This window comes from Ruminococcus sp. (assembly GCF_024684275.1).
Genome location: NZ_JAIKXF010000094.1, coordinates 1 through 44,061, shown reverse-complemented (window position 1 = coordinate 44,061; position 44,061 = coordinate 1). Strand labels below are relative to the sequence as shown.

Sequence of the window (44,061 nt, the reverse complement as noted above, 5' to 3'; positions counted from 1 at the left end):
ATCCGCAGTCAAAAGTACCGTGAAACTTGAATTTGTTGTTTTCAATTGTTACTGTTACCATAGTATTTTCCTTTCCCTATCATGCGGATTTATTCCCACTTTGTATATTTTGACGAATGACAACCAATCTACGAAGTATCGAACCCTCTGTTATCCAATCTGCGCACGAACCTCACTGAGCAGATTGGTTGTCAGGCGTTTTCAGTTCGTAGATGTTTTTCCAAATACAGTAAAAAGCCTGTTAGGGTTGACTTCGTTGATTGACTGTATAGCCGAAAACCGCCGTAAAATCGGCACTTTTAAGTTTTATCCCTTGACATCAATACTACGCACTCAACGTGTCCTGTTCTTGGGAACAGATCTACACCGCAGACCTTATCCGCGCTGTAGCCGTGCTCTGAGAGCAGCTTTGCGTCTCTTGCGGCTGTTGCAGGGTTACAGGAAATTATCACTATCCTCGACGGGGCGGCTTTCGCAATAACGCTGATAGTCTCAGGGAAGCAGCCCTTTCTCGGCGGATCGATCACAATTATATCGGGCTTGCAGCCCTGTTTGCGGAGCTTCCCGAAAACCTCTCCTGCGTCGCCGCAGTGGAATTCGGCATTGGCAATATTATTGCGAAGGGCGTTTTTCTTTGCGTTTTCAACAGCTTGTGGAACTATCTCAACGCCTATTATTTTAGCCGCCTGCTTAGCCATTGAAAGACCTATCGTACCTGCGCCGCAATACAGGTCTGCAATGACCTCGCTCTTTTCGGGAGCGGCGTATTCCAGAGCCTTGCCGTAGAGCCTTTCTGCCTGCACAGTGTTGACCTGATAGAATGAAAGGGGAGAAATCTCCACGGTATTTCCGCACATGGTATCTGAGATAACATCACTGCCCCAAAGAGTTACGCACTCATCACCGAGGATAACGTTTGTCTTTAGGGAGTTTATATTCATTACGATGCTTTTTATATCACTGAATTTTTCTGTAAGTCTTCTGCACAGCGCCGAAAGCTGCCTTGATATATCCCTGCGCACAACGAGACACACCATTATCTCTCCCGAGTGAGCGCCTCTGCGGAGGTAGATATGGCGGATAATGCCTGTATTTGAGTTCTCGTCGTATACCGAGAGCTTTTTCTCGTTAATATAGTCAAGTACGATTTTTATTATATCGCTGAAAATCTCAGGCTGCAAAGCGCAGTTTTCAACAGGTATCACTCTGTGGCTTCTCGGAGCGTAAAAACCGCAGACAGCCTTGCCGTCCTGTACTGCGAGGGGGTACTGAGCCTTATTGCGGTAGTGTTCAGTGGCTTCGGCGCCGAGGAAGTCATCAAACTGTGGAGAAAGCCCGCCTATGCGCTGAAAGGCGTCGCGTACAATATCGTTTTTAGTGCGGCATTCAGCTTCATAGGAGATATGTCTCAGCAGACAGCCGCCGCATTTTTTATACACGGGGCAGTTATCACTGATACGGTCGGGGGAAGGGGTTATAAGCTTTTCAACGATACCGAAAGCATAGCTTTTCAGTACCTTTACTATTCTCACCTCGCAGACGTCGCCGACAGCGGTCTCAGGCACAAAAACAGCCATGCCGTCAATGCGGCAGACGCCGCTGCCCTCAGAGGTAAGTGCTGTTATCTCAGCTTTATGGACTTGATTTTTTTCAAGCATTCTGTGATCTCCTCTTTTTTCTCCATGAGCTTGTCGAAGCTTTTGATGTACTCATATGGAAATTTGTAGTTATGTATGCGTTCGATCCTGTTGCCTGCATAGAGCAGCTTAGTGGAAGCCGCACAGCCTGCACCGAGAATTGTCTGAGTCTCGTCCATAATGAAGATATTATAGAAGCTCTCGAAGCCCTTTTTCGCGTAGCCAACGTTTTCAAGGTTGTCCACAGTGTTCTTCTGACGGTACATATAGTATGGCAGATAGCCGTGAGACATCAGTGCAGGTATGCTGTAGTCAACCATTTCAGCTGCTGGATTTGCGTTATTTGCGTTGCCCTGTGCAAAGAGAGTGGCAGAGCGTTTTATAGTCAGGGTATGAACTGTAATGCTCTCGGGATCGAGCTCTATCATGCGGTCAAGGGTATTGCGGAAGCTCTCTGCGGACTCGGTCGGCAGACCTGCGATAAGGTCGGTATTGATATTTTTGAAGCCGATCTTACGGGCAAGCTCAAAGGCTTTTACAGCGTCTTCTCCCGAGTGCTTTCTGCCTATGACTTTAAGTACCTCATCGTTGAGAGTCTGAGGATTTACTGAGATACGCTCTGCACCAAGCTCCTTGATAACGCGGAGCTTTTCCTCGGTGATAGTATCGGGACGGCCTGCTTCAACGCTGTACTCACGCACCTTTGTCAGGTCAAAGTTATTCTCCACTGCCTCCATGATAGTGCGAAGCTCCTGTGCTGATACCGATGTGGGAGTACCGCCGCCGAAGTAGATAGTATCTATCTTTGTGTCAGTTTCTTTTACAATTTTTCCAAGTATCTCAAGCTCTCTGCACAGTGCTTCGATGTACTGCGGCATGAGCTTTATAGCAGAGTCCATTGAATGTGAAACGAAAGAGCAGTAGCTGCATCTTGTGGGACAAAAAGGGATAGACACATACAGACTTGCGGCAGTACTGTCTATCTGATCAAGTATTGGAAGCTGATTTACCGCCGTATCATAGGCGAGCTCCAGTTTCTTGTCCTGTATCTCGTACTTGTCTTTAAGCCTGCGGAATATCTCGTCCTTTGGCACGTCCTCGCGTATGAGCTCCACTACTTTTTTTACGGGGCGTATGCCTGTCATAAGTCCCCACGGCGGTTTGATACCGGTCTTATCAGAGAGGATATGGAACAGCACCCTGCAAAGCTCGTGCTCTTTGTTCTGCGTTTCGCCGGCAATGGCTTCACGCACCTCGGGAGCCTTGTCTCTGAGCTTTACCTCGACTCTGAGCTTGTCTCCGTCAACCTCGGCAATGACATACTCATCGCCAATGGCTTCCTCACGGGACTCGCCGAAGCTGTAACGCGCTGTGCTGAAAAATAGCTTCATGGTAGCTTCAATTTCGTATTTATAAGAATTGCCGATGAGGATTATCGGCATTTTAGTCTCATTGTTCGTCATTTTTGCCTCTGAATGGTCTCATATAGGGATTAGATCCGCGTTCATAGTCAAGGGTGGTGCTTTCGTTGTGCCCCGGGTAGACCTTGTAGTCTCCCACAAGGTTATAGAGCTTATTCAGCGAGTATGTCATGGCTGCGGAGCTGCTGTCGGGGAAATCGGTCCTGCCAACAGAGCAGCAGAAAAGGGTATCTCCCGAGAATATCACATCGCCGCAGATGTAGCACACGCTGCCCTGAGAGTGTCCCGGAGTATGGAGCACACGGAAGGTACACTCGCCGTCGTTTATAAAGCAGTCGCCGTAAACGCAGGTCCAGTCCGTAATGGGGGTGAAGGTGAAGAATGACATATCAGATGCCAGCGAATCAGCTGCGCTGGTGAGCATATGAGCGTCCAGCTCATGTACGTATATCTCAGCTCCTGTAGCCTTGCGGACCTCCTCTGCGCCGCCGATGTGGTCAAAGTGACCGTGGGTGAGGAGTATCTTTGTAAGGCGGAGCTTCTTCATTCTGAGAAACTCAAGAAAAAGACGGCTGTCGCCGCCGATGTCAACGGCAACACATCTTCCCGGTGCGGTTTCAATAATATAGCAGTTTGAACGGAGCGGTCCAAGCTGTAAATGATGGATTTTCATGTTCTTACTCCTTAAATAGCGGCTCTCTCAACGGAGATGACGCCTTTTATCTTTCTGAGCTTCTCAAAGAGGTTTTTGAGCTGCTCTGTGCTGGAAATAACGATAGTACCCTCAAATAGAGCATTGCCGTTTTTGAGGACTCTTGAAGCGGAATGAACGATAGGCACTCTTGCTTCAAGGAGGACTGCGGATATATCATAAACAAGGCCAACGCGGTCTGTAGCTGTCACCTCAAAGCTGGTCTGCAGCTGTGTATCGCTGTTTTCGGTCCACTGGATATCTACCCAGCGGTCAAGCTCCTCGGGAATATTTCTGGCGAGGGCTGCCTTATAGTTGGTGCAGTTGGTGGTATGAACTGAAACTCCGTAGCCGCGTGTTATAAAGCCGATTATATCGTCCCCGGGGAGAGGATTGCAGCACTGGGCGAACTTTATCAGCATATCATCTATCTGGTCGAGTATGATACTGCTCCTGCCGTTTGGCTTTGGCTTGATAAGCGGTATTACAGATGGCTCGCCTTCCTTTTCATAGAGTTTTTCGTACTTGTCTTTAAGGCGCGGTATCATCTTTGAGAGAAGTATACCGCCGTATCCGATAGAGGCATAGAAGTCGTCCAGAGTCTCGCAGTTATGACGCTTGAAGTCGTCCTGTAAGAACTCGGTATACTGGTCTTCCTTGAGGTTTATCCTGTGGCGCTTGAATTCGCGCTCAAGCTGTGCCTTGCCCTCGACGATATTCTCCTCGCGGCGCTCCTTCTTGAACCATGAGCGTATTTTTGAGCGAGCCTCATTGGTCTGTACGATATTGAGCCATGCACGGTTCGGTCCCTTATCGGGGTCCTTGCTGGTGATTATCTCGCATATCTGTCCTGTCTGGAGCTTATAATCAAGAGGCACTATCCTGCCGTCTACCTTTGCACCTACTGTCTTATGACCTATCTCAGTATGGATACGGTAGGCAAAGTCGATGACCGTTGAATTTATAGGCAGGCTTACGGACATACCCTTTGGAGTCATGACAACTATATCCTCGGGGTCAAGGTCTGTCTTGATTATGCGGACTATCTCCTCAACGTCGTCTGAGGTCTGCTGTGCCTCAATGACCTGACGTACCCATGCAAGGCGCTGTTCCATTTTGTCTTTGCCCTGTATGCCCTCTTTGTACTTCCAGTGAGCGGCGATACCGTATTCTGCGGTCTCGTGCATATCCCACGTGCGTATCTGGACTTCAAAAGGGATACCCTCTTTTCCGAGGACGGTTGTATGCAGGGACTGATACATATTGTTCTTTGGCGTTGAGATATAGTCCTTGAAGCGGTTTGGAAGGGGCTTGAACATATCGTGGATAAGACCGAGAACATTATAGCACTCTGCGATAGTCGTAACTATGATACGGACTGCATATTTATCGTATATTTCGTCAATATCCTTGTGTCCGATGAATATTTTACGGTATATGCTGTATATGCTCTTTACACGGCCGTCTATCTGAGGGGGCTGTGTGAATTCCTCTGATTTGAAGCGCTGTGCGATACGGCTCTTGATTATCTCGATGAATGCCTCGCGCTCTTCCTTTTTGTTTTCAAGAATGCTCTCTATCTCGGAATAAGCATAGGGATCGAGATAGTGGAAGGCAAGATCCTGAAGCTCCTCCTTTATGGCTCTGATACCGAGGCGGTGAGCTATAGGAGCGTAAATGTTCATTGTCTCAAGAGCAGTATTGCGCTGTTTTTCAAGAGGACGGTACTTCAGAGTACGCATATTGTGCAGGCGGTCACTGAGCTTGATTATCATTACGCGGATATCCTGAGACATGGCAAGAAGTATCTTTCGGATATTCTCTGCCTGCTGTTCCTCCTTAGTAGAGGTAGGTATCTTGCTCAGCTTTGTTACTCCGTCTACAAGCAGGGCAACGTCCTGACCGAAGCGCTTTTTCAGGTCATCAAGGGTGGCGTCGGTATCCTCAACTACATCATGGAGCAGAGCGGCGCAGATAGTATCCGTGTCCATGCCAAGCTCCAATAGAGTATAGGCAACTGCAAGGGGGTGAGTGATATAGGGCTGTCCCGATGAGCGCACCTGTCCTTCATGAGCCTTTGCGGCAAATTCATATGCCGAGATTATCTTGCTAAGGTCATACTGCTTGTCATCGGTAAGTATCTTCTGTATTATCTTCTCAATAGTGAAATTATCGTTGAAATCGGGAATATCGCTGAGAAACTCCCTCGGATCCTCGGGGAGAGCTGACTCTGGTATCGGCACTTCCACCTCGTGATGCATGAGATTTGATACATTCATATTGTCGGGCATATCTATTCTCCTTTATCTATGGCAGTTCAGCCGAGCCTGCTTCTGAGAGATACAAGCACGGGAGCTGAATCAAGGTCGGCTTTCTGAGTGACATTGACTCTTTGTATTTTTGATTCGGCGCATGACACCGCAACAAGCCCAAGCTGTCTCAGAGCCTCTGCGGCGGCGCAGAATTTACAGTAATTTATATTTGGATCATTGAGCTTTATGTACAGAGTATCCATGCATATGCCCTGATCGGGGATAGCCTTGTATATCTTGACCACGTCGTCCCTTTTGGGGTACATATGTGAGTAGTAATTCTTCGGGAGCTCCTCACCTCGGAGAAAGGCTTCAAAGGCTGACAGCGCCGCAAAGTATTTGCTTTGCTCAAAGCCGTGGGGACGAATATCACTGACTATTACACTGGGTGAGAGGTTCCCGCGGTACTCGTTTACTCCGAGAGTTACGATCATATCGCAGATGTCGCCTCTTGAAACTATCAGCTCATCGGGAGACTTTCTGAATACCAGTGCCTCTGCCTGAGTGAAACCGACCTTTATCTTCAGCTTTGAGTGGGCTCCGTCGGACAGTGGGATAATATCCAGCACCTGTGCGTTTTCGATATAGTAGAGGGGCTTTTCGTTGTCTGTGCCAAAGGGCTCCAGCAGGTCAAGTCCCTGTATGTTCTGTATATTCAGCTCCTGAGGAGTCAGGGGGGCGTCAGCTTTCAGCTCTGACAACGGCATTGACCTGTGATTTTCAAGGGCGTACTTTTCCAGAAGCTCGGCAAATCTATCTGCCATGCCGCTTTTTATGGTGAAGCCTCCTGCGGCAGGATGTCCGCCGAACTTTTCAAGCACCTCGGAGCAGGCGGTCAGTGCGCCGAACACTGAGAAATCGCCGAATGACCGTGCCGAACCGCGTATCTCGCCCTCGCTTTCAGAGGCGATAAAGCAGGGCTTGCCGAAATGCTCAACGATACGTGAGGCAACGATCCCTATAACGCCGTGGTGCCAGTCTCTGCCGCAGAGAAATATGGTTCTGCCGCGGATAAGCTCGGGAGCCTTGTCTATCATGTCAAATATATCCGAAACTATGGCGTTTTCTGCGTCCTTTCGCATATTGTTGAGCTTGTCGAGCTCACGGGCGGCTGTTAGAGCCTCGTCGTAGTCCTCGCAGAGAAAAAGCTCTGCCGCGGCTTTGGGAGAGCCGAAGCGTCCTGCGGCATTTATCCGCGGAGCTATGCCAAAGCCGATAGACTGAGTATTTACGGGCTTATCCGTGAGACCGCAGACCTCCTTGAGAGCCATGAGAGCAGGGCGGTCTGTGTTGCTTATGAGCTCCATTCCGTAGGACACAAGGAAACGATTCTCACCTGTAAGGCTTACTATGTCGGCGACTGTGGCTATTGCGGCAAGGTCGCCGAACTGCTCCAGAGCCATAGTGTAGTCGCCGCCGTCAAGGGCAGCCACAAGTTTAAGAGCGATCCCTGCGCCGCACATATTCTTGAATGTTGAGAAGCAGTCATGACGATGGGGATCGACTACTGCCTCAGCCTTAGGGAGCTGTTCTCCCTGCTGGTGGTGGTCGGTGACCACAAGCCTCATACCCATTGCGTAGATGTATTCTGCCTCGGGGATCGCGGATATGCCGTTATCCACAGTGATTATGAGAGTAACTCCGTCATCGGAGATCTTATCCACTGCTTTCATATTGAGGCCGTAGCCCTCAGAGCGCTCGGGGATATAATAAGTAACGTCCGCCCCCGCTTCTGCAAGATAGGAATACAGAATGACTGTAGACATTACACCGTCACAGTCATAGTCGCCGTAGACACAGATACGCTCGCCGTTTTCAATGGCTGAGTTTATGGTGTCCGCAGCCTCCTGCATATCCTTAATGAGAAAGGGATCGGACAATTCGTCCGTATTAAGGCTCTCCATTACTGATTCCGGAGAGGAATAGCCTTTTGCTGCCAGTGCGGAAGCCGCAAGAGAGGTAACTCCGCAGCCCAGCATAAGAGCTGAGACCGTTTTTTTGTCGGGAATGCCGACGGTCCATTTTTTCATACAATGACTCCTAAAGATATATTTAAACTATTATACCACAAATGGGAGTTTTTTTCAATAGGAGATGAGCAAAAAATCAGAACTGATGGCAGAGGGACGCCTGCTTTATCAAAGCATAGCTGAGGATCGAGGGTTCAGAGTGCAGGGGCGATCAGATGCTTGTGGAGCGGCGAGAAACGTGAAATCTGCTGTATAACAACAAAAAACCGCAGCATATGCTGCGGTTTGAAAAACTATGCGTAGCGCAGAAGCTTCTTTTTGCGCTTTACATCGTACATCTTCTGGTCAGCCTCTGTTACGAAGCGGAAAATATCCTCTCCCTTTTTCGGAGCAGCTATGACGTAGCCCGTACTTGCGCTGAGAATAAATGGATTAAAGCCTGTATCATTGACTTTGTTGATATTCTCCTGTATGGCTTTTGTCAGCTTTTTTGCCATATCCTCAGTATAATCAGCGCCGAATACTATGAACTCGTCTCCGCCGAAGCGGCAGAATACCTCGCCTGCCTGACAGGATTCCACAAGTACGTCGGCAATGCTGCAAATAGCCTTGTCTCCCGTACTGTGTCCGTAGGTGTCGTTTATGCCTTTAAGTCCGTCAAGGTCGATGAACATGAGCATTATATCGCGGCGATTTTCTACGCAGTCTTTATAGATATCCTCGGTTGCCTGCATAAAGCCGTTTCGGTTGAATATGCCTGAGAAGGTATCCATAGTATATAGGCTGCCGAGACGCTTTACGGCGTATTCGAGACACATGAGCTTTCTGATATTCTCAAGTGAGTTTGAGATGTTTATGCAGAAGGTCTCAAACATGATATTCTGGAGGGGCAGACGTGTGCTCCTTATAGCCATATAGCCGAGACATCGCTCGCCGAAATGCAGGGGATTTATAAAGTAAAGCTTGCCTTCCGTGCCGTCCTCGGCAACAGGCGGCAGTATGTCCTGAGAGCGTATGCGGCAGCATTCATGGAATTCGCCGTTATTGTACGATATAGGGACTATTACGTAGTCCGTATAAGCTAAAGGGACAGCTTTGCGCCTCTTATTACTGTTGGTGGAACGGTCAACATCGGTCTCTGAATCCCAGTTCTCACATAGACAGAAGTAAAACTCGTCGGGGTGAATCTCAACGGCGATACGCTTCAAAGAGGCGATATATTCGTCGAAATTATTGCAGGCAAGAAGCTGTGTAGACATTCTGTTCAGCACGGACATATAAGCCTGAATGCTTTCAAAATTTGAGAAATTGCGGTAATTCAGCTCCCTGAGCTCATTTACGTCTGAAAGAGCATTGTGTCCGCAGCCGCAGCTCTCTGTGAATCTTGCGGACATATTGAGGATAATATCCCTTTTCTGAGTGATGCCGTGGAAGTGATTATACAGCATTTTGCAGGCAAGTTCGCCTGAGAGCTCCAGCGGTCTCACCACAGATGTCAGCTCCATCTGGTAATTATGGCTGTTGTAGGTGTCGTCAAAGCCTGTGACTGCCACGTCCTCGGGGACTCTGAGTCCGTGAGACACAAGTGCGGTTATGGCAGAAGCCGCCATGACGTCGTTTGCGCAAACGATAGCTTCGGGAGGCTCAGGAAGCTCCTCAAGGAACTGCTCAACGGCAGCTTTTCCCGATGGTGCGCGGAAATCTCCGTAGGCAACAGCTTTATCTGCTATCTCAAGTCCGTGCTCGCCGAGAACTGTGCGGAATGCGTTGAGTCTGGCGGAGCTTTCAGGGTTTTCGGCAGGTCCTGAGATATATGCAAATCTTTTGTAATTATGGATATTTATCATATGCTCGGTAACAACGCGCATGGCACTGGCGTTGTCGATGCCGATGTGATAGAAGCCTTCGAGGTCGTTGTCGATGCTTACGGCAGGAATGCCTGCAATAGTAATGCGTTCGAGTATGTCGCTTACGACAGCCTGATGCGAAAGAGTGTTGGTCAGCAGGATAGCTCCGTCAAAATCAGCAAAATCGGGGAGATTGAACACGTTTAATTCACCCATGTCATGCCGCGGATTATCCATGTCACCGCTGAATGATGTGAATGCAGAGACATTAAGACTGTATTTTTCAGCACCCAATGATATACCGCTGATAATGGCGCTCTGGTAGCTCTGACCGATCTCTTCGATAATGACTGCGATTTTATAGCTCAATGACAATACCTCCTTCTTTCTTTTTGTTCTACAAATGAATGTTCTGTTTTTTTATGGATATAAGATACATCTATTTTACTACAATTTACATAAAAAAGCAATAGCTTTTTATTATGATTTTTATTGGATATATTTACGATTTATTAATATTCGTAATAAGTCGGGTGAATTATAGTTAAATATTCTGGCATTTAAAGACGAAAAGACGAAAAATACTCGGGATTTTTGGATAATTTATCAGATTTGCTGAAATTGAATGGTCATATTGACAAATCGCAAAAAAATGGTATACTAATTAGTAGGGGATAACGTCATGTTTAATGGCTTTATCAAATCATTTCCGCCACTGTGCCCGAAGCACAGGCGGATCGCCGCGGAGGAAATCCTATGAATATTTGGCATAAGATCAGTCCAAAAAGAATAAGTCCCGATGATTTCATCGCTGTTATCGAGATAGGCAAGGGAAGCAAGATCAAGTATGAGCTTGATAAGGAGACAGGTCTCATAATAATGGACCGCATTCTTTATACTTCCACCCACTATCCCGCTAACTACGGATTTATCCCAAGAACCTTCTCAGATGACAATGATCCGCTTGACGTTCTTGTTCTCTGCTCGGAAAAGCTCATGCCCCTTACGCTGGTAAGATGCTATCCTATCGGAGTTATCAGAATGCTCGACAACGGTCATCACGATGAGAAGATCATCGCTATACCCTTCGATGATCCTAATTACAATATGTACAAGGATATCGAGGAGCTTCCAAAGCACGTATTTGATGAAATGACACATTTTTTCACAGTTTATAAGGAACTTGAAAACAAAACAACAGCCGTAAACGAGGTCGATCATGCGGATATTGCAAAACAGATTATTGCCGAGGATATCGAGCGATATATTGAGAATTTCTGCAAGTGAGCAATGCTCTGACCGAAAGTGACTAAAAAGCGAAAGGAGTATCCTGCGCATCTGCGCGGGAAAAAGTGTTTATGACAGCTTCAAGTGAAATTTTATTCGGCAGCGATTCAAATGTCGCACCTATCGGCATTATCGCTATGAACAGCGTTACCGAGCTCGGTAAGAAGATCGACGATTACCTCGTTGACTGGGCAGGCAAGGGCGGTATCAACGTTGATTCTTTCCTCGTTGAGAGCGAATGCCCCCGTTTTTCTTCGGGTGACGGCAAAGGTCTCATCAAGTCAACTATCCGCGGCAAGGATCTCTTCATAATCATTGATGTCGGAAACTACAGCATAAAGTATGACTACTTCGGAATGCAGAACGCTATGTCTCCTGACGATCACTTCCAGGACCTTAAAAGAATAATACAGGCTGCAAGCGGCAAGGCTCACCGTATAACTGTCATTATGCCTACTCTTTACGGCGGACGTCAGCACAGAAGAAGCTACCGCGAGTCACTTGACTGTGCCTGCGCACTTCAGGAGCTTGAGGCTATGGGCGTATCAAACATCGTTACATTTGATGCTCACGATCCGAGAGTTCAGAACGCTATCCCGCTTATGGGCTTTGATAACGTAATGCCTACTTATCAGGTACTTAAAGCAATGCTCAAGGACGTTAAGGATATAAGCTTCAGCAAGGATAAATTCATGGTAGTCAGCCCTGATGAGGGAGCACTCAACAGAAATATGTACTATGCTTCCGTTCTCGGCGTTGAAATGGGTATGTTCTACAAGAGAAGAGACTACTCAACTATCGTAAACGGACGCAATCCTATAGTTGCTCATGAATATCTCGGAAACCCTGTCGAGGGCAAGGATATTTTCGTTTCAGATGACATCATTTCATCAGGCGAATCCATGCTTGACGTTGCTTCTGCTCTGAAGGAGAAGAAGGCAGGAAGATTCTTCGCTTATGCTACTTATGCTATCTTCACTAACGGCCTTGAAAAGTTTGACAAGGCTTATGAGGACGGCATTATCGACGGCGTATTCGGTACAAACCTTACCTACAGAACACCTGAGCTTCTCAGCAGACCGTGGTTCCACGAGGTAGACGTTTCAAAGTATATCGCATACTTCATTGAAGCTATCAATCACGACGTTTCTATCAGCAAGATAATCGATCCTCACATTAAGATCGATAATCTCCTCAGAAAGTACGGAATGAAGTAATAAAACAAGGGACATTGTCTACAAACAGTGTCCCTTTCTTTTGTGAAATCTGTGTGAAACCATTGTTAATTTCCTACAACATGATTGACATTTATTCGTCAAAGTGCTATAATCAAAAGTGGAAAATTTAATGTGCATAAAGGGGTTATGGTAAAAATATTTACAGGAGGGGATCCAGTGCTACAGTTAAAGGACATAGTTAAAAAGTACGGCAGCGGAGATAATGTCGTAACGGCTCTCAACGGAGTCAGCGTTACTTTCCGCGAAAACGAATTTGTGGCTATACTCGGTCATTCAGGCTGCGGTAAGACCACACTTCTCAACATCATCGGAGGCCTCGATCATTATACCTCGGGCGACCTCGTGATCAACGGAATTTCTACTAAGGAGTACAAGGACAGGGACTGGGACGCTTACAGAAACCACTCTATCGGTTTCATATTCCAGAGCTATAACCTTATCCCGCATCAGACAGTATTATCAAACGTTGAGCTTGCTCTCACTATTTCCGGCGTGTCAAAGTCCGAGCGCAGAAAACGCGCTAAGGAGGCTCTTGGAAAGGTGGGCTTGGGAGATCAGCTCCATAAAAAGCCAAATCAGATGTCAGGCGGTCAGATGCAGCGTGTTGCTATTGCACGTGCTCTCATAAATGATCCCGATATACTTCTTGCCGATGAGCCTACAGGCGCTCTCGATTCTGAGACCTCCATACAGGTAATGGAGCTTCTCAAGGAGATAGCTAAGGATAAGCTGGTAGTTATGGTAACTCATAACCCTGAGCTGGCTGACCAGTACGCTACACGTATCATCAAGATAAAGGACGGAAAGCTCACAGGTGACAGCGCTCCCTTTGATGCAGGAAAGGCTAAAAAGGACAAGAAGAAAAAGGAAAAGTCTGATAAAAAAGAGAAATCTGAAAAGAAAAAGCGCGTTTCAATGTCATTCGGCACCGCTGTTGCACTTTCTCTCAATAACCTGCTTACCAAAAAAGGAAGAACTATTCTCACAGCCTTTGCAGGTTCTATAGGTATCATTGGTATCGCACTTATCCTTTCTCTTGCGACGGGTATCAATGAGTATATCGACAATGTTCAGGAGGAAACTCTTTCATCTTATCCACTTGAGATAATGCGCGAAAATACCGATACTTCGGGTATGATAGAGGCTCTTATGAATAACCAGAAGGAATATGAGAGCCGTGAGTTCAGGGACGATAAGGTGTATGCAAATACTCAGGTCTACGATATGTTCAACTCCTTCAATGCATCTGCTAAGCAGATAAATAATATGAAGGATTTCAAGACCTTCCTTGATACAGACAGCGTCATCAAGGAAAAGTCAACGGCTATCGGCTACAGGTACGACGTGAAAATGCCTGTGTTCACCGAGACTCCGTCAGGTGATATAATCAAGGTCGACTTCATGGATATGTACAGCAAGGCTTTAGGCATGAGTGACTCTGATTTAATGGCGGCTACTATGAATAATCCTATGGCAGGCATGGAAATGCAGGCATTTGGCCTCAATGTCATGGAGGAAATGCTCCCCGGAACAAACGGCGAGCCTGTAAGTGACATCGTCAAGGAGCAGTATGAGGTAGTAAACGGCAGATGGCCGGAGAATTATGATGAGGCAGTGGTCGTTCTCACCAGAAACAATGAGCTCCCCGATATTATCGTTTACGCTATGGGACTCAAGGATCAGGAGGGCTTCACTGAAAAGCTGAAGGCTGTAATGAGCAATCAGGAGATCGGGGACTACGGACAGACTGAATGGAACCTTGATGAGATAACAGGCAAGAAGTTCAAGATGATACTTCCGTGTGAGTATTATCAGAAGAACCCGTCAGGAAACGGCTTCAACGATATCACAGCTACTCAGACAGGTCTGGATTACCTCTTTGATTCAGCAGACATCGGTACCGACATCAAGATAGTTGGTTTTATCCGTCCTACTGAGGACGTTAAGGTGCCTATGCTCAAGGGCTATGTGTGCTATACGAGCGCTCTGACCGATTATGTTATAGAAAAGACCGGAAACAGCGATATAGTTAAGTCTCAGCAGAACGACAAGGAGAACGATGTACTTACGGGTACCAAGTTCATGACAGATGACTATGTTGCTCCTACAGCCAAGGAAAAGGCTGATACAGCAAAGGAATTCATCAAGAGTGCCGACACTGACACAAAGGCTGATATTTACAGACTTGTGGCTGAGCAGCCCGATCCTGCGCAGGCAGATGCTCAGGTGCAGGCGGCTATGAAGGATTTCGACCGCAACAAGTTCATCAGCCAGATCACGGAGATGTATTCCGCAGAGCTTGGCGTTGACGCTTCACAGGTAACCTCTTTCGTGTCACAGATGAGCGATGATGAGGTAAAGAGCTATGCGGAAGAGGCTATCCGTACTCAGATCGCAGAGCAGTATGCTAAGACTGTTCAGGAACAGCTCGGTTCGCTTCCAAATGCAGAGCTGGCAAAAATGCTTGACTCAGCTCCTATAAGCGAGGAGGTCTACGGACTTATCTTCGAGAAATATACTCCCGAGGAGATATCCGATTCCACCTACGATGACAACCTCAAGCTTCTCGGCGTTGCTGATGAGAGCGATCCGTCGATGATACGCATTTACGTCAAGAGCTTTGAGGATAAGGACGACATTTCAGACGCTATCAAGCGCTACAATGACGGTACCTCTAAGGAACAGGACGTTATCCACTATACTGATATGGTTGCTCTGCTCATGTCATCTATCACGGGTATCATAAGCGGTATTTCTTACCTGCTCATTGCATTTGTAGGTATCTCGCTGGTGGTTTCCTCTATCATGATAGGAATCATCACGTATATCTCGGTTCTTGAAAGAACACGAGAGATCGGTATCCTCAGAGCTATCGGTGCTTCAAAGCACAATGTAAGAACTGTTTTCAACGCAGAGACTCTTCTTGTAGGTCTTGCGGCTGGTCTTATGGGTATCGGAGTTTCCGTACTTCTTACTATCCCTATAAACAGTATAATCCACAGTGTTACCAGCCTTGATACGCTCCGCGCTCATGTTCCTGTAGCAGGAGCTGTCGTGCTTATCGTTATAAGCATGGTTCTCACACTTATATCGGGACTTATCCCGTCGGGTGTTGCAGCAAGAAAGGATCCTGTAGAGGCTCTCAGAACAGAATAAGCTATACTATTAATAATATAAGCCATTTGAGTGTATCAAGCTCAAATGGCTTTTCTTTTGTTAATTTGTTAAAAAGAAAGGCAGCGCATAAAGCACTGCCCTTCATATATCAACTATATCATTATTTGAATGCGTATCTCATGAAGGTGTACAGATGGGGCTTTACAGAGCCTGCATCATGTCCGCCGCCCGGGATAGACTGGTAAACGTGGTCGACACCGTTTCTTGTGAGGATATCACTGTACTGCTTGGGGAATGTACCTACGACGCCGTCGTTTGTACCGCCGGTTATCATGAATACATTCGGCTCAGGACCAACATCTCTGAACTTCATTTCGCTCTCGGTCATACAGCCTGGGTGCTCCATGAACATATCCTTGCCGGGAGTGATACCGGGTGCCGGACAAGCTCCGCCAACGTAAGCGAAAAGGTCGGGACGCATAAGACCGATGTAGATAGCTTCGCGTCCGCCCATTGAGAAGCCTGTGATAGCGCGGTTCTCTCTGCCTGTTTTGACGGGATAGTTAGCCTCGATGAACGGGATAAGGCTGTCCGAGATGTCATATAGGAAGTTATCGTAAGCAGCGCAGACCTCCTGATTGATGCCGAATCCGCCGCCGCTGCCGTTCTTGCTGGTGTACTGGCTTGGAAGAACGATTATCATTTCCTCTGCCTTGCCGTTTTCGATAAGACCTGCAAGAAGCTCCTGAACGCCCATGCCGTTTACCATGCTGCCTTCGTTGCCGCCGATACCGTGGAGAACGTACATTACAGGGTACTGCTTGCTTGCATTGTAGTTAGGAGGCAGGATAACGTTACAGCTCTTCTGACCGCCTGTGAACTTGCAGTTGTATGTCTTCTTCTCGACCTTGCAGCCGCCGCTCTTTTCGTTTCCACCCGGAACTGAAGTAGGCATATCCTTGCGTATATCGGCATTGAGGTTTCTGCCCGAGCTTGAAGTAGTTGCAGAAACAGTTGTGGTAACTATCTTCTGAGTAGTCGTAGTAACTGCCTTAGTTGTGGTAGTTGTTACAGGATCGGGGAACGCTTTTTCTTTGCCGATGATATATTTCTGAAGAAGAACCAGATCTGCGACGTTTACTGCGCCGTCGCCGTTTACATCGGCATTGGCAGGCGTTGAGCCGCTGCCTGACATCATTTTGAGTATCCCTCTTCTGAGCGGAGCAAGATCAAACGAATCTATAACGCCGTCGCCGTTGATGTCACCGATGACGTGCTTCTTTGATTCAGTGGTGGAAGTTGTTATCTCATTGCCGGGAACAATGACAGTATGATCTCCGACATCTGATATGGAAGGAGCGTCCTTGACGCCGCCGAAAGCGCTGTCAATGTAGAAATCAGTAAGACTGTCGGGAGCTTCAATGCACAGAGTTAGTTCTGAAGCACCTGATGGGATAGTGTAAGATGTATTGGAAAGATCTGCCCATTCACCCTTAGGAGCATTTACCTCCGCGATCGTGTCGTAGCAATATTCGACTCCGTCTGAGTACTGAAGTGTCATTCGTATCGCTGTTGAAGATTCGGAATTCTGCTTTACGAGAGCGCCGAAGCTATAGGTGTTTCCCAGAGTAAACGCAAGAGGATCGAGCTCTAAAGCTGCGCCGTTCCAGCCGTCAATGCGGTCTAAAACAATTATGCCGTCGGTGCCTTTGAAGCCGTCAGCACCTGTAAGACCGACAGTGCCTCCGCGTGGCAGCCAGTTCCCTATACCGTTATCAAATTCGTCCCTGAAGAAATATCCATATTCGTCGGGCTGGGGAGGCTCGGGAACAGTAGTTGGCTCGGTGGTATATTCCGAAGTCGGTTCAGGAATGTATCCATAGAAGGATATGCCCTTTACATTGGCTGAGCCGCTGGATCTGAAGCCCTCTATGTTGAGGGAAACTTCGTAAAGGGCTCCTGACATATCAAGACCTGCTTTTGACCATGCATCAAAGTGCTTTGATACGTCGACGGTGCCTTTCATGTTGTTTGTGGCGTTGTTCCTTGAGCCGCTGGTCTGACGAACGCTCCAGTATTGAGGAAATGTAGCCGTTCCATCAATAGAGGGCTGGTTATAGCGCATAGTCTTGCAGATATCATATATATTTCCGTTGAGGGCGATAGTACCCTTTTTTTCGCCGCTTCCTCCCGGCGGACGCCAGTCGCCCCAGCCTTCGACGATATAATACTCTGTGAGAGGGTTCCTCGTCCAGCCGTATACGTACATAAAAGAATTGCCCCTGGGGGTAAACTCTACATCATAAGAGAGGGTGATGTTACTTAAATACTTGTAATTCTTCTGACTGTCGTAAATTCTTCCCATGCTTGCGAGAAAGTTATCGACGTTGCTCCACGAGCAGGTGAAAGAGCCTGCCTTAGGAGTCATGGATACCTGTCCCTGACCATTCTGGTTCCACATTTCGTAGTCATAGCCGCCGATATTTCCTTTTATCTGCTGATCGGCAGCGTTTGCGGAATGAACGGCAGACAGGCTTGCAGCTGCCATTAATGCAGTAACGGCACTGCCGATGATCTGTCTGAATGTTTTTTTCACTTCAACCACTCCTTTGTTTTGAAAAGCAAACTAATGATCTTAGCAATCCCCACAAGGACCGAGTGTCCCGTTTATATCTATAAAATAATCAATGTCTGCTGTTTGCCCTTTATGGCAAAATGAGCCTGACATAAATATGACACGCAAATTCCCGAAATTATAAGGAATTTGCGCTCCCCGAAGGTCGTTCGGGGCAATAACCGCCTGACGGCAGTTATTGATGATACTTTAATTATAAAACATCTGACCTGTTAATTACAAGTTAAAACTTGCGGACCTTGTGTACCTTGACTAATAATTGCTGATAAATGTAAGGAGAATTAAGTTGATAGTACGTAAAAATAAGTAAATATTATACAGGAATTTGCTATAAAAAGCCACCCATTTTTTGTATATTAGGTGGATAATATAAAGAATTGTATTTACTCTGTATAGTTTAAAAATAAAAATATCGTAAAAATAAGCAATATTTACCAAAAGAGGTCATGAAATTGCTATCGCAAGGAGAATTTTGGTATATTATTACTACAATATACATTATAATATAGATAATATATAAAGAAAGTGTGAACTCTGACCGTTAAGGGTTTCACATCTATTGAAGGGAAATTATAGGCAATATTCACCAGGCAAGTATCCAAAAAACAGAATAATGGGGGCATACTTATGAAAAAGATCATTTCATACGCTGCGGCGGCTGCAATGTCACTGACATCTCTGACAGCCATTTCAAACGGCAGTATTGTCAAGGCGGACAATCCTGCTATCCAGACCATCTACAGCACCGATCCCGCACCTATGGTGTACGGCGACACTGTGTACCTCTACACGGGACGCGACAAGGATAACTCCGACTTCTATTATATGCCTGACTGGCACTGCTATTCCTCGAAGGATATGCAGAACTGGACAGATCACGGCATGATACTGTCGTGGGATTCCTTTACATGGGGCAAGGAGGACTCAGCATGGGCTGCACAGTGTATAGAGCGCAACGGTAAGTTCTATTACTATGTAACTCTTGAGAACAAATCAGGTGGCGGACGCGCTATCGGTGTTGCTGTAGCTGATTCACCCACAGGACCTTTCAAGGACGCAATAGGCAAGCCTCTTGTTGGTCCAAACTGGGATTATATTGATCCTACGGTATTTATTGATGACGACGGACAGGCTTGGCTCATGTTCGGCAATCCGACCTGCTATTATGTCAGACTTAACGAGGACATGGTGAGCTATTCGGGCTCGATCGGCAAGTTCGATATGAATGCTTCGTCCTTCGGTCCTTCCGCAAAGGCTTCGTCCTACGGCGAGGGACCGTGGTTCTACAAGCGCAATGACAAGTATTATCTTGTATATGCTGCATTCTACGGAAACGACAGCGGAGAGAGCCTCGGCTACTCTACTGCTCCGTCTCCGACAGGTCCGTGGACATACGGCGGACAGATCATGAAGCCGCTCAACTGCTTCACAAACCATCCGGGCGTTATTGATTTTAAGGGACATTCCTATCTGTTTTATCACGACGCCAGCCTTCCCGGCGGCGGCACCTTTGACAGAAGCGTTTGCGTCGATGAGTTCAAGTACGGCGCTGACGGCTCTATACCTACTATCTCTGCTACTAAGACAGGACCTGAGCAGCTTGAGCCTCTTGATCCGTACAGTAGGGTAGAGGCTGAGAATATATGCTTCTCAAAGGGCGTAAAGACCGAGAAGTGCAGTGACGGCGGACTGGACTTAGGAAATATCCAGAACGGCAGCTACATCAAGGTCAGCGGAGTTGATTTCGGCAGCGGAGCTGATAAGTTTACGGCAAGCGTTGCTTCCGATACAGACGGCGGCGACATAGAGATATACCTTGACAGCCTCTCGGGCAAGAAAATAGGTACCTGCAAGGTGTCGGGCACAGGCGGCTGGCAGACATGGAAGGAGGTCTCATGCGATATCAGCGGCGCAAGCGGCGAGCATGACCTTTACTTCAAGTTCACAGGCGGCAGCGGATATCTGCTGAACATGGACTGGTGGCGCTTCGGCAGCAGTGAGGAGCAGTCAACTGTAAAGACTACCACGACTGCGGCGTCCAAGAATGATACCACTGTTGTATCAACTGCGTTGAACAGCGCGGACACAGGGGATTACCTTCTTGACTGCACATTTGAAAGCGGCTTAGGCGACTGGACAGGCAGAGCAGGCGCAAAGGTGGACACCTCCTCAAAGGCGTACAAGGGCAGCAAGTCTCTTTACTGCACGGGCAGAAGCGAAGCGTATCAGGGCGCAGTTGTTGAACTGGGTAGCGGCTTCAAGGCCGGTGAGACCTACAGCTTCAGCGCTAACGTTATGTACGAAAGCGGCAAAGACAGCGATACATTCCACTTTACAATGCAGTATGACCTTGACGGCGAGACGAAGTACACCAAGATCGCTACAGGTCAGCCAATGAAGGGCAAGTGGGTCCAGCTGGCGAATACGGAATTCCGGATACCTTCCGGTGCTGAGAATGTGTCTATCTACGTTGAGACTGACAAGAGCACTGTTGACTTCTATGTTGATGATGTAAAGGCTGCAAAGGCTGGCACAGTCATTGAGGGAGCAGAGGGCGGACAGTTCATTCTCGGCGATATAAATTCCGACGGAAGAGTCGATTCCTTTGATATTCTAAGAGCAAGGAAGCTTCTTGTTGCAAGCAGCAATAATGCGGAGCTTACTAAACTTGCGGACGTTGACAAGAGCACAAAGCATGAGATCAATGATCTGGTGCTTCTTCAGAACTATGTTCTCGGCAAGATAAAGGAGTTCCCCGATAACTCACCCGAGCCGCCGAAGAGCGACTTCAACTACAATGCAAATCTACAGTATAAGACGGCTCCCGACAGCTATTTCAAACAGCCTGCAAATCACGGCAAGGTCGTAAAGGAAAACTACAACGGCATAAACGGCAACAAGAATATGTATGTATACCTGCCTTACGGCTATGATGAGTCAAAGAAGTACAATGTCTTCTACCTTATGCACGGCGGCGGAGAGAGTGAGGAGACCTGCTTTAACGATAATAATATCAACATCGACATCATGCTTGACAATATGATCGCAAACGGCGATATTGAGCCGATGATCGTGGTTACTCCTACATTCAACAAGGCGCCGAGTGCTGACGGTGTATGGGAGGAGATGCGCAAGTCTATAATTCCTTACGTTGAAAACAAGTATTCCACATATGCTGAGGATACATCTATCGACGGACTCAGAGCTTCAAGATATCACCGCGCATACGGCGGATTCTCAATGGGCGGCGGTTCGACATGGGCAAACTTCAATAATAACCTCGACATTATTGCGTACTTCATGCCTCTGTCAGGTCACTGCTGGGACGGCGCAGGCAAGGTGCTCGGTGCAGCAAGAAATTCAGGCTTCAAGCAGAATGAGTATTTCGTTCTGGCTGCAACAGGTACTGATGACATCGCATACGGCAATATGGTCCCGATGATAAACGAGCTGAAGAAGAACACAGATGTATTTACATATACCTCCGACTTCTCAAAGGGCAATCTTTACTTCCTCGAAGCAAAGGGCAACGTGCACTGGTGGCCGCAGGTACGTCATTACATCTATGATGCACTGCCTTACTTCTTCCATGAGAACCAGTAAAAAACTGTGTGATCAAATAATTGCATAAGCTCAGGCTCACCATGCACAAAATGTATGGTGAGCTTGAATCAAGTATTTGGGTTTTGCTTTTCAGGGGATAATAAAAAGGTAAAAAAACGGAAAAAGTAGTATTATACTTACCAAAATACTTGAAAAATTCACAATTTGATGATATAATATAGGCAGAGTATCAATTGCGAGGTGACCTAAATGAGCGATTACACAGAAAAGTATATTTCTTCCCATCTTTTCCTGAAAAGAGAGGAAGGCTTTGAACACGCCCCGTTCGACCGTGAGATAGCCTGCTATGAGAGCATTTGCTCGGGTAATATCGAGCTCGTCAAGGTATTTGCAACTCCGCTTTGCAGTGAGGGATATGGTATTCTCAGCAAGGATCCGCTGAAAAACCTGAAATACCACTTTGCTATCTCAGCTGCTCTGATCGCACGATTCTGCATCAACAGCGGCATGACTCTCGAAGAAGCGTATAACCTCAGCGACATCTATATCATGAAGGCTGATGAGTGTCGTACAGAGGCGGAGGTCCATGCGGTCCATCAGGAGATGATCGAGGGCTATACGCGCCACATGAGAAGGGTGCGCAACAGCGGCATCTACTCAAAACAGATAGTTAGGGCTCTGGACTATATCAGCGAGCATCTCCACGGAAAGATCATGATAGAGGATGCGGCTGCTTTTCTAAAAATAAGTCCTGCATATCTGTCAAGATTATTCAAGGCGGAAACGGGCATCGCATTCAGCAACTACGTCAGCAAGACAAAAGCTGAGGAGGCTGCGAATCTTCTGACTTTCTCAGAGTATACAGACTCTGAGATCAGTAACCTTCTCGGGTTCAGCTCACAGAGCTATTTTATCAAGATATTCAAGAAATATCTCGGAGTGACACCTAAAGAATACAAAAAGCGTTACAAATTCCCTGACTTTACGAAAGAAAATCAATAATTACCGACTTATCCCCTGCAAATGCAGGGGATAACATTTTGTGCAAATATCATAATTGTACCAAATTTGACATCATAGTAATATATTTTTAGATTTGAAAGTAGTATAATCTAATCAATAAATGAACGTTTCGTGAATGATTAAGCGGGAATCTGTCACAAAATCAAATGAAAAAACTTAAAGAATGAGGGTTTGACAATGATCATTAACAATGTTGGTTTTGACCACTGCCATGACGCAGATTTTTTTATCGACAGACCTGACGGAAGCGGCGATTATCTTCTTCTGCTGCTCCGTACGCCTGCGATATTTGAAGTGGACGGAAAAGAAATACTTACCCCTGCGGGTTCTGTTTTTATTTACCCCAAGGGCAGGGCACAGCGCTATCGCTGTGTTCCTCTTAATGTGTTTGAAAATGACTGGGTACACTTTGACTTCGACGATGCGGACGAGGAGGAGGAATTCCTCAGCATGGGCATACCTATGGAAACTGTGGTAACTATGCCTCTTGAGTTTCTCAGTTACTGCGTAAAGTCGATAGCATATGAAAAATATTCGGATAATCCGTGCAGAAGCGAGTCTGCGGAGCTCTTTATGCGGCTTATGTTCATAAAGATACGCGAAAAGACTCAGGATAAGGTCTCCGGCAGACGCAGCAGCCAGTTCGAACTTATATCCACTGTGCGCAATAAGATATACAGCAGACCTTACGAGCAGCGCAGCGTTGACAGCACCGCTCACGAGGTCCGTATGAGCCGTTCGGCTTTCCAGCACGCATATAAGAAACACTTCGGCATGACTTTTATTGAGGACCTCGTCCGAAGCAGAGTCAGCTACGCTAAAATGCTTCTTTCAACTACAAATATGAATATAAATGACATTTCTGTGAGCAGCGGCTACCACAGCTATGTTCATTTTGCAAGACAATTCAAGGAACAGACAGGATTTACTCCGTCTGAGTACCGTAAAAAGGCGCAGAATGCAGTGTGAGCCCGTCCACGCGGGGGAGTCTGCATTATTATAAATGAAAAAATAGTGGCTACGGTCACGGAATGAGAGGCATATCATGAAAAAGCACACATTCAGACGGTGCGCAGCTGCTTTTGCTGCCTGCACAGTCATGGCTACGGCTGCTTCATTTGGCACAGCGTCTGTTTCGGCAGCCGACGGAGAAATAAGGTGGGGAGATGCCAACTGCGACGGCTCAGTTGATATGAGCGACTGCGTCCTTGTAATGCAGGCTCTTGCTAACCCCAATAAGTATGGTCTTAACGGAACTGACCAGAATCACCTTAAAGAGCAGGGCGCTGCAAATGCTGACGTTTTTGAGAACGGCAGCGGACTTACAAGCGGCGACGCACTTTCTGTCCAGAAGTATCTGCTTCACAGCATTTCGACTCTTCCTGAGTCCTACAAGCAGGGCAATAACCCTGTAGAAAGCACAACAACAACTTCTACAACAACTACCACCACAACCACAACGACTACTACAACATCTGCCACTACAACTACTACCACCACAACAACTACTACAACTCCTACAACGACCACAACCACAACTACAGCTCCAAAGTCGAATTTCCCTGATAAGGGCACACCTATGAATTCTTCTGCTACAATGGTAGAGGACTTCCGCGACGGCAATTCAAGATACTTTATCGCTTCCGACGGCTGGGAGAACGGTGATCCGTTCGACTGCGGCTGGTATGCTTCACAGACATCACTGGACAAGGGCTGTCTGACGCTCTCTATTGACAAGGAATACAGCGGTAAGTATCACTACGCAGGCGCTGAGTACAGAACCAATGATTTCTATCATTACGGTTACTACGAGACCTCGATGAAGGCTATCAAGAATGACGGCGTTGTTTCCTCATTCTTCACATATACAGGCGAATCTGATAAAAATCCCTGGGACGAGATCGATATTGAGATACTTGGCAAGGATACAAGAAAGGTACAGTTCAACTATTATACCAACGGACAGGGCAAGCATGAGTTCATGTATGATCTCGGTTTCGATTCCTCTGAGGCTTATCATACATACGGCTTTGACTGGCAGCCTGACCATATCACATGGTATGTAGACGGCAAGGCTGTTTACACAGCTAACCAGAATATCCCCAAGACCGCAGGCAAGATCATGATGAATACATGGCCAGGCAGGGGAGTTGATGAGTGGCTCAACCACTACAACGGAAATACTCCGCTTACTGCTTATTACCAGTGGGTAACCTACGATAAGAACGGTGCTTCAAACGGCAATAACAACAATAACAATAATCAGCAGCAGAACCCATGGGAGCAGAACAACAACAATAATCAGCAGCAGAATCCGTGGGAGCAGAACAACAACAATAACCAGCAGCAGAACCCATGGGAGCAGAACAACAACAATAACCAGCAGCAGAATCCGTGGGAGCAGAACAACAATAACAATCAGCAGCAGAACGGCTCTATAAAGGACTATGGTACAGCTATGGATTCATCTGCTACAATGGCTGAGGACTTCCGTGACGGTAATTCAAGATACTTTATCGCTTCCGACGGCTGGGAGAACGGTGATCCGTTCGACTGCGGCTGGTATGCTTCGCAGACATCGCTGGATAAGGGCTGTCTGACGCTTTCTATCGACAAGGACTACAGCGGAAAGTATCACTACGCAGGCGCTGAATACAGGACAAATGATTTCTATCACTATGGTTACTATGAGACCTCTATGCAGGCTATAAAGAACAAGGGTGTTGTTTCCTCGTTCTTCACCTATACAGGTCCTTCCGATAACAATCCATGGGACGAGATCGATATTGAGATACTGGGCAAGGATACTACAAAGGTACAGTTCAACTACTACACCAACGGACAAGGCAACCATGAGTTTATGTATGATCTCGGATTCGATGCTTCACAGGGCTATCATACATATGGCTTTGACTGGCAGCCGGACCACATTACATGGTATGTAGACGGCAAGGCTGTTTACACAGCTAACCAGAACATTCCAAAGACCGCAGGCAAGATCATGATGAATACATGGCCGGGCAGAGGTGTAAATGAGTGGCTCGACCAGTATGACGGAAAAACTCCGCTTACTGCTCGTTATCAGTGGGCTACATACAACAAGAATGGCAAGTCGGGCGGAAACAACAACAATAATAATCAACAGCAGAATCCATGGGAGCAGAATAACAATAATAATCAGCAGCAGAATCCGTGGAACCAGAATAATAACAATAACCAGCAGCAGAACAACAATAACAACAATCAGCAGCAGAACAATAAGACAGCTTCAGGTCTTGTTGACTACGGTACTCCAATGAAGTCAGGCACAACAATGGGTGACGACTTCAGAAATGGCTCTTCACGCTACTTTATCGCTTCTGACGGCTGGGAGAACGGCGATCCGTTCGACTGCGGCTGGTACAAGTCACAGACCGCATTCAAGGACGGAGCACTTCAGCTCAGCATCAATAAGGATTACAGCGGAAAATATAATTACGCAGGTGCTGAGTACAGGACCAATGATTTCTACGGCTTCGGATACTATGAGACCTCTATGCAGGCAATAAAGAACAACGGCGTTGTTTCCTCGTTCTTTACCTACACAGGTCCTTCTGATAACAACCCGTGGGACGAGATCGATATTGAGATACTGGGCAAGGATACGACAAAGGTACAGTTCAACTACTACACTAACGGACAGGGCAACCACGAGTTTATGTATGATCTCGGCTTTGATGCTTCACAGGGCTATCATACATACGGCTTTGACTGGCAGCGTGACCATATCACATGGTATGTAGACGGCAAGCCGGTTTATACGGCTAATCAGAACATTCCTCAGACATCTGGTAAGATCATGATGAACACATGGCCCGGACGCGGCGTTGATGAATGGCTTGCACACTATGACGGAAAAACTCCTCTTACTGCACGTTATCAGTGGGTGACCTACAACAAGCAGTAAATTCTGAGAATGAGATTCTTCTTTCCATAATAATAATAAAAGGCGATACAAAAGTATCGCCTTTTATTGTGCATGAAAAAGCTGCGGTGGATAAGGAAACCCCCTCCGGCAGAACGCAGGTTACATTTACGAGACTGAAATTCAGGCACGGTAACCATATTTTTCCGTTAGTAGGAGGCGACTGACCGCAGCATTTTTTTATTCATCAGATATTTTATACAGTGTCTTGAACTCTGTCGGAGTACAGTTCTTAGCTTTTTTGAATGCGCGGTTAAAGGTGGTCAGGCTTGAAAATCCTGCGCGCATAGCGACCTCTGTAACTGACAAAGAAGGATCTATGAGAAGTCTTTCGGCTGCTTTGATACGTTTTCCGTTAATATACTGTATATATGAAACGTTATTGTATTTCTTGAATATACGTGAGAAATGATACTTGCTGTAGCCTGCGATATCTGCGATCTTTTCCAGAGGAATCTCGAACATATAGTTCTGATTGATGTACTTCATGACCATATTGAACTTTTTTGAGTCCTCTCGTCCTGCGATCTCGTTTGAAAATGCATCAGCTGCCTGGGTGAGCTGATATTCGCGGACGGCGGTCAGCATATTGATAAGGCAGAGATATATTTTAACATCTGCAAGAGTTGATTTTGAATAATATTCGGAATATATGTCAAGTATGCTCTTTCGTGAGAGGATATAGAGCTCCTTGCTGACGTTGGGAGTTATATAGAATGCCTCGGAGAAAACGGGGATCAGAGCCTCCAGAGCAGGTATATCGCTTATAATGCTGTTATCGCACTGGAATATGATTCGTCTGCCCTCCTGAGCGGGCATAGAGTGAAGCTCGCCGGGAGGGATAATGATGATCTCTTTTTCATTAAGGTGGTAATCTGTGCCGCCGACGGTGACTGTGAATCCGTTATGTAAGGGTATGATGATTTCCACGGCGTTATGCCAGTGAGTCGGATATTCCTCTATCTCATCGTTATCATAGAGCATTACGAAGCGTTGGTTTTCGTATTCAACTGTCTCGTAGTCGCCCGAGAGATTTTTAATCATGATTAGCCTCCTTAATCAAAAATTGTTGTGAATTATACGTCGAACCCACGGTTTTAACCTTAGAACTGGATATATTATACACTATTGCAATAGTATTTGTAAAGTGGATTTGAATAATTTGTGCAATGTTCGCATTTTTTGAATACCAAGTAGCAATTTTTGATTGGTATAAATTGCCGAAGTGTAATATAATAACGTTATAGCAAACGAAAGGTGATGTATGAATGTCTGTAAAATGCTATGAGACTGAATATGAGAATTTCGGGAAATGTCAATGCCTTGAAAACGGCAGGATCAAGCTTATCGCTACTACCGATGTAGGTCCGAGGATCGTTTTTTTTGGCTTTGTTGACGGCAGTAACGTCTTATTTGAAGACATTGACAGAAATTTCTACGAGATGAACAGCGGCTACGGAGTGTGGTACGCTTACGGCGGACACAGGATCTGGTGCGCTCCCGAGGAAATGCCCGAAACTTACCTACCTGACAACTCAAAGGTCGAGGCATTTTTTGACAAGGGTACACTTACACTCAGACCTGCAAGAACAAAATTTGATAAACAATTTGAGATACTGATAACTATGGGCGATGACGATACAGTCACTATCGACAACAGGATAACAAATTGTTCGGATAAATCTTCAAGATTCGCTCCGTGGTCAGTTACAGGACTTGCGGCAGGCGGTACTGAGATTATCCCTCTTTGCAGTGATGACAATGGCTTCCTTCCAAACAGAACAATGGCTCTGTGGAGCTATTCTGATATAAATGACAGGAGATTCACTCTCACTGATAAATATGCCCTGCTAAGACAGGACACAAAGGCGGTAAAGCCTTTCAAAACCGGCTTCAACGTTACGGGAAAAGAGATAATCTATATAAACGGCAAAAATATCCTGAAGGTAAGCTTTGACGGGTATACGCCTGCGGAATATCCTGATTTCTGCTGTAACTTTGAAACATATACAAACAGTCTTTTCCTTGAATGCGAGATACTTGGCGAGTTAAAGAGCTACAAGCCTGGAGAGACCGCATCACTAAAGGAAACATGGGAGCTTAGATCTGCTGACAAGGCTCCCGAAGAGGTCATAGATGAGTTTGTAAGCAAAATATAACAGAGAAAGGTAAATGCCTAATGGAGAAGTATTTAAATGAAGCATTATCCGCACTTGAAAGAGCTGAAGACCTTACGGACAGGCTTTCGGTTGAGGAACAGGCAGAACAGCTCAAATATGACGCGCCTAAAATCGACAGACTTGGGATACCCGCTTACAATTGGTGGAGCGAGGGACTGCACGGCGTTGCAAGAGCAGGTACAGCTACAATGTTCCCACAGACGATCGGTATGGCTGCAATGTTTGACGAAGAGGCTGTACATAAGGCAGGAGAGATAACTTCTGTTGAAGCAAGAGCTAAATATAATGAGTATTCTGCTCATGGTGACCGCGATATATATAAGGGACTTACCCTATGGTCACCTAACGTAAATATATTCCGAGATCCGAGATGGGGAAGAGGTCAGGAGACCTACGGTGAGGATCCGTACCTTACCTCCAGACTTGGTGTTGCCTATGCAAAGGGACTTCAGGGCGACGGCAAGGTTCTTAGAACAGCTGCCTGTGCAAAGCATTTTGCAGTTCACAGCGGTCCTGAAGCAACAAGACATGAGTTCGACGCCAAGTCCAATATGAAGGACATGACCGAGACTTATACAGCTGCCTTTGAGGCTCTTGTGAAAGAGTCTAAGGTAGAGAGCATTATGGGAGCTTATAACCGTGTAAATGGTGAGCCCGCCTGCGCAAGCAAGTTCCTTATGAGTAAGCTGAAGGAATGGGGCTTTGACGGTCACTTCGTTTCAGACTGCTGGGCACTCAGAGATTTCCACACAAATCATGGCGTTACAAAGACCGCTCCAGAGTCCGCTGCACTGGCTCTCAAGACAGGCTGCGACCTCAACTGCGGAAATACATATCTTCATCTTCTTATCGCATATAACGAGGGACTCATTACTAAGGAGGATCTGAGAAATGCCTGCGTTAAGCTGATGAGAACAAGAGTAAGGCTCGGTATGTTTGACAAGTCAACAGAGTATGACGGACTTGACTATGACATCGTAGCCTGCGACGAGCACAAGAAATTCGCTCTTGAATGCTCGGAGAGAGCAATGGTGCTCCTCAGAAACAATGGTATTCTGCCTCTTGACGGCAAGAAATACAAGACTATCGGAGTTATCGGACCAAATGCCGACAGTGTTCCCGCACTTGAGGGCAACTACAACGGCAGAGCTGATGAATATGTCACATTCCTTGAGGGAATACGTGAGGCATTCGACGGCAGAGTTCTTTTCTCCGAGGGAAGTCACCTCTACAAGGACAGATGTATGAATCTCGCACTCCCCGACGACAGACTCGCCGAGGCTGAGATAATCACAGAACATTCAGACATCGTTGTTCTTTGTGTAGGCCTTGATGCTACTATCGAGGGCGAAGAGGGCGACACAGGAAACGAATTCTCCTCAGGAGACAAGAACGACCTGAGACTTCCCGAGTCACAGCGTAAGCTTGTAAAGACGGTAATGGCTAAAGGCAAGCCTGTTATCATAGTAACAGCAGCAGGAAGTGCGATAAATGTTGAAGCAGACTGCGACGCGATTATCCACGCCTGGTATCCCGGACAGCTGGGCGGAAGAGCTCTTGCCAATATTCTCTTCGGCAAGGTATCTCCATCAGGCAAGCTCCCTGTTACATTCTATGAGGACGCATCTAAGCTGCCCGATTTCTCGGATTACAGCATGAAGAACCGTACTTACAGATATTCCGAGGGCAATATTCTTTACCCCTTCGGATTCGGACTTACATATTCCGAGACAGAGTGCTCGGAGCTCACTTTTGAAAACGGTGTTGCTTCAGTAAAGATCACAAATACAGGCAGCCGCGCTACAGAAGATGTAGTCCAGTTCTATATCAAAGGTTATTCGGAGAACGCAGTTCCCAACCACAGCCTCTGCGGCTTCAAAAGAGTTGCACTTGACGCAGGCGAGAGCAAGGTCGTACAGATTACTCTTCCTGAAAGAGCTGTAATGGCAGTCAATGAAAAGGGCGAGTGGGTAAAGGAAGGCAGTGAGTTCACCCTCTATGCAGGAACTTCACAGCCTGACGAGCTCAGCGAAAAGCTGACAGGCAAGAAATGCACTACTCTGAAAATAAATGTATAATTATGGAGGAAAAAATGGAATTTTTCAAGAATATCGGCAAGATCGAGTATAAGGGCAAGGACAGCAAGGACGATTTCTCATTCAAGTACTACAATCCGGACGAAGTTATCAACGGCAAGAAGATGCGTGATCATCTCAAGTTTGCCCTCTCATGGTGGCACACAATGGGCGGCGACGGAACAGATATGTTCGGCTGCGGCACAACAGACAAGACATGGGGACAGTCAGACCCTGCTTCAAGAGCTAAGGCTAAGGTAGATGCAGCTAAGGAGATCATGGATAAGCTTTCCATCGACTACTACTGCTTCCACGACCGTGACCTTTCTCCTGAGTATGGCAGCTTAAAGGACACAAATGCACAGCTCGATATCGTTACAGACTATATGAAGTCTGCTATGGGCGACAAGAAGTGCCTCTGGGGTACAGCTAAGTGCTTCGATCACCCAAGATTCATGCACGGTGCAGGTACTTCACCTTCCGCAGACGTTTTCGCTTTCTCAGCTGCACAGATCAAGAAGGCTCTTGAGTCTACTGTAAAGCTCGGCGGTAACGGCTATGTATTCTGGGGCGGACGTGAGGGTTATGAGACTCTCCTCAACACAAACATGGGCCTTGAGCTTGACAACATGGCTCGCCTCATGAAGATGGCTGTTGAGTACGGACGTTCTATCGGCTTCACAGGTGATTTCTACATCGAGCCAAAGCCAAAGGAGCCAACAAAGCACCAGTATGACTTTGATACTGCTACTGTTCTGGGCTTCCTCAGAAAGTACGGTCTTGATAAGGACTTCAAGATGAACATCGAGGCTAACCATGCTACACTTGCTCAGCATACATTCCAGCATGAGCTCCGTGTTGCAAGAGACAACGGTGTATTCGGTTCTATCGACGCTAACCAGGGCGATCCGCTCCTCGGTTGGGATACAGACCAGTTCCCGACAAACATCTACGACACAACAATGTGTATGTATGAGGTGATCAAGGCTGGCGGCTTCACAAACGGCGGTCTCAACTTCGACGCTAAGGCAAGAAGAGGCAGCTTCACTCCCGAGGATATCTTCCTCAGCTACATCGCAGGTATGGACGCATTCGCACTTGGCTTCAGAGCTGCTCTCAAGCTCGTTGAGGACGGACGTATCGACAAGTTCATAGAGGACAGATATGCTTCATGGAAGACAGGCATCGGTGCTGACATCATCGCTGGCAAGGCAGACTTTGCATCTCTCGAAAAGTATGCTCTTGAAAAGGGTGAGGTTACAGCTTCACTCACAAGCGGCAGACAGGAAATGCTCGAGTCTATCGTAAACAATGTTCTTTTCAGCCTTTGATCAAGAGGGACTGTAGGAATAGATAAATAATAATTCTGTATCATAACAGTCGGAAAGGCTGTTATGATACTGATAATAACGCTTAAAACAGTGCAGTTTGGGCGATTCCCGACTGTAGCTGAACCTTATACCGTTCATTATTGCATATATCCTGCTTGTTGAGTATGGCATAGCAGGCTGTGCAGCGAGCGGTGTCATGGATTATAGTGTTCTTAATGTTATCACATTTTTCTTTCTTAAATCATAGAGGGCTGCACTTTCAATAGTGCAGCCTTCTTTGTTGTGAAATATTATTCCCAAACCTTGCATTTGCTTTTGAAAAGTGGTATAATAAAATTATTATTGATACTTCGGAGGATATATTTATGTTATCTGATATTGAAATTGCTCAGAGCGCCGAAATGAAGCGTATTACCGAGATCGCAGCAGGTCTTGGCATCGATGAGGCTGATATTGAGCCCTATGGCCATTATAAGGCTAAGCTTTCAGAGGCACTCTACACAAAGCTTGCAGACAACGCTGACGGTAAGCTTATACTTGTTACCGCTATAAATCCTACTCCCGCAGGTGAGGGAAAAACAACTATCAGTGTCGGACTTTCGGACGCTATGCGCAGAATAGGCAAAAAGACAGTCCTTGCACTCCGCGAGCCCTCTCTCGGACCTGTATTCGGCATGAAGGGCGGCGCAGCAGGCGGCGGCTATGCACAGGTAGTTCCAATGGAGGACATCAACCTCCATTTCACAGGCGATATGCACGCTATCACGGCTGCTAATAATCTTCTCTGCGCAATGATAGATAATCATCTTCAGCAGGGAAATACACTACAGATAGATCAGCGCAGGATAATGTTCAAGCGCTGTATGGATATGAACGACAGAGCCCTGAGAAATATCCTCATCGGTCTCGGCGGCAGAGCCAACGGTGTTCCCCGTGAGGACGGCTTCAATATCACCGTTGCTTCAGAGGTAATGGCTATACTTTGTCTGGCTTCCGATCTTGCTGACCTGAAGGAGCGCCTCGGTAATATCCTTGTGGCTTATAATCTCAGCGGCGAGCCTGTCTATGCAAGAGATCTGGGCTGTACAGGTGCCATGACAGCACTTCTCAAGGACGCTCTCAAGCCAAACCTTGTACAGACTCTTGAAAATACTCCTGCATTTATCCACGGCGGACCTTTTGCGAATATCGCTCACGGCTGCAATTCACTGAGGGCTACAAAGCTTGCTCTTAAACTTGGTGACTACGTCGTTACTGAGGCAGGATTCGGTTCTGACCTGGGCGCTGAAAAGTTCCTTGACATCAAGTGCCGTATCGGCGGACTTGCTCCGTCATGCGTAGTTCTCGTAGCCACTATCAAGGCTCTCAAGTACAATGGAGGAGTTCAGAAGCAGGACCTTGCAAAGGAGAATATGTGGGCTCTTGAAAAGGGTATCGAGAACCTGAGAACTCATATCGAGAATATGCATAAGTACCATGTTCCTGTAGTTGTGGCTATCAACAGATTTGCTACAGATACGGACGAGGAAGTAAAGTTTGTTGAGAACTTCTGCTCCGAAATGGGAGTAGAGGTGTCCATGTGCGAGGTATTCGCAAAGGGCGGCGAGGGCGGCACAGACCTTGCTAATAAGGTCTGCGAGGCTATCGACCTCTGCGGCGACAATGAGTTCAAGCCCCTTTACGATACTCACGCTACTATCAAGGACAAGGTCGAGAAGATAGCTAAGGAGATATACCGCGCTGAGGGCGTTACATTTACCGCTCAGGCTGAAAAGGCTATCAAGGAGATAGAGAATATCGGCTTCTGGGACCTTCCTATCTGCGTTGCAAAGACTCAGTATTCTCTCTCGGATAACCCGAATCTTCTCGGAAAGCCAAAGAATTTCAAGATAACTGTCCGCGACGCAAAGCTCTCATCGGGCGCAGGCTTCGTAGTTATCTACACAGGCGATATCCTCACTATGCCGGGACTTCCTAAGGCTCCTGCGGCTCTGAATATCGACTGCAACAGCGACGGCACTATCACAGGACTTTTCTGATAGGCTGACAGAATATGAAGATAATAACTCATTCTCCACAGGAGACCATTGCTGCTGCTGAAAAGCTTGGCAGTCTGCTGAAAGCAGGAGACATGATAGCATATAAAGGCGGACTGGGTGCAGGAAAAACTACCTTTACCCGTGGTCTTGCCATTGGAATGGGGCTTGGTGACAGCGTTACCTCACCCACATTCGCCCTTGTCAACGAGTACCGCGGCGAGCACATGACGCTCTATCATTTTGATATGTACCGCATAGACTCTGAGGACGACCTTGAATCCACAGGTTTTTATGATTATCCCTTTGAGGATAATGTAGCGGCAGTGGAGTGGTCAGAGAATATTGCAGAGTTTCTGCCAAAAGACACTATCTATGTGACCATAAGCAGCCTCGGTGAAAACGACAGGGAAATTACTATTGAGGACGGTGGAAGATTTGCTGCTGCTTGGGATTGATACCTCGGGAAAGAACGCTTCCGCAGCGCTTTTTGACTCGGAAAGTGAGCTGTTTCTCGCTCAGGCTACTGTTTATACACAGAAAACTCATTCTCAGGTCATAATGCCAATGGTCAAGGACGTCATGGCACAGGCAGGGAAAGAACTTTCCGATTTGGGTGGCATTGCTGTTGCAAACGGTCCGGGCTCTTATACGGGACTGCGTATCGGAGTAGCCGCAGTAAAGGCACTAAGCTTCGGATTGGGCATTAAATGCTGCGGAATATCCACGCTTTTAGGACTTGCCTGCAATAATCTTGCCTACAAGGGCAATATTTGCGCCATTATGAAGGCGAGGGGAGAGCTGGTCTACACCTGTACCTATAAGAGCGACGGCTTCTGCGTCGAGCAGGTGACGGAAGAACAGATAATCTCCCGTGACGAGCTTGCTGAGTACCTTGCTTTCAACGTCAAGGAGTGTATGCTCTGCGGCGACGGAGCTGCGGAGTTCTATAATGCATACAGCTCGCCTGCGTTCATAATTGCTCCTCCACAGGGACGCTTGCAGAGTGCTGTGGGCGTGTGCCTTGCAGGAGTTTCAAGAAAGCTCTCTCAGCCCGAAGAGCTGGAGGTCTCGTATCTGCAGAAGGTCAAGGCTGAAAAGGACTTGGAAAATAAAAACAAATAATATGGAGATGTTTAATATGATAGCTATAGGCTGTGACCACGCTGGTGTGGAAATGAAAAAGGCAGTTATTGAGTATCTGACAGAAAAGGGATTCAAGCTAAAGGACTTAGGCACAGACGGAGAGCCCTGCGATTACCCTGTAATGGCAGAGAAGCTCTGCGGCGAGATAACCTCTGGCAGCTGTGAAAAGGGCATACTTATCTGCGGAACAGGTATCGGTATGTCAATTGCTGCAAACAAGATAAAGGGTATCCGTGCAGCACTCTGCGCCGACAGCTTCTCTACTAAGTACACACGTCTGCACAATGACGCAAACGTAATGTGTATGGGCGCAAGAACTCTCGGTCCAGGACTTGCAAGCGAGCTTGCAGAGATATTCCTCACAACAGAGTTTGAGGGCGGACGTCATCAGAGAAGAGTTGACCTTATAACTGCTCTGGAAAACAAGTAATATGAAGCATACGGGAACTGTTCCATTTGAGACAGAACGTCTCATATGCCGCAGATTTCAAGCTGACGACCGGCGTGATATGCTGGAGAACTGGGCTTCACTGCCTGAGATACAGCATGAGTACGGAGAGCCTGTTTATACTGATGAAGCTCAGGTGAAAGGGCTGCTTGACAGCTATATAATGGGCTATGAAAAGCCTGACTTCTACCGCTGGGCGATAATAGAGAAGTCAAGCGGCAGGAATATCGGACAGATAGCCTTCTGTAAGGTCTGGGAGGAACAGAGTACTGCTGAGATAGAATACTGTATCGGCAGGAAATACTGGGGTAAGGGCTATGCAGGAGAAGCTCTTGCAGGTCTTCTGGCTCACAGCTTTAATACTATGGACTTTGACAGGCTTGAAGCCTACCACAGAGCCGAGAATACAAAGTCGGGACGAGTACTCGAAAAGTCCTCGATGCACAGAACGGATACAGTACAGCGCTTTATACATGAGGGAGCTGTTCCCGAGGGCGAGATATGCTACTGTATCGAAAAGGATATATATCTGAATATTATTAATGAAAGGAGCTGCTAACTATGGGAGAATTACACATTATTGACCACCCACTGGTTCAGCACAAAATTTCACTTTTAAGAGATAAGAACACAGGAACAAAGGAGTTCCGTGAGCTCGTTTCTGAAATAGCAATGTTCATCTGCTATGAGGCAACAAGAGACCTTCCTTTGAAGGAGATAGAGCTTGAAACTCCACTTGCTGTGGCAAAGACAAAAATAATCTCAGGAAGAAAGCTTGCTTTTATCCCTATTCTCCGAGCAGGTCTCGGAATGGTAGATGGCGTTACAACTCTTGTTCCAGCAGCAAAGATAGGTCATATAGGACTTTTCCGCGATCCTGTCACAAAGGAGCCTGTGAAGTATTATTCTAAGGTGCCTGATGACATCAGCGAGCGCGATACCATTATTGTTGATCCTATGCTTGCAACAGGCAGATCAGCAGTAGCTGCTATCACTGAGATGAAGCAGCTGGGCTCAAAGCACATCAAGTTCATGTGTATCATCTGCTCACCCGAAGGCGTTAAGGCAGTTCAGGAAGCTCACCCCGATGTTGATATATACGCAGGTGTTATGGACGAAAAGCTTAACGAGGATAAGTATATCGTTCCCGGTGTCGGTGACGCAGGGGACCGTATCTTCGGTACAAAGTAAAGGCATATGCAAAAAAGCAGCTGCATTAACAGCTGCTTTTTCTTATATTTGTTTAAATATTGCGGTTTACTGCGGTTAAATGCCTTACAGCATCGGGAATATCCTGTATTCTCTGAACAATGATGTCAGCCTTTGCAAGCTCCTCCGCTGAGCCGAAGCCGTAGCCGCAGCCGATTGATGGGAGTCCGTTCTGAGCGGCTGTCTCTATATCGTGGAATCGGTCACCTATGACGATGAAATCTCCATCATGGTTTGGAGCTATTTTGCGGAATATCTCATACTTTGGTATGAAATTATAGGCTTCGCAGCAGTAGAAATAGTCGAAGAAGCGGTCAAGCCTGAATACACGCTTGTGGCGTTCGAGATAGTGGAAGCGGCAGTTGCTGAGAAATATCAGCGTATAGCCGCTTTTTTTCAGCTCTGTGAGGACTTCCTCTGCGCCGTCATAGAGAGCTCCCTCGCCGCTGTCAACTCGTGCTGCCATATCCTCGCCCAGCATAACACGGGCTTTTTCGCGTATCACGGGATCAAGCTCGGGGTGGAACTGTCCCCACATATCAGTGGAGTTGAATCCGAGCCAATAGCTTATCTCCTTGTCGGTGTACTCCCTGTCAGCAATGTATCCGTTATCCGAGAGCCATTTCATAGTGCCGCGGAATGCAGGTGCATATGTCAGCATTGAGTTATGGATAGTGCCGTCGTAATCAAAGATAAGATTGGTCATTATGCCTCGATCTCTCTAATAAGGTTTATCATCTCGATAGCTCCCTCAGCGCATTCGCTTCCCTTGTTGCCTGCCTTTGAGCCTGCTCGCTCGATAGCCTGCTCGATATTCTCAGTGGTTATAACGCCGAACATTACAGGGATACCTGACTGGAGAGATACCTGAGCGATACCCTTTGCAGCCTCGTTGCAGACAAGGTCATAGTGAGAGGTGCTTCCTCTGATGATAGCACCAAGACAGATAACAGCGTCGTACTTGCCTGAGTTAGCCATTTTTGAAGCGATAAGAGGTATCTCGAATGCTCCCGGTACCCATGCGATGTCGATAGCGCCTTCGCTTACGTCATGACGCTTGAGAGTATCAACAGCTCCGCCGAGAAGCTTTGATGTGATGAACTCGTTGAAACGTGCAACAACGATACCTATTCTTGTGTCCTTTGAGACCAGTTTTCCTTCGTAAGTTTTCATAATTATATTTCCTTTCAGATTTTATATTGACTTTTTGAGCTTGTTTGTCCCCTTATTTTATAAGCGGATTTTCATAGCCGTGCTTGCCGTACCAGTCAGCCAGCATTTTTACGGTTTTCGGTCTTTTTATGCCGATATTAAATCTCATTGGCAGATCTTTGCTTCCTGATTTTACATTATTCTGGTAAATACATAAATTCTCAAAGAATCTGCCCTTTTTGTATTCATAGCTGAGATTTTCAACGGGATTCAGACCTTTGTTTCTGAATATCATCGTTCTTATGCCCTCAGGCGAAAGGCAGGTAAACTCACATGGGAGAACAAGCAGCATCAGAATAGCAAGTGCAATTGATATTCTGTCGATCTCACCCGGAATAAGGTTTACTGCAAACAGGAATACAGTTATCAGAAATGAGAGCCAGTTTGCAACGAAGGCTTTTTCTTTAGCCTTTGACCATGAGATGAACATACCAACATCGAGAATAATACTTATAATGCATAAAACGCAGATAAAGCCGAAAAAAATAGTTTTTAACATCTTCTCACCTCAGTAATTAAGAATATGTCCCATCTTGTCGCGTTTCGTTTTGAGATAGAACAGGTCGTAGGCAGTAGCATCGACCTGTATAGGCACACGCTCCTTTATTTCCAGTCCGAAGCCGCTGAGTCCGTACACCTTGTCGGGGTTGTTTGTCAGCAGTCTCAGTGTTTTGCAGCCGAGGTCGCGGAGTATCTGTGCGCCGATGTAGTATTCGCGCAGGTCTCCCGGGAATCCTAAAGCAAGGTTCGCTTCAAGGGTATCCATACCATTGTCCTGCAATTCATAGGCGCGGAGCTTATTGATAAGTCCGATACCGCGTCCCTCCTGACGCATATAGAGGAGTATGCCGCGTCCTTCCTTTTCTATCTGAGTCATAGCCGCCGCGAATTGCTGACCGCAGTCGCATTTCAGCGAGCCGAAGGCGTCGCCTGTAAGGCACTCGGAATGAACTCGGCAGAGTATATCCTGTCCGTCACCGATGTCTCCTTTAACGAGGGCAACATGGTGTTCGCCGTTGAGCCTGTTGACGTAGCCGAGAGCACGGAATTCGCCGTATTTAGTGGGAAGCTTGGTATTTGCAACGCACTCCACCAGCACATCATGTACCTTGCGGTATTCCTTCAGCGCCTGTATGGTTATGAACTTCATTCCCCACTCCTCAGCCTTTTTCTGAAGCTCGGGTGTTCTCATCATAGTTCCGTCGTCACGCATTATCTCACAGCACAGACCGCACTCCTCAAGCCCTGCTATACGCATGAGGTCAACAGTAGCCTCTGTGTGTCCCTCACGTTCGAGAACGCCGTTTTTCTTGGCTGTAAGAGGAAACATATGCCCCGGTCTGCGGAAGTCCTCGGGTTTAGCGTTTTTATCGACGCACATACGGGCTGTGAAGCCTCTTTCCTCAGCGGATATACCTGTGGTAGTCTTTACATGGTCTATTGAGACAGTGAAAGCTGTACAGTGGTTATCGGTGTTGTAGTCAACCATTTGCGGCAGATGAAGCCTGTCACAAAGCTCGGCGCTCATAGGCATACAAATGAGTCCCTTTGCGTGAGCAGCCATAAAGTTGACATTTTCTGTTGTTGCAAACTGAGCGGCACATATCATGTCGCCCTCATTCTCTCTGTCCTCGTCATCAGTAACGAGGATGATCTCGCCGTTTCTGAGAGCCTCGCAGGCTTCTTCAACAGTGTTATACTGGAACATTAAGATTACTCCTTATCTATTTTGATCTCGCCATTATCGACAGCGAAGCCGATATTGCAGTTCTCGACCTCAATGCTCAGGCTCTGTGAATTGCTCTTCTTTTCCTCGGACTTTACCTCATAGTTCTTGATACCCGTGAGCTGTATATTGCCGGTGTCAGCCTTAACGCTTATATCAGCTCCGTCGGAGCCGTTTAGTGGCAGACAGAAATGAATATTGCCTGTCTCGGCGGAAATATCTGTTTTAGCCTTGTAGGTATTGCCGTTCATCTGAATATTGCCCGTATTGCATTTTATCACAGAGGGACCTGTTATCTCATTATCGGAGAAGGTTATATTTCCCACACTGACGTCAGCAGTGAAGCTTCCCGACATTTCGGTGAAGGATATATTTCCGACGCCGCATTTAGTCCTGTAATCGGTGACATATTCGGGAACTGTGATATAGGTATCATACTCAATACGGCAGTCGGGGATATTCTTTTCCAGCCATGACTCGAGGTCCTCATTGGTCTGAGCCTCGACCAGCTTTATTTCAAGGACATTGTCCTTGATCTCTGAGACAGAACCGATATGCTCGTCGACCTCTTTGAGAGTTTCCTCGGAATCTGCAAATACCTTGTACCTGAGTGCCAAGCCTGACTGGTCGTCGCCTGAGTGCTCAACGACGATATTTCCCCCGGGGATATATACAGACATTGCATTGACAGGCTTTGGGGTCTCGATTAAATAGTTCTTCAGGAACTCTTTGTTCTGTGAATATTCCTTTTGGACGTCATCGAGGTCGATAGTGACATCGCCCACCTTTATCTCACTGCTGTTCTTGCTGTCGGCGCAGCCTGTGAGCAGAGCTGCGGTTATCAGTGACGAGGTCAGAAGTGCTTTTGCGATTTTCATAGCTTTTCTCCTTTTAATATCCGTTTTTCGCAAGAAAGTCCATAGTAATGCCGCTTGTTTTTTCAGTTTCCGCAGGCTTCATGAGCTTTTCAACGTATTTGCCGATTATATCATTTTCAAGGTTTACTATATCGCCGACTTTTTTCGTGCCGAGTATCGTCTGAGAGGCTGTGTGAGGGATAATGGAAACGCTGAATGAGGTATCCGTCACCTTTGCCACAGTAAGGCTTATGCCGTCAATGGCTATAGAGCCCTTTTCTACGATATAACGCAGTATTTCGGGAGCTGCGCTCACCGTGTACCACACAGCGATACCGTCATTTTTTATGTCTGTTATATTTCCTGTACCGTCGATGTGTCCCGATACAATGTGTCCGCCGAAGCGTCCGTTTGCTGCCATTGCACGTTCAAGATTTACGGGACTTCCTGTTGTGAGGCTGCCAAGTGATGAACGGTTCAGTGTCTCATTCATAACATCTGCGCGGAAAACTCCGCCGCTGAAATGAGTCACCGTAAGGCATACGCCGTTGACGGCGATACTGTCGCCGAGATGAGCGTCTTCAAGTACAGTTTTTGCCTGTATCTCAATGAATGAGGCGTTTCCTGACCGCTGAACGCGGCATACAGTGCCTACCTCTTCAATTATTCCCGTGAACATTTTTCACCCTGCTTTCTATGAGGATATCGTCACCGATATGTACTATGCTGCTTTGCTCCAGCATAAAGGCGTCTGTTGGTACGGGGACTCCCTGTCCTGAAACTGGTGTTTTGCTGCTGCCGCCAAAGAGCTTGGGAGCGATATATGCCTGTACCTTGCTGACTATGCCCTCATTGAGCGCTGACCAGTTAAGCTCGCCGCCTCCTTCAAGGAGTATGCTGTCAAGTCTCTCTTTGCCGAGGAGCTTCATAAGTGCGGATAAGTCCACATGACCGTCCTTTGGAGCAGTCTTTATTATGCGGCAGCCTGATTCCTCATAGCGTGAAGCCTTTTCACGGTCATCGGATATGGTGGCAATAATAGTAGGAACTTTATTTGCTGTTTTTACGATATTGCTGCTGAGTGGAGTTCTAAGAGAGCTGTCGCAGATTATTCGTATGGGATCGCGTCCGTTTTCAAGTCGGCAGGTGAGCAGAGGATCGTCCGCAAGGACAGTTCCCACACCAACCATAATAGCACTGTGTCTGAGCCTTTCCTGCTGAACATGAGCACGGGATGTTTCGCCTGTTATCCACTTTGATTCACCTGTATAGCAGGCTATCTTGCCGTCTAAGGTCATAGCGTACTTCATAGTCACAAATGGCAGTCCAGTTGTGATATAGTGGAAGAATATCTCATTGAGAGCGTCACATTCGTCTTTCAGTATACCCTCTATGACCTCTATGCCGTGGTCACGGAGTATCTCTACGCCCTTGCCTGCTACAAGGGGATTAGGGTCTGACGAGCCTATAAAAATACGCTTTATGCCGTGGGCTATGACTGCGTCGGTGCATGGGGGCTGTTTGCCGTGATGACAGCATGGCTCTAAGGTGACGTACATATCCGCGCCCTTGCAGTTTATGCCGTTTTCTTCGCAGTATGCAAAGGCAGAGCGCTCTGCGTGAAGGTCGCCGTATTTCTTGTGATAGCCCGCAGCTATTATCTCGCCCTTCCTGACGATGACAGCTCCCACCATAGGATTAGGGGAAGTAAAGCCCATGCCCTTCCTTGCAAGTATGAGAGCCTCTCGCATAAAATCTTCATTAGTCATATTTTCACCTCGTATTTTAGTTAGTTGTGAGTGCGTATCTTATTCTTTCGTATCTTTTTGTGTGTCGGGACTGCCGAAATACTTCATATAGAGGAAAAGTAATATATAGACTGCAATAAAAACAGGCAGTGTGACGAGAAACAGCTTTTTGAAATGTACCTCGCCGTTCATGAAGTAGGAATAGCCTGTTCTTACAGCTAAAGTTATGGCAAAGCAGGCGATGATATGGAGCGGATAGCGGAAGATAGTCTTCATTTTAAGTATTGAGAATGAAGCGCCGTAAAGTATAGAAGCCGTCAGCCATATTATTACAGACCTCATGGTGTCGTTGATACCGTTGTCAAAGATTATCATGGGTGTAAATATGAGTGTACCAAAGCCGATAGCAAGGAAAATATTCCGCAGAGTATTTTTCATGATAACCTCCTTATCTCCGAAAATAGAAAAAGCCCCGTATATCGGGGCTTGAAGTCATATACTGCACTATGCGCGCGGTTTATCTTCTTTCATCCGGACTTTACCGTCGGCTTCGGAATCTCACCGAATCAACCCATAAGGCTCGCAGGCTATACTGCCGGTAGGGAATCGCACCCTGCCCCGAAGATACTCTTAAAAGTTGAGAGTTAAGAGTTGAGAATTGAGAGTTAATGTGTCTGCTTCGCAGACTTATTTAAATAACATCGCCGTAAGGCGATACAATAACTCTCCACTCTAAACTGTCAACTCTCAACTGATATTATATCACTGTGTTATAGATTTGTCAATATCCTATTGACTAAAATTATAATTTGGGATATAATATAAGTAATGTATCCTCAATAAACGCCGCAAGGCGGTTATTGCCCCGAACTCTGTTCGGGGAGCGCAAATTCTTTATAAAATTCGGAATTTGCGCATCGCATTTCTTTATGTCATGCTCATTTTGCCCATTCATGTTGAGCAGACATTAAGTATTACATCATAAGGAGTGTTTTTAATGAGCGAATGTACACACGATTGCTCAAGCTGCGGAAGCGACTGCGGAAGCAGAACAGAGCCCCAGAGCCTTCTGGAGCAGCCAAATAAAATGAGCAATATCGGCAAGGTCATCGGCGTTGTCAGCGGTAAGGGCGGCGTTGGTAAGACTCTTGTATCTTCATTGCTTGCAGTTTCCATGCAGCGTCTCGGCAAGAATGTAGGCATTATGGACGCTGATATTACAGGTCCGTCTATACCAAAGGCTTTCGGTATCCATCAGAAGGCTGACGCCTGCGAGTTCGGCATTATCCCTGCCAAGAGCAAAATGGGACTGGACATCATGTCTATAAATCTTCTTCTTGAGAACGAGTCCGATCCTGTTGTATGGAGAGGTCCTGTTATTGCAGGA

Annotated in this window: 32 protein-coding genes, 3 pseudogenes and 1 riboswitch; of the genes and pseudogenes, 19 read left to right on the top strand and 16 right to left on the bottom strand. The window is 46.7% G+C overall.

Translation table 11 applies throughout. From position 1 onward, the window contains the following. Positions 1–299: 299 nt before the first annotated feature. The 6 genes from rlmD to K5677_RS10640 form a co-directional block, all read right to left on the bottom strand. The gene (gene rlmD / locus K5677_RS10665) at positions 300–1,658 is read right to left on the bottom strand and encodes a 23S rRNA (uracil(1939)-C(5))-methyltransferase RlmD (protein ID WP_296727766.1); all 1,359 of its coding nucleotides are present in this window, start codon (positions 1,656–1,658) and stop codon (positions 300–302) included. Beyond that, positions 1,622–3,100: a coproporphyrinogen dehydrogenase HemZ gene (gene hemZ, locus K5677_RS10660; RefSeq protein ID WP_296727764.1), complete on the bottom strand. Its 1,479-nt coding sequence runs from the start codon at positions 3,098–3,100 to the stop codon at positions 1,622–1,624. Before hemZ ends, rlmD begins: the two co-directional genes overlap by 37 nt. Further along, on the bottom strand, positions 3,087–3,731 hold the full coding sequence (locus K5677_RS10655; protein WP_296727763.1) for an MBL fold metallo-hydrolase: 645 nt from the start codon (positions 3,729–3,731) through the stop codon (positions 3,087–3,089). The genes hemZ and K5677_RS10655 overlap by 14 nt, the downstream gene beginning before the upstream one ends. 11 nt (positions 3,732–3,742) lie before the next feature. Beyond that, positions 3,743–6,040: a bifunctional (p)ppGpp synthetase/guanosine-3',5'-bis(diphosphate) 3'-pyrophosphohydrolase gene (locus K5677_RS10650; RefSeq protein ID WP_296727760.1), complete on the bottom strand. Its 2,298-nt coding sequence runs from the start codon at positions 6,038–6,040 to the stop codon at positions 3,743–3,745. A gap of 26 nt (positions 6,041–6,066) precedes the next feature. Continuing rightward, entirely contained in the window at positions 6,067–8,091 is a 2,025-nt protein-coding gene (gene recJ, locus K5677_RS10645; protein WP_296727757.1) for a single-stranded-DNA-specific exonuclease RecJ, read from the bottom strand. A gap of 233 nt (positions 8,092–8,324) precedes the next feature. Next, on the bottom strand, positions 8,325–10,247 hold the full coding sequence (locus tag K5677_RS10640; RefSeq protein ID WP_296727755.1) for a GGDEF domain-containing protein: 1,923 nt from the start codon (positions 10,245–10,247) through the stop codon (positions 8,325–8,327). A 387-nt stretch (positions 10,248–10,634) separates the two neighbouring features. Here K5677_RS10640 and K5677_RS10635 point away from each other — a divergent pair, with 387 nt between their 5' ends. From K5677_RS10635 to K5677_RS10625, 3 genes are all read left to right on the top strand, one after another. Beyond that, positions 10,635–11,165: an inorganic diphosphatase gene (locus K5677_RS10635; RefSeq protein ID WP_028514457.1), complete on the top strand. Its 531-nt coding sequence runs from the start codon at positions 10,635–10,637 to the stop codon at positions 11,163–11,165. A gap of 71 nt (positions 11,166–11,236) precedes the next feature. Next, complete coding sequence (locus K5677_RS10630; protein WP_296727753.1) at positions 11,237–12,382, top strand: ribose-phosphate pyrophosphokinase; 1,146 nt, start codon at positions 11,237–11,239, stop codon at positions 12,380–12,382. 177 nt (positions 12,383–12,559) lie between these two features. Beyond that, positions 12,560–15,559, top strand: coding sequence for an ABC transporter ATP-binding protein/permease (locus tag K5677_RS10625; protein ID WP_296727750.1), 3,000 nt, complete (start codon positions 12,560–12,562; stop codon positions 15,557–15,559). 121 nt (positions 15,560–15,680) lie between these two features. Here the strand turns inward: K5677_RS10625 and K5677_RS10620 are convergent, their stop codons facing one another. Next, the gene (locus K5677_RS10620; RefSeq protein ID WP_296727749.1) at positions 15,681–18,116 is read right to left on the bottom strand and encodes a glycoside hydrolase family 11 protein; all 2,436 of its coding nucleotides are present in this window, start codon (positions 18,114–18,116) and stop codon (positions 15,681–15,683) included. Positions 18,117–18,818: 702 nt separating this feature from the next. On the opposite strand from K5677_RS10620, the gene K5677_RS10615 reads away from it, so the two are divergent. The 6 genes and pseudogenes from K5677_RS10615 to K5677_RS10590 form a co-directional block, all read left to right on the top strand. Next, positions 18,819–21,758 carry a family 43 glycosylhydrolase gene (locus tag K5677_RS10615; RefSeq protein ID WP_296727768.1) on the top strand — a complete coding sequence of 980 codons (2,940 nt, stop codon included), beginning with the start codon at positions 18,819–18,821 and terminating at the stop codon, positions 21,756–21,758. A 210-nt stretch (positions 21,759–21,968) separates the two neighbouring features. After that, entirely contained in the window at positions 21,969–22,721 is a 753-nt protein-coding gene (locus tag K5677_RS10610) for an AraC family transcriptional regulator (protein ID WP_296727748.1), read from the top strand. 198 nt (positions 22,722–22,919) lie between these two features. Then, positions 22,920–23,711 carry an AraC family transcriptional regulator gene (locus K5677_RS10605; protein WP_296727746.1) on the top strand — a complete coding sequence of 264 codons (792 nt, stop codon included), beginning with the start codon at positions 22,920–22,922 and terminating at the stop codon, positions 23,709–23,711. Positions 23,712–24,384: 673 nt separating this feature from the next. Then, positions 24,385–24,972: pseudogene (locus K5677_RS10600) on the top strand (glycoside hydrolase family 16 protein); the annotation flags it as partial. A gap of 291 nt (positions 24,973–25,263) precedes the next feature. Beyond that, positions 25,264–25,830, top strand: a pseudogene (locus K5677_RS10595) (glycoside hydrolase family 16 protein); the annotation flags it as partial. Between the two features lie 270 nt (positions 25,831–26,100). Next, a pseudogene (locus tag K5677_RS10590) lies at positions 26,101–26,676 on the top strand (glycoside hydrolase family 16 protein); the annotation flags it as partial. Positions 26,677–26,886: 210 nt separating this feature from the next. Here K5677_RS10590 and K5677_RS10585 read toward each other — a convergent pair. Next, on the bottom strand, positions 26,887–27,750 hold the full coding sequence (locus K5677_RS10585; RefSeq protein ID WP_296727745.1) for an AraC family transcriptional regulator: 864 nt from the start codon (positions 27,748–27,750) through the stop codon (positions 26,887–26,889). A 224-nt stretch (positions 27,751–27,974) separates the two neighbouring features. Between K5677_RS10585 and K5677_RS10580 the strand changes: the two genes are divergently transcribed. The 9 genes from K5677_RS10580 (at position 27,975) to upp (ending at position 37,113) form a co-directional block, all read left to right on the top strand. Continuing rightward, on the top strand, positions 27,975–28,865 hold the full coding sequence (locus tag K5677_RS10580) for a hypothetical protein (RefSeq protein ID WP_296727742.1): 891 nt from the start codon (positions 27,975–27,977) through the stop codon (positions 28,863–28,865). Positions 28,866–28,885: 20 nt separating this feature from the next. Continuing rightward, positions 28,886–30,964 carry a glycoside hydrolase family 3 C-terminal domain-containing protein gene (locus K5677_RS10575; RefSeq protein ID WP_296727741.1) on the top strand — a complete coding sequence of 693 codons (2,079 nt, stop codon included), beginning with the start codon at positions 28,886–28,888 and terminating at the stop codon, positions 30,962–30,964. Positions 30,965–30,978: 14 nt separating this feature from the next. Further along, positions 30,979–32,292: a xylose isomerase gene (gene xylA / locus K5677_RS10570; RefSeq protein WP_296727740.1), complete on the top strand. Its 1,314-nt coding sequence runs from the start codon at positions 30,979–30,981 to the stop codon at positions 32,290–32,292. Positions 32,293–32,657: 365 nt separating this feature from the next. Further along, positions 32,658–34,331 (top strand): formate--tetrahydrofolate ligase, encoded by a 1,674-nt coding sequence (locus tag K5677_RS10565; protein WP_296727738.1) that lies wholly within the window; start codon positions 32,658–32,660, stop codon positions 34,329–34,331. A gap of 14 nt (positions 34,332–34,345) precedes the next feature. Then, positions 34,346–34,786 (top strand): tRNA (adenosine(37)-N6)-threonylcarbamoyltransferase complex ATPase subunit type 1 TsaE, encoded by a 441-nt coding sequence (tsaE, locus tag K5677_RS10560; RefSeq protein ID WP_296727736.1) that lies wholly within the window; start codon positions 34,346–34,348, stop codon positions 34,784–34,786. Then, positions 34,767–35,453, top strand: coding sequence for a tRNA (adenosine(37)-N6)-threonylcarbamoyltransferase complex dimerization subunit type 1 TsaB (tsaB, locus tag K5677_RS10555; RefSeq protein WP_296727733.1), 687 nt, complete (start codon positions 34,767–34,769; stop codon positions 35,451–35,453). The genes tsaE and tsaB overlap by 20 nt, the downstream gene beginning before the upstream one ends. 16 nt (positions 35,454–35,469) lie before the next feature. Further along, positions 35,470–35,904 carry a ribose 5-phosphate isomerase B gene (rpiB, locus tag K5677_RS10550; protein WP_296727731.1) on the top strand — a complete coding sequence of 145 codons (435 nt, stop codon included), beginning with the start codon at positions 35,470–35,472 and terminating at the stop codon, positions 35,902–35,904. 1 nt (position 35,905) lies between these two features. Beyond that, positions 35,906–36,481, top strand: coding sequence for a GNAT family N-acetyltransferase (locus tag K5677_RS10545; RefSeq protein ID WP_296727729.1), 576 nt, complete (start codon positions 35,906–35,908; stop codon positions 36,479–36,481). Positions 36,482–36,483: 2 nt separating this feature from the next. Further along, on the top strand, positions 36,484–37,113 hold the full coding sequence (gene upp, locus K5677_RS10540) for a uracil phosphoribosyltransferase (protein ID WP_296727727.1): 630 nt from the start codon (positions 36,484–36,486) through the stop codon (positions 37,111–37,113). A 52-nt stretch (positions 37,114–37,165) separates the two neighbouring features. On the opposite strand, the gene K5677_RS10535 is transcribed toward upp, so the two are convergent. Genes K5677_RS10535 through K5677_RS10500 form a run of 8 tightly spaced genes read right to left on the bottom strand, consistent with a single transcriptional unit; the run spans position 37,166 to position 43,112 of the window. Next, positions 37,166–37,837: an HAD hydrolase-like protein gene (locus tag K5677_RS10535; RefSeq protein ID WP_296727725.1), complete on the bottom strand. Its 672-nt coding sequence runs from the start codon at positions 37,835–37,837 to the stop codon at positions 37,166–37,168. After that, positions 37,837–38,304 carry a 6,7-dimethyl-8-ribityllumazine synthase gene (ribE, locus tag K5677_RS10530; protein ID WP_296727722.1) on the bottom strand — a complete coding sequence of 156 codons (468 nt, stop codon included), beginning with the start codon at positions 38,302–38,304 and terminating at the stop codon, positions 37,837–37,839. The genes K5677_RS10535 and ribE (K5677_RS10530) overlap by 1 nt, the downstream gene beginning before the upstream one ends. A 52-nt stretch (positions 38,305–38,356) precedes the next feature. Next, positions 38,357–38,842 carry a hypothetical protein gene (locus K5677_RS10525; RefSeq protein WP_296727720.1) on the bottom strand — a complete coding sequence of 162 codons (486 nt, stop codon included), beginning with the start codon at positions 38,840–38,842 and terminating at the stop codon, positions 38,357–38,359. A gap of 9 nt (positions 38,843–38,851) precedes the next feature. Then, complete coding sequence (locus tag K5677_RS10520) at positions 38,852–40,051, bottom strand: bifunctional 3,4-dihydroxy-2-butanone-4-phosphate synthase/GTP cyclohydrolase II (RefSeq protein ID WP_296727717.1); 1,200 nt, start codon at positions 40,049–40,051, stop codon at positions 38,852–38,854. 5 nt (positions 40,052–40,056) lie between these two features. Next, on the bottom strand, positions 40,057–40,947 hold the full coding sequence (locus K5677_RS10515) for a hypothetical protein (RefSeq protein ID WP_296727715.1): 891 nt from the start codon (positions 40,945–40,947) through the stop codon (positions 40,057–40,059). A 13-nt stretch (positions 40,948–40,960) separates the two neighbouring features. After that, on the bottom strand, positions 40,961–41,605 hold the full coding sequence (gene ribE / locus K5677_RS10510) for a riboflavin synthase (protein ID WP_296727712.1): 645 nt from the start codon (positions 41,603–41,605) through the stop codon (positions 40,961–40,963). Beyond that, positions 41,586–42,695: a bifunctional diaminohydroxyphosphoribosylaminopyrimidine deaminase/5-amino-6-(5-phosphoribosylamino)uracil reductase RibD gene (gene ribD / locus K5677_RS10505; RefSeq protein ID WP_296727709.1), complete on the bottom strand. Its 1,110-nt coding sequence runs from the start codon at positions 42,693–42,695 to the stop codon at positions 41,586–41,588. The genes ribE (K5677_RS10510) and ribD overlap by 20 nt, the downstream gene beginning before the upstream one ends. Before the next feature lie 39 nt (positions 42,696–42,734). Next, the gene (locus K5677_RS10500) at positions 42,735–43,112 is read right to left on the bottom strand and encodes a hypothetical protein (RefSeq protein WP_296727707.1); all 378 of its coding nucleotides are present in this window, start codon (positions 43,110–43,112) and stop codon (positions 42,735–42,737) included. A 77-nt stretch (positions 43,113–43,189) separates the two neighbouring features. After that, a riboswitch (FMN riboswitch) is annotated at positions 43,190–43,304 on the bottom strand. A 367-nt stretch (positions 43,305–43,671) separates the two neighbouring features. Here K5677_RS10500 and K5677_RS10495 point away from each other — a divergent pair. Beyond that, positions 43,672–44,061: P-loop NTPase (locus K5677_RS10495; protein ID WP_296727704.1), on the top strand; the 390-nt coding region annotated here is incomplete at its 3' end.

Excerpts from the sequence above, each read along its gene's own strand:
- tsaE (WP_296727736.1), top strand. The coding sequence starts at position 34,346 with ATGAAGATAATAACTCATTCTCCACAGGAGACCATTGCTGCTGCTGAA.
- K5677_RS10655 (WP_296727763.1), bottom strand. The coding sequence starts at position 3,731 with ATGAAAATCCATCATTTACAGCTTGGACCGCTCCGTTCAAACTGCTAT.
- rlmD (WP_296727766.1), bottom strand. The coding sequence starts at position 1,658 with ATGCTTGAAAAAAATCAAGTCCATAAAGCTGAGATAACAGCACTTACC.
- K5677_RS10515 (WP_296727715.1), bottom strand. The coding sequence starts at position 40,947 with ATGAAAATCGCAAAAGCACTTCTGACCTCGTCACTGATAACCGCAGCT.
- K5677_RS10525 (WP_296727720.1), bottom strand. The coding sequence starts at position 38,842 with ATGTTAAAAACTATTTTTTTCGGCTTTATCTGCGTTTTATGCATTATA.
- rpiB (WP_296727731.1), top strand. The coding sequence starts at position 35,470 with ATGATAGCTATAGGCTGTGACCACGCTGGTGTGGAAATGAAAAAGGCA.
- K5677_RS10605 (WP_296727746.1), top strand. The coding sequence starts at position 22,920 with ATGATCATTAACAATGTTGGTTTTGACCACTGCCATGACGCAGATTTT.
- ribD (WP_296727709.1), bottom strand. The coding sequence starts at position 42,695 with ATGACTAATGAAGATTTTATGCGAGAGGCTCTCATACTTGCAAGGAAG.
- K5677_RS10545 (WP_296727729.1), top strand. The coding sequence starts at position 35,906 with ATGAAGCATACGGGAACTGTTCCATTTGAGACAGAACGTCTCATATGC.
- K5677_RS10575 (WP_296727741.1), top strand. The coding sequence starts at position 28,886 with ATGGAGAAGTATTTAAATGAAGCATTATCCGCACTTGAAAGAGCTGAA.
- K5677_RS10565 (WP_296727738.1), top strand. The coding sequence starts at position 32,658 with ATGTTATCTGATATTGAAATTGCTCAGAGCGCCGAAATGAAGCGTATT.
- K5677_RS10585 (WP_296727745.1), bottom strand. The coding sequence starts at position 27,750 with ATGATTAAAAATCTCTCGGGCGACTACGAGACAGTTGAATACGAAAAC.
- recJ (WP_296727757.1), bottom strand. The coding sequence starts at position 8,091 with ATGAAAAAATGGACCGTCGGCATTCCCGACAAAAAAACGGTCTCAGCT.
- K5677_RS10535 (WP_296727725.1), bottom strand. The coding sequence starts at position 37,837 with ATGACCAATCTTATCTTTGATTACGACGGCACTATCCATAACTCAATG.
- ribE (WP_296727722.1), bottom strand. The coding sequence starts at position 38,304 with ATGAAAACTTACGAAGGAAAACTGGTCTCAAAGGACACAAGAATAGGT.
- xylA (WP_296727740.1), top strand. The coding sequence starts at position 30,979 with ATGGAATTTTTCAAGAATATCGGCAAGATCGAGTATAAGGGCAAGGAC.
- K5677_RS10520 (WP_296727717.1), bottom strand. The coding sequence starts at position 40,051 with ATGTTCCAGTATAACACTGTTGAAGAAGCCTGCGAGGCTCTCAGAAAC.
- hemZ (WP_296727764.1), bottom strand. The coding sequence starts at position 3,100 with ATGACGAACAATGAGACTAAAATGCCGATAATCCTCATCGGCAATTCT.
- ribE (WP_296727712.1), bottom strand. The coding sequence starts at position 41,605 with ATGTTCACGGGAATAATTGAAGAGGTAGGCACTGTATGCCGCGTTCAG.
- K5677_RS10500 (WP_296727707.1), bottom strand. The coding sequence starts at position 43,112 with ATGAAAAATACTCTGCGGAATATTTTCCTTGCTATCGGCTTTGGTACA.
- K5677_RS10615 (WP_296727768.1), top strand. The coding sequence starts at position 18,819 with ATGTCACTGACATCTCTGACAGCCATTTCAAACGGCAGTATTGTCAAG.
- K5677_RS10580 (WP_296727742.1), top strand. The coding sequence starts at position 27,975 with ATGTCTGTAAAATGCTATGAGACTGAATATGAGAATTTCGGGAAATGT.
- upp (WP_296727727.1), top strand. The coding sequence starts at position 36,484 with ATGGGAGAATTACACATTATTGACCACCCACTGGTTCAGCACAAAATT.
- K5677_RS10630 (WP_296727753.1), top strand. The coding sequence starts at position 11,237 with ATGACAGCTTCAAGTGAAATTTTATTCGGCAGCGATTCAAATGTCGCA.
- K5677_RS10610 (WP_296727748.1), top strand. The coding sequence starts at position 21,969 with ATGAGCGATTACACAGAAAAGTATATTTCTTCCCATCTTTTCCTGAAA.
- K5677_RS10650 (WP_296727760.1), bottom strand. The coding sequence starts at position 6,040 with ATGCCCGACAATATGAATGTATCAAATCTCATGCATCACGAGGTGGAA.
- K5677_RS10635 (WP_028514457.1), top strand. The coding sequence starts at position 10,635 with ATGAATATTTGGCATAAGATCAGTCCAAAAAGAATAAGTCCCGATGAT.